Consider the following 56,344-nt stretch of genomic DNA (forward strand, 5'->3'; position numbering starts at 1 on the left):
ATCTGTTTTTTCATCCAACCCGGAAGGTCGTCACTAATAGAGTAAAACACCCACTGTCCTTGGCGACGATTGAATACAATGCCACTTGAACGCAATAAGGCTAAATGACGTGACACTTTAGGCTGGCTCTCATGCAAAGCTTCCGCCAAATCACCCACACAGATATTTGGGTAACGAGCGATCAGCAGTAAGCATCGCACTCGCGTTTCATCCGCGAGCAATTTAAAAAAGTCATGAGGTAACATTAGTACATCTCCATATATGCATATCCATATATTAATAGATAAAAAAGTGAAAACAATTGCCTAATGCCGATGTCATAAAAAATTCAAAAAGAGAGAGAAACGACAAAAGGGGCGCAAGCGCCCCTTCATCGTTAATTTTGTACTCTATTTGGTTTGAAACAGTGCCAATTGCAGACCGTCATTAACCAACAGATGGCTAGCACGCTTAACCACAGTATCCAGCGGACATAGCACGCCAACATCCGTTGCTTCACAGCCAGCTACGTTGAGATCTTGATGTGGCAGGGGTTGCTGGTTATTCAATGGTGATAGAGAGCGCCATTGGTCTAAGGTACGAGCCTCAAAGCGCACGCGGACAAACTCTTGGTCACTCCACGCTTTATGAAAGCGAGCAAAGCTAAGAGTAGCACCTGGAGGAATATCATTGGCAGGATAATTAGGCAGTTCCCACTTCATTCCTAACATCGTTTGAATTTCAGCAATATTAGTATCATGACCAAATAACATGACAAGAGGACGCTCTAAACGCTTATCTCCAGACCACTGTTTGGATAACTCAGTTCCTGACGTGATAGCCGACAGCATTTGGCGCATTAGTAACGAACCAGCATGAGATGCAAACTCTGGTGTATCCAGAGCGAGATCGTATTGCGCCGCATGCATTGCCATCAGCGCTTTAACGGCTTTCGCATCCACACCATGACCAAATGCCACATCGCTAATGGGCATGTTATCGCTATATTGCAACCGAATAGTTTCGCCTATTGTCGCTCCTAATTCGCCCGGCCCTTTTAGCTTGGGTTTACCAGTATCTTTAAATTTTACACCCCAAGGTTTATCAAGAAATTCACAACTTGGTTTATCTTGAGCGCACACTGTTTTACGTAGTAACTCTGTCGAAGCTTTGTAACGTTCGGCCGCTTGCTCTGGAGTGCCAATACGGGCCATGATCTGTTGCTTCATTATGGCTTGGTCAGGATGCGATTCATGCAAATGATACAACTCAAATAAGGGGCCATATTTAGCGTTCACACTTAATGGTGCAACACCACACCCTGGAAACATACCATCGGCCATGGCTTTGCCTGTCGCTTTAATACGCGGGGACGGGCTGGTCCACAAAAAGAACTGTTCTTGATTCGGACACTGGCTTTGAATATTGAGACCTTGCTGTTGCCATTGTGTGAACAGATAAGCCCCTTGCTGCATCATCCCTGCGTACCCATGACCGGTAAGGTTACCATCCGCCACATCAAACTTTGGCCACTCAAGCTGTGTCGCTTTATCAAGCTTTTCCGTGTTGGTCTGTGGACGAACGCCATGGCGCGTGAGGCTTACGACTTTATCCAATGTCCAAGTGCTTGCTAGCGCAGGCGAAATCGTTGCCAACAAGCTGATGAACAGACCCGCCAATTGCATTTGCGATCTTAATTTCATCTCTTTGTTCCTCTCCTTAAATCTTGTATTTAAAGCCCACTTCAAATTCCGTTTGGCGTTGTTCGGTGTGCTTGCTTACCGATTCATTCGTCAACTCAATAAACGGAGTAAACGTTTTAGAGGCTTTGTATTTCAACTCAATCGCATGCTCATAATCGGTTTCTCGATTGTTATACAGTTCGGCATTGGCGCGATAGAGAGTAAGCGTGTATCCCAAAGAAAACTGACCGATTTTACGGCTAATGCCCGCATCAAACCGGTTAACACGCTTGGTTTCTTTAAAGGCATAATCTGAAATTTCATAGCGGTAACGTGAAGACAGTTCTACATCAGGAGTTAACGCATAATCCATTGATAAAGAGGGCTTATACTTGTATTCATCTTGTTTTCTTGCCCAAGTAAAACCTGGTTCAATAGAGAGTTTTTCATTAATGTTGACACTGTAATTTACGCCTAACGCCGTTTCTTTCCAACGTTCATCATGAAAGGCAATACCCGCATCGCCGCTCTTTTCATCGTTTGGCGAAAATTTCAATTTAACCGACGCACCAATACCCGATTCAAAACCGTGGCTCAGTTTTAACTCATCTGTGTGCCCTTTTGAAACGTCTTCATATTTATGCGCATAGGAAAAACTCGTCGCATAAGCAGTCGACGTACTCGCCAGTCCCAATAATACGATGGTCAATAATTTGCTCGAATTCATTATTCAACTCCACAACAAAAATAAAATCCGTTTTCTACTCATTGAAGTGACGGAAAATTCCAAAACACCATAAACATAGGAAAACGAAATAAGGCAATATCGTATGTAGAAAAGCCGGCTCTCACAGCGGCAACTCTACTAAGTTTGCAAGTAGGTTCTTATTTAACACTCAACCACCAGCAAACGGACATGTAAAATTTTCATTTAATTTCATTAAGTTAATGTCAAACCATTACTTAACGACGAATAGAATAATAGCGAAGCATGACAACGCAGTGACAGATTTGCACATATGTGCAGACATTTTTATGACGATTTTATTTCAAACTTAAATCATGAAAGGATAATAAAACGTGGCTTTAATTGAATAATATTCAACTGAGTAAATATATAGAAAGACAATAGCTAAATAATAATGAGAGCCAGTTAAATAACTGTTCTTAAATATGAGTCATTTAAGAACAGTGAGTTAGAGAAAAAGGTAACTTGGGCATAAGTGCTCTTCAATTTTGCTCAATCAAGCAATACTGACGGGCTGAGCTATAACTTAGTAATTCGCATCCAGTTCAGGCTAAATCCTCCGGTTTGAGCATAAATACCGAAATTATAACTGCCTGCATTGAGCGTAACTTCTTGAGTGATCGTTTGCCAAGTTTGCGTGCCCCCTGTTGATCCGAGGTCAACATAGCCAACGACATTGGCGCCAGCGTTGTAATCCAAAGAGAGACGCGCTGCACTGTTGGTGCTCGCTACTCGATACTCAATTTGGTATTTACCTGACGTTGGAAGTGTAATGTTGCTGTATGCCACCCAATCCCCCGTATCAAACGAGCTAACATCAGAACCACCATCCATATCACTCGTACTTTCTGTGGTTACACCACTCATATTGGCGTAATTTTCTGCTTCCACTTGTGTTGAGAACATTGTCGAATTCGCCGTTCCCGTGTGAGTACTGGCCGTATTCGAACTGTCTTGATACACGCGGACGTAATCCACATACATTTTGGCAGGTAAAACAGAGTCATCAACGGTGAAACCTGGCCAATTGCCCCCTACGGCAAGGTTAAGTAACAGATAAAACTCTTTGTGAAACTCATCGGTATCACCCACATTATTTAAAATGCTCATTTCATGAAACAGCACTCCGTCGACATACCATTTCATCATGCTCGCATCCCACTCAACGGTGTAAACATGATATTGACTCATATCTAATGCGGTACTGGTTCCGGAATAACTGGCATGTAAATTGGCCCACCAATGTACGGTGCCATACACCACGTTTTCCGTATTAATGCGCTCCATAATGTCGATTTCACCGGAATAAGGCCAACCTACACTTCCCATGTTCGATCCTAGCATCCAAAATGCAGGCCATAACCCTGTGCCAGTGGGAAGTTTTATCCGCGCTTCAATCTTCCCGTATTTGAATGATTGACTACCCGATGTATTCATTCGAGCCGACGTATAGCTGTACCCACCTGTGGATTCCTTTTTGGCAGTAATCACCAAGTTGCCGTTTTCAACGGTAGCGTTCTCGGCCAGATAATATTCAAGTTCGTTATTCCCCCAACCTGATGAACCATTTCCGGTTTCAAACGTCCAACTTGATCCTACGCTATCAGTAAATTCATCATCCCATACCAGTTGCCAATCTGCGCTATTGGCTGAAAAAGAAGCCCCCAGCCCAGCGAGCAATATGATCGCAGCTTTATTATGTTTCATCGTTATCGACTCCTATCCTTTATTTGTCCCATGGTTTCATTCACCTTGAATCAGTAATAGCAGAGTAACCTTATAAAACTCATGGTGTTTGATTATTTATTGATCAGGACGAATAGTGAGAGGATTTAAGACAATTTATTGCCCAAACAGCCCGCCACAGAGTTAGCTTTTAACGACACCAAAGAAAAAACCAGTGAAGTCTCGCTCACTGGTTTTAGGCATGCAGAATGTATAACCGATGTTTGAATTACAGCAGCGTCACCGCACCTTTAGATAGGCCTTCACTCACGCGCACTTGAATGGACGTGGCGTTAGGTTGCAAAGTGTGTACTTTCTTGGCAATGTGGCGGGAGATGTTTTCGATGGAAGGTTCACCTTCAACCAGTTCAAGCAATGCGTTAGGCAACTGAACTTCAAAATTACCTTGGGATGCACTGTATCGAATCATTGAGCGACCAGAATCAAACATCACATCACTTTCATTAAAAAAGTGCTTACCGTTCAAGCTAGAGGCGATCAATCGATGGGTTTCAACACAAGGCTTACCATCAATGATCACTTGCAGATCCGCACTGTGGCCATGAATAATGCGCTGACAGTTTCCATCATGCAGCTTTAAGCCATGATTGTATTGAAAGCTAGGCGTTGGGTTCGGCTTAAGCTCAATCTGGAAATCAAACATTGGCATCTCAGCGCTGAATTTCTCCAGTAAGAAGCTTTTGATGTTGTCCAGATAATGCTCAGCTGTCATGGCAATTGGGCAATACATCTGGATGGGTCCCATCGAGCTAATCACTCCAGCAGACACCGGAAACTCGCCCTGGCCAATACCATCTTGCACAGAAATAAATTGTGGGTCACACACCAAACGGTGGTCGACTTCTTTATCACAAATCGCTTTGAGTCTGGGTTTGATTTTGCCGAAATCGGAGATCATACCGGAGTCGTTACGATCACCAGCTACAACAACGCAAAGCGAGACGCTGTCTCCGCGGATTTCACCACCGTGATAAACTGAAAAATCAATTGCAGTAAGATCGTCAATGTACATCGCAGTTTTCACGACACTACCTCTTCAATAAATGAGCCTATTGGCTAAAACCGGCGGATTGTCGGTAAACTGGCTCAGTTTTTCAAGCGCGTTATTGATTTACAAAAAAGTTATTTACATAGCCATTAATAAGATTTATCGATTAACTTAACAGCATAACGAAGTGTTATACCATAACAGTTTTTTCGTGCTAAAAATCTTCTCGGCCTTGCAACTCAGTAAAATCACTCATCACCCATTTTTGATAGCCCGGGCGACTTTGTAGCAAGTCAAACCATCTTGCGACTTGCGGCGGCAGTGTAATAGGTAAGCCCTGAGCAGTGAGTCGATAAAGCACAGCTCCAGCACAAATGTCTGCAAGCGAGATATGTTCGCCAATCAAAAAACGGTTTTCCGTTAATTGCTGCTCTAACTGTGCAAGGCACTCTTCACATTTAGCTAAGTGGCTATTCACTTCTGCCATGTTCCGCTTGGAAGCTGGCATACGATAGTAGCCCCAAAAGGTGCCCATAAAAGCTTGTTGAAAAATCAGATGTGACCAATCCATCCAGCGTTCATAAAGAGAACGTTCATAAGCATCCTTCGGACACCATTGCTCATCCCCGTAAGCAGCAGCCAAATAGCGCAAAATGGTGTGTGATTCCCACACGGATTTGTCGCCATCGATCAACACTGGGACTTTACGCATAGGATTGAATTCACCAAACTCAGGCGCATCAAGCCCGCCAAACCGGCCGCCCAGCTCCACATGCTCATAATTTAGTTCGAGTTCATCGAGTAACCACAACACTTTTTGCACATTAAACGATGTGGTTCGTCCATACAATTTCATCCTAAACTCCGTTTACTATCTCTCTAACTATTAGGAAATCCTGCTTTTTTCTCTGCGCTCAACCCGACCTGATACCAATGAGGCTGCTCAACACAAAACAATTGGGCATCCACTTGTTTTGATGGCTCTTCATCCAAACATCCCGCTGGCACCACCATGGTGTTACTGGCTTTGGATATGTATGGTAGCGGTGAACCGCATTCAGGGCAGAAGGCTTTGGTAAAAGCACGATGGGGGTCATCATAGCGTTTCACCAACTCTGCACCTTTTAGCCAAGTGAGATTGTCGACTTCTGTAAACAAATTCGCTGCATGAGCGGTGCCCATCATCTTGCGGCGCTGGTCACAATGACAGAAATAGAAACGAGAAAACTCGTCTTTGACAATAAACATGATTTTTTGGCAGTAACAACTACCGTGAATCAACTTTGACATAACGTACTCCCTGTACTGGATTATTCCCTGGTATCACTCCCTTTGAGTGAATTTCGATTCGGTTTCTTTGACATAAAGAAACCGCAAGCATCACGCTTAGCCTGTGTGGGCTGATCCCACGCTCCGCACTGATCTTTTAGATTCTCTTTCGCCCGGACGAAATGCCGACACTGACCACAGTAATTTCCCACAACTTATCCTTCGTCCTTGGAAAAATTCTGTTATCCGTCAATGCTAGGATGAACTCAAGCGACTGCCTCACAAAAGCTAAAGATCAGCGTGTTAGGGCAATTACGATTGACCAAGATAAGGGGTGAGAAACTGGGAAACCACCGCACCTTCTACGCCGATGTCGACTTTGATGCCAGCATCTTCCAAGATGGCGATACCTTTGCCACTATTGCGCGGATCAGGATCCAACATTGCCACCACAACATGCTTTATCCCTGTGCTTACCAAGGTTTTGGCACACGCTGAAGTTCGGCCGACAAAGGAACAGGGTTCTAAAGTGACATACGCCGTCATACCATTAAATGAACCTTGGTAGGCGTTTAATGCTTCCACTTCGGCGTGATTGCCACCAATAGCTTGTGTGTAACCCTCCGCGACAATCACATTGTCTTTTACCAACACACAACCGACCGGCGGATTTGGCCGACATTTTGGCAACGCTTGTTGCGAAATTTCCAAGGCGCGCAACATAAATGAGTTAGACATTGACTCTCCCTTCACTCCTAGAAATTAGGATTTATTGAACATCGGTGCGATAACTCATCGCAATTAATGGATGGCCACCAACCACTTCACACGTATCTACGTATTTAAAACCAAAATTTTCGTAGTAACCACGTAGGTGCTGATGAGCATGAATGTCGATATGGTGAACACGCTGTTTAATCGCGTAATCAATAGCTTTTTGAATCACCGCTTTCGCAACACCCGCACCACGAAAAGCTTTCAATACTGCCACGCGGGCTAAGATAGCTGAAGAAGCCGAGGAAAATGAGAGTCGTGCGGTAGCTACCGGCGTGGAATCGTCAGTCACCAAAAGATGCATTGATTCTTGGTCAAGTCCATCTAAATCTAACTCTTGTGGAATCAACTGTTCCTGAACAAACACGGCATAACGTATTTGCTGTGCTTGCTTAATGATCTGTGCACTGTTACCAATAACCACATCCATATTCGTTATCCTTTTATCGGCTATTTTTCCTCTGGTAGCGCTTTGCGATAGTAATAGTTTTGAATCACCACAAATAGCAACCAAGCCACACTAATGATGGTAAGCACCGAGCCTAGCGGTAACGAGACCAACATTAACCAACCAAAAACCAACATGCTGTAAAGAATGTCGCCGACATCGACACCAAAAATGATGCATGGGTTGACAGCACCTTCATCCAGAAGACAGTGCTTAACATTGGCAATCGCGCCAGCCACCATTACCGAGATCAACGGCAACACAGAGAAAAATAGCGAGCATATCACTGCAATGATCGGCAGCTTCATCTTACGTTTCTTAGCGTTCATACTAACTCTCTTTGAAACACTATCTTTCCACTTGTCGGGGTTTGGCCTGCTTCGTAATCCGTGATCTGGTAACCGCTGGCAATCAAAAGACGCAGCATATTAGGGTACGCATTCATCGACTTTACCGTGATAAATTGATAGCCCGATGTTCGCGCCCAATGTTCTTGATACCGGCGTAGCTCAGATGCAACACCTTGTTGGCGATGGGACGGGATAACACCGCCTATCCAACTGTAAAACTCCAAACTTGAAAGCTGATAACCGACTTTATACCCAACGATTTGCCCATCGATTTTAGCCAGTAAAATCAAATGCGGAATGCCTGACAAACGCTCATTAAGACGTTCGCGCGTATTACGCCCATCAAATTCGGGAATCAGTGCATCAATAAACAAAATATCATCAATTGAGCCTTGTTCAATCAACATACGCCATCAACCATCTACAACACAATAAGTTAGCTGCGTTTATAGCACATTTAACAGGGTATAGGAAAAGAGAGTCTGTTGGGGGAAGTCATAGAGAAAGAAAGAAGAGCAGAGCAAAAACCAAAGCCCGTAAAAAAGAAAACGCATAGAACCGAGATTCTATGCGTTATTAATTCAACTCAATTCAGCTTATTTGTAGAACGCTTCTACTTCGCCTTTCAGAGTGATTAGCATTGGGTTACCGTAGCGGTCTTTTGCTTTTGGTGAAGGAATTTTTACCCAACCTTCGCTGATGCAATACTCTTCCACGTCGGTGCGTTCTTTACCGTTAAGAAGAATACCAATGTGGTGTTCAAAACACTCTTCAACAAAGAATTTGCTACGTGGGTTACCAGACAAACGATCTGGCAGGGTTGGCTTTGCGCTAGCGTCGCTCATAGTTATAACCTGAAAAAAATGAATGGTGGCGCATTGTAGTCAATACACCTAGCCGCGACAAGGTAACAATGCGCAAAGTGAATAGGATAGCGGCTAATAAATGGTTTTTACCCACCAGCGAGCGTGGATATCCCTAAAGTGCACCGCTCATTACAACGTGAATGCCAACGCATGGCTCACCTTACCAAAGTCGTAAAAAAGGTCGTCTTCACCAAGCACTTTAAAACCATAGGTTCGATACAATTTAACGGCACGTTGATTGTTCTTAAAGCAGCTTAATGTCACCGCTTTACCCTCACCTGCGGCCATCCGTTCCAATTGAACCAAGACTTGCTGCGCGTAGCCATGGCCTTGGTACGGACGAAAAATTGCCAAAAAGTGGATATGCAAACTCGCTTCTTTGTAACGATGACAAACCACCCCAACGCGCTCACCATCGACTTCAGCCCAATAAAACCACTCCGGCTTTAAGTGCTGCTTAAAATTGCTCTCCTGAAATTCCTCATCCCAGCCTAGGGCTTCATCAATAATGGGATGCATAGATACTTTAAACAGCTCAAACATCTGAGCAAATTCTTCTGGTTTAATTGGGGTTAAGTCCATGCATTGCTTTCCTATGCTCTTTTTACAAAAATTGCTCTAACTGATGTTCAATAAAATCGGCATCCGCTGCATGAAATTCATCAACTGGAATCTGGGTAGGCTCGAACCAGAAGAACGTTTGCTGACGCGTGCTATCTACTTCTGTCGGCGTGGTTGAACGGTTTCCTTCAAAGACAATGTAATGAATTTTTCCACCAAATTCATTTTCAGCTTGGAAAGCCCCCTTCACTGCGAGTTGCTCTAGGCCTGTTTCTTCCCACAATTCACGTGCGGCGGCCACTTCCGGCGTTTCACCGCTATCAATCGAACCACCCGGGAACTCAAGCACCATGCCTTCGCTACGTCGAAAGCGCTCTTGAATTAAAACTCGACCTTCCCTAACAACGACGGCCATGGAAAGATTTTTCATTGGCTACCATCCTTACTATTGGTGAAATACAATCGTTATAACCAGTTAATCCAGTAGCTGGCACATGATATGAGACTGATTAACAAAGCCAAGCTGCGTGTAAAACTGCTGCGCTGACTCATTAAACGCCATCACTTCTAATCGAATTTGCTCCGCACCCTGCTCTTTTGCCCAGTTGCGGCATGCTTGCATCAAATGTTGACCAATGCCTTGAGAGCGGCAATGTTCATCAACCACTATGGTTCCAATGCGGCAAATACGGCAGCGAACCAAAAATGAGATAGTCTCATTTTGAGTGATCGTCGCAGTAATATAACCGACGACGTTTTTATCAATCTCAGCCACCAAAAACAGGTATGATTCATCTTTTAACGCATTCATTAAAAGGGCTTTATCCGCTTCACTAGGCAGTGCAAAAGCTTCCGGAGCATTCGCAAAATGTAGGTTTCCTATCTGCATATTGAGAGTAAACAAAGCCTCAATATCAGCAGCCGTTGCTTGGCGAATAATCATGGGTATTTCCTTTAATTTATCTTGCCCAACCATTAGACAATCACAAGCAGTTCTCTATCGTGTTAAGCCACATGGGAAGATGCGTTCTATACCAATTGAAATAACGTTCAGCACCTGCTTTCTGGCGTATTTTTAGTAGGTTCGTCACTTCAATCGCAATCCACATTTTGGCGATAATCAATTGCTTTAATAAAGATCTATCAGATAGCGATGAATTATAAAACAGATATTTTTCAATAATATGTAGATAATCATCTAGCGAGCCCATCCCTTTCACCAAGGGGGCTAAGTCAATAGCGGGGCTTCCAAAGCCAAACCGTTCCCAATCAAATAAAACCAGCTCACCAGAATCTCTTACTCCCCAATTGCCATCGTTTGAATCGCCGGAGATCAGCCCACTCGGACCAAAAAGATCCGCTGAACATGCTTGAATTGAACGAACCATTTCTTCGCACATGTCTGGCAAACCCAATGTAGCTAAAGCGAATTCGGTATCTACCAATTGCCAGCGGTGCTGCTTTACGGGGAAAGAGGGTTGATAGTCGGATTGATGAATCAATGACAGCTGTTTAAAAACACTCTTATGTTCAACGAGCTGTTCTAAAGAAACCTTCCTAGGAATAAATTCGAGATACAAATCATGCTGATCTAACCAAACCAATTTTGGTGTATTCACACCTTTCAATTCAGAAGCTGCAAACTGATAAAAACCCGTTTCAACAGAATTAGCACCCTGCTTACGAATACAGGTTCTACCTTGATATTCAACTAAGGTAACTTTGGATTCACCCATCTGTGAAAGATCGTTAACCTTACGCCTATTCCCCATTACAGAGTCTCAATCCACCAGCTCGATACCTAAACATTCCAACAAACTCAGCGCTTCAAAACGCGTGAATTTCGCTCCTTTGACTTGGTTCTCTAATACATCAATCGTGTAGTTAGTCGACTCACTAAAATCAACTTGCTGCAGATTGGTTCGCATAAACAAGCTGTTGGTGAAATCACAGTAGGTCATAGTGGAATCAGGAAACTTCCCTTCTCGAAAATCAACATCGTGTAGTTTGCATTCGTCCAACACCAATTCATGCAGCGTTAAACCATAGAAAGAGTTATCAGTCATAATGCAGCGCTTAAATGTCAATTCAAAGTCGACGTGAAACACCGGCCAAGTTACCTTAGTCCAGTCCACCCCCACCAATTTGCACTCAGTAAACGTCATGCCAAAGACTTTCGTATTGGGCAACGACACCAAACTCACATTGCAACGCTCAAATTCACAGTTAGTGAATTTGCAGTTTTTAAATTCGGCACCAGAAAAATCACAATCTTCGAAACGGCACTCCTCAAATTCGCTATTTTTCAGTCGCAAGTCATCACTCACTAGCTTGCTAAAACAGGCATCAAAATAGCTTTCGCCATCGGTTAAGGTATCCATCATGTTCTCCGGTGGATTTAAGGAAAATGAATTTGGCAAACACAATACCAACTCACACAAGTTATCGCATTGTTTTCTCTCACAACAATCGTTTTTGCATGATGTGCTGAGGGCCAGCCGGGCCGCCTAAGTACAGTTCGTTGGTATCTTCAAATCCACATTTTGTAGCAACCGACTTATTAAAGTGTGGTGGCAATATGATTGCTTAATTCGGACATATGACGAATTTGCACGCTAGCCAGTTCATGCTGCACAGACAAGTTAGGCGCATAGTAGATACTTTTCATTTGTGCACTCTTTGCCGCCTGTAAGCCGATAACGCTGTCTTCAACAACGCAGCAATCTTTAGGATCGGATTTCATCTGCTGCGCCGCATGTAGAAACAGTTGTGGATCTGGCTTCCATGAGCCCACATCGTAAGAACTAAAAATGTTATCGCCAAAATAGTTGGTTAAACCAGTAATCTCTAACGCTCGATCTATCTTGGCTTTTGGCGCAGATGAAGCAATGCAACATGGGATAGAAAGCGACTCTAACATCTCTTTTACGCCATCGTTGGGTTTTAAATGTTCATCGAATAATGCAGTCATTTTCGCCCGATATTCTGCTTCAAATGTTACAGGGAAAACGACTCTGCACTCTTGTTCAAGGCTTGCAATAATTGATGCGAGTTTTCCTCCACGGAATTTTGCCAACAGCTCATCAACACCGTAATGAATATCGAATTGGGCAAGTTGCTGCTGTAGCGCCAAATTACCCAAACGTTCGCTATCAACCAGCGTGCCATCACAATCAAAAATAACTAACTTCATACCATCCTTTGTGTTTTGTTCTCTTTTCCCCAACTAGGCAAAAAAGGTTTCATGCTTTTTATAAGGACCCGCATTGTTGGTGGGTAAAAATGATTGCAGCCCTTTCGCATCATGACATGCCTCAACCATTTGTCGGTTGAAGCTGGCACTGGTTTCGTCTAACAGATAATCGTCAACCGATATCCATTTTGCTTCAGCCACTTCTTCCATGTCTTGGATGCTTATCTCATCGGAAATGGCGTGAAGTCGACAAACAAAATAGAGATTGGTTTTACCAAATTGAAATGGATGACGAGTCGTAAAGCCAACTATCGCATGAAACGCTGCGGCCACACCCGTTTCCTCGGCCACTTCGCGAATAATCGCTGTTTCTATTTTCTCCCCTAATTCAACATGGCCGCCAGGCAATTTAAACCCTTTCATTCCATGCTCGCGGATGACCAATAGCTCTCCTGCTGCATTTTTCACAATCGCACCAGCGCCTATAGTATGAGTGGGAATAAAAGGAATGAATGTGGTCTCTGCTGCTTTATGAATGAGGGTTAATTCCTCTTCGAGGCAATTATGAAAAACAAAACCCAACTTTGTTGCCGCGGAGACGAAATGAGATAGATGAATCGGTAAGGTTAACCAAATAATGTTTTTCTTTTCTACTTGAGAAAAGGTGACGATGTTTTCTAGTTCAGCAGTAAACATGTCAATATTGTGCGGAAAATCGTCTTGGCTGATAATAATGCCATTAAATTTATCAAGTTCAAATTTCAAAACTGTTTCTCATCATAATAAAAATACCCGGCTCAGTTTCATGCAGAGGATGAAAACCAAATTGCTGATACAGAATCCTATTTTTGTCTTCCGTTTGTAAATACAGATAGCGAATACCTAAACCATCAGCGTGATGAAGAGCCTTTGTAATTAATGCCTTAGCAACCCCTTGTCGACGATAATTAGGGCTAACAAAAACGCCGCCCAACCAGTGCTCATAATCTGGATAACCTTTGTGTTCTCGATACTTGAGCTCAGCCACTCCGGCAAGAGTGGTATCACTCAAGGCAATATAAGAGAGTGGTAACAAAGATTTGCTGTGGGATTTTGCGATTACGTCAGCAATCACTCGCTCGATAGACGCATGGGGAGACAGACAAGCCCATTCATCAAAGTACCATTGCGCTATTTCTGGGCAATATTGTGGGTGCTCAGCCAATAAACAAATGTTCATTTCTCTCCTATTGATGAGCAATACTTCTCATCGTCTGGATGTGTTTAAATCGATAAATCAGCGCCAATCATAACAACGTATTCATTCACATCACTTTGGTCCGTATTAAGGCGCTCGGTAAACCCCAATTTTCGTAACACCCTTTGGCTGCGGTGATTCCAGTTATGGACACCTGCCCAAATTAAACCGCGGTAACCAGAAAGACTTGCTTGCCTTAACACAGCTTGACACATTTCAACTGCAATACCTTGCCCCCAATATTGAGGACTAATCCAATAGGCTAGAGCCAATTGGTGAGATTGAGGCAGGAGGGTAACTTGTCCAACGGTAGATAGGTCACAAATACGACGACATGTCCAAACAAAACAATCCCCAGTGAGCCACTGTGCCGCTCTGTCGGCACACCATTGTTTGGCGTCATCTAACGTAGAAAGACGTGATAACGGAAGTGAATTAGGAAATGAATTAGAACTGACAGAATCAAAAAGTGCAGCCCCATCTTCAACGCAAATAGGGCGGAAAAGTAGCTCATGAGAACAAAATTCTTCCTTGATATCCACTAATGACTCCTAGTCGTGGTGAGTACAGGTTACTGATTCAGCTAAATCATACTCGGCAAGTAACTGAACAAACTCTTAAATCAAACACATTACATAATGCGTGTTCACATCATCCTTGATGGAATAGAAAATATTATCAGTTGTCACAAACACATCCCTTTGGAGAATACCCTCTACTCACAACTCATCAATATGCTATGGTTGAAATTTTAATGCCAATGCTCTCCAGAAAAACGATCTCGCCCATCCCAGAATGGACACTCTGGGCACGCCTCACCTAGAGGGTAGTCAATGCCTTCTTCATGAGGACAACCAATAATGCCATCGGTCATACCGACCGTTTTTGCTCCATTGTCATTGATGAATTCAAAGACTTCTTTAAGTACCGATTCTGATTTTCTCAGATCCGATGAGGCAAACCACTTTTTCAGAGGCTCTGGTTCCGCATCTTTAAAAGGCATTATTGCGCATACTAACTTCGTTGCAACTTTATCGTTTGGACCATAAAAGGCGATGGTAGCAATAGGGTAACCTTTAGCCCCCTTACGAACCATTTTTGTGATCAATTTTTTATAACGACTTTGAGCCATTTACTATTCCCCTTACTTGAATATACCCAAATGACCTCAACATGCAGAATTCAGGGCTTAGTCAACGAGCACAGGTCAAGCTCAATGACGGCAGGAATGGGTCATTCCCTTTCAACGTCATTTGGCACAGAAATGGACTTATTGATGAGCTCCCAACGAAAATACGGACGTTGGCCATCCATTCGCTCGATATAAGCACCTAACTTTTTATAGAAGTCGTGGGCCTTGTTGTTATTTGGACTGGCTGTCCATGAAATATGGGAAGCAAGTAAACACTTGGCTTCCACTTTCAAAGCCAACATAAGTTGTCTGCCATACCCATTTGACCTCAGAGCTTCTAGCACGAATAAATCATCAAGCCAAATAGAAGGATCGCCACTAAACGAAGAATAACGATAGTGAAACAACGCAACCCCCTGCACTTGCCCATCGCGTTCCAATAACAGAGCATGAGCAACTGGAGACTCTCCAAATAACGTACGTTCAATTTTCTCTGTGGTGGTAGAGACTACGCCTGCAAAGCCTTTCATGCTACGGTCAAACTCAGCTTTTTGTTTGATAAGTGCTAACAACTCACTTGCGTCTTCTTTGGACGCTTTCCTCACGTTCACCCCATTCTCCATCACTCTGTCCCTACTGACAATGAATACGCATCATTCACAACGCTCTCATTTGTGGCTGATTCGGAGTACAACAGCAAACCTGCCCAACAACATATGTTTGCTAAGTGACTATTGCTTACCTAATGCTATTTCCGTAATGTTGCATTTGCTAACAACACAATTGAATCATCTGCAATACGCCTTACGCCGAAATAGCCACCTAATGATGAAAGTTGATGTACCTGAAGTGAATCTGAGTTAAGTCTGTTAAACCAATATGGAGCTAAAGAGCATTGAGCAGAACCTGTCGCCAGTTCTTCAGATATACCAATTTTGGGTGCAAAATATCTTAATACATACCCATTTTCACCGTTTGCTGCAGTCACGATTAAAGCATGGTACTTAGCAAGCTGTTTAAAACGCATATCATCAGGCTTAAAACTTCTTACAGATTCTATAGAGGGTAAGACTATAACTAAGTCTCGAGTTGAAAATACGTCAATAGCATCAACAGCTAAGTCTGCTATTTCTGGTGGGACAGCACATATTTCACCTTTCCAGCTAGGCAACTCCAGGGTATATACACCATTCTTTTTCGCAATTTTGACGCTCCCGTATTTGCTACTAAAAAGTACATTATCGAGTTTGTACTTAGAGATTATTGCAGCACCAGCCCCTAAGCTACCATGACCACACAGGTTAATTTCTCCATCCTGCGAAAACCAGCGAATGTGAAACTGCCCATTATTTTTTATAACAAAAGAGGTAACTGGCAGCCCTGCTTCATAAGTTATTTTCTTTAGCTCTTCATCAGAAAGCCATCTATCAAGCTCTAATACACCACAAGGGTTACCAGAAGCCGACTCTCCCCCAAACACGTCATATGTATCTATTTTTATAAACCACCACCCTCAATTGTAATTAACGCATGCAACAGCACTAACCTAGAATCAGAGCGATAAATTCGCCCAAGGGAATTACATGACGCTTACAATAACATCTAACTTCAAGAATTCATTAGCTAAATTTAAATTTCGTTATCTAACTGCTGTAAATAAAGTTGCATAAATTCCGTTCTTTTTTGTGCTTCAAGCTGGGCTGAGTGGGTATGCATGATATCTTTTAATTTCAATAACTTTACGTAAAAGTGGTCAATGGCGTAGCTCTTATCATCTGGCAGCCTTGAAGCACAAAAAGGATCATCTGCCTGATATAAGCCGACTCCCATGCTGCTATTGACCTGAATACACCGTGCAATACCAATAGCACCTAAAGCATCTAACCGGTCTGCATCTTGAACAATTTTGGCCTCAAGAGAATTGGCTTTAATATTGGCACTAAAACTGTGTGCTTCGATAGCGTGGTAGATAGCGGGTAAATAATCCTGCGGATAACCAATACTGCTCAAAAAATCATTGGCCTTTTGTGCGGCAAGCTGGGAGCTTTTCTTTTTCTCGGGGTGATGTTTAGGAAAGGAAAAACAGTCGTGTAAGTAAGCGGCTGGCACCACTATTTCCATAATGCCACCTTCGCGGTCACAGAGTGATTTAGCCGTTTTTACCACCCGCAAGACATGGTTTATATCGTGCGCCAAATCCTGCTTCATTTCTCTTTGAATAAAATCCAAAAACTGTTGCTCGTATTGCTCTAACACGATACATCCTTTTTATCTCTGCTAATCATACCGTTGGTTCTGTCTGTTGAGTGCCGATTCCAGTTACGGACGCCTGCCCATAAATTCTTTGATCAACTCTTCCGTTTTTCCCATATCAGTAAGAAAAGGCTGCTGATAATGACTCGATGTTTCTATGTATCCTCTCGCAAGATGTAGAAGTGCGATTAAAGAGGGAATAATTTGGGCCGTGTCTTCGGGTGAAATTAGCACACTAAGCGCCACACGGTAACGCTCTAGATAGTTAGCTGGTAGCCGCTCTTTAGATGTGGAAACCTTGGTTTCTAAACTTTGAATCGTCTTCTCTATTTGAAGAATCAGTTCGCTATTTGTCCTATCAGAATGATTCACTAAACGTGACCTTAAACTCTTTTGTTGACTTCATAAGCTCAGCGTGAGGATGCTCATTCATCAATGTTCTTCTGACGGTATCAAACGATTCATTCATATGATCTTGATTACGAAAGTTAACCGCCAAATGAAAATCGGGCATTTCAGGGAAGTTTCCCTTGTTGGTTAGCTTGCTACAGGTCACTGATTCAACTAAATCATGTTCGGAAAGTAACTGAACAAACTCTTGGGTTAAACACGTAACATAATGCGTGTCTACATCATCCTTGATGGAATAAAAAACGTTATAGCTTGTCATAAACTCATCCCTTTAGAGAATATCGTACTCACAACTCATCAATATGCAAAGGTTAAAATCTTAATGCCAACGCACGCATATGTGACTGATTTGGCGCACGACGGCAAACCAGCCCAACAATATGCCTTGGCTAAGTGACTATTGCTTACCTAATGCTATTTTGCCAGCCAAACCGATAAGCAGAACTCCGGACACCCCTTCTATAATTCGTGAATAACGGTTAGCTTGAGCACCTTTTAATAACCAGCTTCCCACTACCGCATAAACAATATTGCATAATGTCGCTAACCCACTGAAGAACAAGCCTAAGATTAACAATTGTATATTGACTGAGCTAGCTGTCATATCAATAAATTGAGGCAGAAATGATAGGAAAAATAACGCAACTTTTGGGTTTAATACGCTAACCACTATGCCCTGTTTAAATACACTACCTCGAGCCTTATTCTCTGTTTGTTGAGTTAATTTCGAACCACCTTTCCACATAGACTGTAGTGAACTGAAACCTAAATAAAGAAGGTAGATAGCACCAAGCCATTTAATAATGCTGAATGCAAACGCTGAACTTAAAATCACGGCCGATAGCCCCAACACTGCGGCTAAGGTATGCACGAAATAACCAACACCTAAACCTAGCGCAGCTTTCATGCCACCAATCATTTTTCCTTTCATAGCATTGGAAACAATATAGATTACATCAGGTCCTGGTATTAAGTTTATCGATAAGCTTGCTACTGCAAATAGCAAAAGTGTATGTAACTCCATTTACTTTTCCTGTCTTAAGTTAATTAATTAGTTAATATTGCAGCGCTTGCATGCGCACCCAGTAAACCGACGCCCTATTTATTGTGTCGCTGGCTTTTGTTAGGTCGTTACACCAGCTCCAATTGTCTATAACTACCACAATCTATCCCACACTCTTGGTAACCAGCCAAGCTTTCAAAAACATTGAAATGAGATACGATAATTATTCTTGAATATTCGCTATATTTTCTGAGCACATTTTCAGCTCTGATTTTTAATTCCGCCCAAGATTCATAGGAAATATTTTGCGGGTGTATATTGTTTTTTAGCGTTTCTCTATGTTCTTGCCAACGGCGATCTCTTTCCGATAATTCAATATAACCACCAGATAAGTCTGCACGCCATTCTCGCAAATCGTGTTCAACGAATAATTCTAACCCCAAACTACGATTTAGGATTTCCGCCGTTTGTAATGCTCTGGTATATGGTGACGAGATAATTATTTGCGCATTTTCATTGCGTAATTCTTCCGCAGTCGCACAAATTTGAGGAATTCCAGCGCGATTAAGTGGAGCATAATCTTTTTCAAGTTGACTCATTTGGCGCTCGTCAGATAACGAATAGTCAGGTACGCCATGTCTCACAAATATGACTTCCATTTTTCTCAAAACTCCTTTTTACCGAATCGGGCTAACGCCGCAAACAGTGGCACTTTCACCTTTGCTCTCCATACACATCCACGGTATCGATAAGAATCGTAAGACCCACCTTCGAATCAGAAATACTATAGATATCACTTTCATGTCTATCCTGAGTACGCTTTGGTCCTAAACCTTCTACTTCCATGCTCGATCCCTAAGATGCATAACGCCCCACACAATTGCGCACTTCGCTGAAAGTGAAGCGAATAGATTACTTTTAACCGCAACTGCCGCTGCTAACTGCATCAATTGCAGTGGATTGTTAGTTTACTTTTCGCTCAAATCGCACGATTTAATCACATTGACCAATTCGCACCACAGGTTATAATCTAAAACATATACAAACATGGAGCTCTGTTTATGCGCACACTAACAGCCAATGACGCCAAACGAAACTTCGGTGAACTCCTTTTGAGTGCCCAACGTGAACCCATAAAAATTAGCAAAAACAGCAAAGACGCTGTTGTTGTTATTTCCATTCAAGATTTCGAAGAACTTGAAGCGATGAAAGCTGATTACCTTAAACACTGTTTTGAATCAGCAAAAAAAGATTTAGCCAACGGAAACGTCGTTGATGGTGAAAACTTCCTAAATTCTCTTTAACTTAGCTTTACCTCGATATGCCGAATAAATCTTATAAATTGAGCCGTCTAGCTCAAGGACATTTGCTCAAAATTAAAAATTACACTGTCGAAAATTTTTCAGATACGCAATGGACTAAATATAAAGCGGCTTTACTTACTGCTTTTCAAGCTTTAGCTGATAACCCTGAATTAGGGAAAAATTGTTATGACATTTACCGCAGCGGCTTCTACTTTCATGTGGGTAAGCACACCGCTTACTATACCAAAGAAGATGGCTTTATCCTCATAGTTGCAGTACTGGGGCAATCCCAACTTCCTCAGAAACATCTACATTCATAACGAACTCGCCTCTGAATGTCATTTTGGAGACAATGATACTGATGAAGTAAACTAACGCTGAGAACAGTTGCAAAATATTTGGCGCGTCATTTTGCTCTGCAAAATTCGTGACATGTATTTTGTCAATTGATGCGACTTATAGTTACTCCATTCCACAAGTTCTGGTTTACCAAAACCAATGAAAGGTGGAACATGCTTCTACTGATTACGAATATGCATGCGTAAAGCATTCGATGCTTTTAACAATAGATTCGAATCAGTAGAGGCTACTCGATTTCCTAACGCATACTCAGGGATTGCCGCTTCATCGACTCTCTATAATATCTGCGAGAAACGAGTTTTCAGCACGTTCCAACAATCACTTTACTCTTAGGAGGCTTACCATGAAAGCTTTCTCTCCCTCCGATTTCGCCGTCTTAATTGGTATCGATTGGGCTGACCAAAAACATGACATTTGCGAAATACTTCCTAACCAAAAAACTCCTAAATTCTATGTTATTTCCTCTAACCCGAAAGCCATTCATGAATGGGCAAACCAACTCAAAACCCGATTCCCTGGGCAAAAAATAGCGGTCGCTTGTGAGTTAAAAAAAGGCCCTCTAATCTACGCATTGGAGAAGTACGATCACATCGTTTTGTTTCCCATCAACCCCGTGACGGTCTCTCAAGTTAGAAAAGCATTTGCCAATAGTGGTGCCAAAGATGACCCTAGCGACGCTTTCATTATCGCCCAGCTAATCGAGCGGAACATGGATAAATTCATGCCTCTTGAAGCGGATAAACCCGCTATCAGAGCCATTGCCCGTCTCGTCGAAGGCCGTAGAAAGTTCGTTCAAAATAGAGTAAAACTCACCAATCGAATCGTCTCCCTTCTCAAAGAATACTATCCTCAACCTATTGAATGGTTTAAAGAAAAAGACACCGAAATCTTCTGTGACTTTATCACTCAATGGCCCACTCTTGAACGCGCACAACAAGCTAGACCTTCCTCATTACTGAAGTTTTTCAACGCACATAATGCCCACTACCCCGAACGAAACCAACAACGTGTAGAACAGATAAAATCGGCGATATCACTCACTCAAGACCAAGGCATCATGGCCCCAAACACGTTTATGGTGATTATCTGCATTGAGCAGTTACGTCTACTTATCCGAGCTATTACCGTCATCGATAAAGAAATTAAACGTCGCTACAAGGAGCAGAAAGACCGCGTTATTTTTGATAGCTTTCCCGGTGCAGGACCTCAGTTAGCACCACGATTGCTTGTGGCATTTGGTACTAATAGAGACCGATACAATAACGCCGCTGAATTGCAAAAATACGCGGGTATTGCACCTGTGATTGAACGGAGCGGCAAAAAATCATGGACTCATTGGCGCTATAGTTGCCCCAAGTTCTTACGCCAAACGTTCATTGAATGGGCTGGACTCTCCGTTCGTTTTTCATTCTGGGCCAAAGCGTTCTATCAGCAACAAATTGAAAAAGGTAAACCGCATAACACCGCTATACGAGCACTCGCTTTTAAATGGATTCGGATAGCTTTTTGCTGTTGGAAAACTAACACTCCCTACGATGAAACAAAGTATCTAAACGCTTTAAAAACAAAGGGGTCACAGTTACTAAACTATGCTGTCCATTGTTGAAATTTTACTTGTTGTCCATCTCAGGGCGTGTTGTTAGGCATTTACACACCAGAGTATACTTTTGCCTTGTTAAAACATTCTGTAAATACCTGAATATCATTAGCTGAAAAGGTATTGATATCTAACCTTTTTCTAGCATTATCAAGGTAAGAGTAAAGCTCTTTTTCAAACGGTGACCCCACTTTAACGAATGCGGCAGAATGATCAGTATGATGTTGTCCAAAACATAGACGCCCTAATTCACGGTCAAAAAAGAATTCGATTCTATCTCCACCATTTGCTTTTATTGTTACGCCTACTGTTCCTCCATCACGATATATGAGTATATCAATAATTTCTTCTGGGAAGATTGGCTGTTTAGGCCAACCATAAATTTCAGGATAGCCAGGAATTTCAGCATCTAATCGCGGGGTTATATTTTTATCTTTTTTCATCAATGTTACCTAGATGCCTAACGTTTGGGATAATAGGACTAATTACAGGCAAGGAGAACAAGCCTACACGAGGGTCGAAAACCTCCAGAACCAAGAGACGCCTGTAATTTGTTCCTATTCATCCCTTTGTTAGCTGCATGCTGGGTTTGGGATTGTTTTCAATAGCCAATTTTTAATCTTATTTGTTTGTTCTTGAAACGTTAAGTTAGTAACATCTAATATATCAATGCTTTTGTTCTTTAAAAACCATTCTTCATATATTCTGAAGGCATCCAGGTTGAAAGTTGAGCGCCCTCGAGTATTGTCTAATGACATTCTCTTTTTCAATTCATCATCTGACGCTGTAAGGAATAGTATTTTGTCGACCTCACACTGTCTAAGCTCGAGCAATTCTCTCTTCAAAATCTCATGGACCTTCCATTTCTTGTTTGTGAGTTTTGGATAATTCAAAGTGTAACACTCTGTATCTTCCGGCCCACGGTCAAAAACTGTGACTCCACTTGGTAAAGAGCTGTACCTTTCAATTTCTGCACTTATAAAAATCCTTTGATTCTCAATGAATCCACTTTCCTCATTGATGTTAATTTTGAGAGAATTTCTCTTCTTTACAATAGGTGATGGATTCTCGTAAGAGAAGTTAATTTCCGGAAGGGTTGGCTCTAGTTGCCTTAAGCAGGTAGTCTTGCCTACTGCCATAGGGCCTTGAACAGATATTATGAATTTATTTTGATCAGTTGTCATAAAAATGCTGCTAGCGTCTAATTCAATGGTGCATAAACACCAGTATTTCAAAGGATAAATAACTTAAAACAAAGAATGCCAAACGCTATATGCATCCATTGAAATTTCTTGTTAGCAATCGGTCGTGTGACAGAAAACAAACTCGGCTTCACCATCGAAGTTGAAGTCCTTGATTTCAGCAACTTGTTCGAATCCGAGATGTCGTAGCAAGGACTGCATCTTGGTGTTACTCACTTCTGTCGTCGTGTAAACCTTGTGCCAGGTTGCTTGGTCGATAGCAGATTTTATCAGCTCGGTTGCTACCCCTTTTCCCCGGTAATCAGGATGAGTGTTGACGATCGAGATCAGTGGTTTATTGAAGAATTCGTTGCACGTAAGCTTGGCATAACCGACACACGAGTTGGAGCCAAGATCTGCAATCAGTAACTCACCGCGTTCCATATCCATTCTGCGATCACCTGCAAATTCATCGAAATCTCGAAGAACTGGGTAATCACTAATTTTACTTTTTCTTATGTGCAATTCCATGCGATTTCCTTGAGATTGCTAACGTGTAGTTCAATTGCCGACTGCTGGCGCTAATTTTGGGAACCAAAATTCGTGACAGTAGGAGGTCAATTGGAACGTTTTGTATGGATAATAATTACCGATTTAGGGTAATGTGAGACCCAGCTTTAGCTCGGAATACATTCCCAAATAATGGCTAGTGAACAGCCGAATGAAATTACCCAAACGAGTGATCGCAAGCTACTTTTATCCATCAAATACAGTATGTTATAAACAACTCTCGAGCCAATATGAATTATTGCCAATAACTGAACAATTTCCCCCGTTGTTCCCGTAGTTACAGCCAGCAAAATTGCTGTCGCAAAAATAATAAGAGATTCAAAAGTGTTTTGGTGTGCAGCTAAAGCTCGGGCACCAAATCCTTTTAAACTCGCTTGCTGTTCCCTAGGATAATGATTGTCGTAACCACCCGCTCTATTCATTGCAATAACTAACGGGATGCGTCCTATATACGGTAGTAATACCGCTATAATTAAACACCAAATTAATGTTATCAATCTAAATTATCTCCGTACCTGAATAACCATTTAACGAATGATATGGACTCCCTCTTCCCAAGCCACCACGTGCCATACTTAACCATGACGCGTTGATCATTTGGAGGTTGCTATGTCCACCATTCAAACTATTGGCATTGACCTTGCCAAGAATGTTTTTAGTATTCATGGCGTTGATACATATGGCAAGTGTGTTCTTAAAAAAACTGTCAAAAGAAACAAACTGTTAGAGGTGTTTGCTAACTTACCACCATGCTTAATTGGTATGGAGGCTTGCTCCGGTGCCCACTACTGGGCTAGAGAACTGATTAAACTTGGTCATGACCCGAGAATAATGGCCCCTAAGTTCGTCATTCCATACCGCCAAAATGAAAAGAATGATGCGAATGACGCTGAAGCCATTTGCGAAGCTGTTGGCAGGCCAAAAACTCGTTTTGTCAGTATCAAAAGCCCTGAACAACAAGCCGTGCTTTGTCTTCATCGTATTCGACAAGGCATTATTAAAAGCCGTACAGCTACCATTAACCAACTACGTGGATTGCTATCTGAATTTGGTATTGTAATACCTCAAGGTCGCTTCACATTACAAAATTCCATTGGCTCTATTTTAGAAGATGCCGAAAATGGTATTCCTGATTTAGCTCGCGAGTTACTCTTTGATTTGGTTCAACGCATACGAAATGCGAACGACGAGGTTTTACGTTACGACCGTAAAATTTACGCCATCGTTAAACACATGGAAACCGCACAGAAACTGATGACCATTCCTGGAGTCGGTGAACACAGCGCTACAGCGATTGTCGCAACGGTTGCCGATGGTAAACAGTTCAAATCCAGCCGCCAATTTGCCGCATGGATAGGTTTAGTGCCAAGACAATTCTCTACTGGTGGTCATTCTAAGCTCGGACATATCAGTAAACGAGGTGATAAGCATATTCGAACTTTGCTTGTCCATGGTGCACGAGCCGTGATTGCTCGATGCAAAGATAAAACCGACAGAAACAGCCTCTGGTTACAAAAATTGGTTGAACGACGTGGCTATACACGAGCCATTGTCGCTTTGGCTGCTAAGAACGCCCGAATTATTTGGGCATTACTGACTTCGGGAAAAGAATACCAAGCTGACTACATAACCAGTTAGCTCACACCGAGTCAACACAATAGCTATTGATGACAATACGGTCAGACCGAGGTGCTAAAGCCTGTTGTGCTCAGAAGTAGAAAATACTGTCTAACGAATGAGGCAAGCATCAAGCGAAAATCATCAGGGTAATGGCAAGTAAGCCAGTTAAATACCGAATGTAGATCTGCTGTCCGATCCTCTGTTGTCTAAGAGAGCTATTGTTGACAAAAAGAGGGAGTCCATGTAGCTGAGCACAGTTGCAAAAATATATGGCGCTATATTTTGGGTACCAAAAATCGTGACATGTATTTTTGTCAATTGATGCGACTTGTTATATGCCTACGCATCAGTCAAAATGATCTGTTCAACTACCGCCCCCATTGTTAACTCATTAATATCTGTTTTTCTATACAACGGATTATAAATAGAACCAGTTCGATTTATATAAGCGGCTTTTAAACCTGCACACATTGCACCATGTGTATCCCAGTCATGAGTAGCAACTAACCTTAGGTCGCTTGCATCGCATTTGAGTTTTTCTGATGCAAATTTATAAGCATCAAAACTAGGTTTAAAGGTGTTTACTTCTTCTACTGAAATGACTTCATCAAAATATTCATTTAATCCAGCATTAGTTATTTGTTTTGTGATTAAATTTCGTGATGAATTCGAAAGAGCAACAACTTTAAACCCAGCAGATCTTAACTGTGCTAATGCCGGCTTAATATCGTCATGTGGAGGTAAACTAGCGAAAGTGTTTAAAACATCATCTAACTTTTGATTAGTTACGTTTACACTCAATTTCGAAGCTAAAGATTCCAGTGTGATTCGAGATAATGTACCAAAATCCGTTTTGACCGATGTTACTAAAGAAACGGTGGAGGTATGAAGCAACATAGCAAACCATGTATCCATAAAATTTTCATCTCCAAACAAATCCTTAAACTTTGGTCTTAACATTTGGAGGTTTAAAACTGTTTCATTAATATCAAACAATACTACTGTTTGTTTCAAAGTTAACTCCTCAATATTGTGTTTTTATATTTTGTGTGCAGAGCATATAACGTCCCAATCAATTGCGCATTGCACGGTGACTAAAGCGTTTGAAAAACTTTGAAACGCAACAACGAAGATTGACTGTGTCGATTGCATTGGATTGTTAGGCATATGGTGTACCAGCTGCTACACCATCAGCTTTTTTGCTCGGATCTGTTTCCATTAGATACAATTCCCAACATTCTTTCACAAATGCTTCTCTGGCTGTTTCCAACGATTCATGTTGACTAAATACGTTAAAATGACCATGTTCTCCATAACCAAATAGCCATTTCCCATTGTCTTCGACGATATAAAATTTATCATTACCGCCGCTGACACCTTCATCTAAGATAGTTCTGGGGATACCAAATTCCTTCGCATATTCCCAAAGCTCTTGATAGGTCAACTCTAAAATGGACTTAGGGTCGCCTTTTTTATGCCAATCTGCTCCAAAGAAATCTGATAGAAAGTAGGTCATTCTCAATTTCAAAATGGCTTTAATTAATTCTAATTTACTCGGAAGTTTCATTTAATATGCCTAACGCTTGCAACAGCAGCAAACTAGAGCCTAAGCGATTAATTTGTCTGTTGGTTGCTCTTGTTATATTCGTTCTAACGTTGCTGACTAATACTTTTCAAGGCTATAGAAGTAACGAATTGCAAAACAGAACTTCAATATGTCCATTTTTATATGCCAACAATTCTTACCTAAACGACCTTTTAGTGAGCACTTTCCATTCCAGTATTTAGGGGTTCCATCAGAAGAAGCAAACTCTAGCTCAAATGTTTCAGCATGAATTATTTTATTACAGCACTCTCTAACAGAGGGATAAAAATTGCCTGATATTACTTCCACGACATCAGTTATGTGCTCGTAAGCTTCTTTATCTGATGAATATAATTCGTCATCATCGCTATCTACATATGTGTCCTGATAAATTCGAGTTTGAGTAGCGCATTGAATTAGTAGCGAACTCACATTTTCATACAACCAACCAAAATACTCATCATATGCCAAATCTAAATTCGTACATTCATAGTCATAATTTTTCTCGACAAAATACTCTTTATGTAGAGAAGTGACATATGCTTCACTGCCTGACACAATCTGTTCCAAAAACATTGCGTCATTACATATCTTATTGAAATATATAGGGTGACTCAAATTCTTCTCCAAAGAATAAAACGCCACATTAAGGTGTGAGCAACGCTACCACGAAACTTAACCATACCACCGTAAACACAAAACCCAACGATGGAATGAAAAATGCCAAGCATTGGGAATCACTCTTAAATGCTTGTATGGATAATAACTACTCAAATTAGGGTAAAGTGAGACCCATACTTTAGCTGCAACTAAAGCCCTCTATGTCGTAGTTCGATTGAATGCAGGCTCCTCTATCGAGAGACCGATAACAAACATGAACGCGACATAGAACTCCAAGCATCAAACTCGAATACTCGACTGGGTCTCGAACCCGCATTACGCAAGCAAGAGTTAGCTTATTATGAATACAAACACACTTCAAAACATTAATGTCGGTGTTGATACTGGCAAGGCAAATCTTGATATTTACATCCGTCCGCTCGATATATTTTTCACTGTATCTAATAATGAAAAAGGCATTAAAGACGCAATCAAAACCATCAAAAAACACCACCCTCAACGAATTGTGATAGAAGCGACTGGTCGTCTCGAAATGCCGTTTATTTTAGCCTGCTCTAAAGCTAATTTGCCTTTCGTTATCGCCAATCCTATCCACATTAAACGCTTTGCTGGAGCGATTGGACGTAGAGCAAAAACGGACAAGCTCGATGCACAATTGATTGCCCATTATAGCGAGGTTATCCAGCCTAAACTCTCTCAATTGAAACCTGAAATCATGCGTTTAATGAGTGACTTAGTTGCTAGAAGACACCAAATTCTAACAATGCAAACCATGGAGAAGAATCGGTTACAACAACTCCCCAAAACGCTTCATTCTACAATCAACCCAATCATTACCGCATTCAAAAAGCAGATAGAAAAAATTGAAACTCTTATCGTTTCTCTTATCGAAAATACACCTGACTATCAGAACAAAAATATCATATTACAAAGCGTCCCAGGCATTGGAAAAGTGAGTGCAGCTGCCATCATAAGTAATGTTCCTGAACTCGGTTATATCAACAATAAACAAGCAGCATCTTTGATTGGCGTCGCCCCCATGAATCGAGAAAGTGGTCGCTATAAAGGCAAACGGATTATTCAAGGCGGACGTGCTCAAGTACGCACAGTTCTGTATATGGCCATGATGTCTGCAATGCAATCTAACCCTGTTTTTAAGGCGACTTACCAACGGCTACATGATGCAGGAAAACCAAAAAAAGTGGCGATAATTGCCTGCGTTAGAAAGATGGTAGTGATCCTTAATTCAATGCTCAGAGATGGTGCTATGTGGGACGAAAATATCGCGAAAAATTAGTTATTGACGCCATACTCGTTTGTTAGGTTAATGGCTTAACGCGCAAGAATAACTCGCATTTTTATATATCGTATTTCTGAGTGCCCCTGTGTTTTAATACCTACACCAATTTGCTGAAAGCCCACACGCTTGTAACATGATATCGCTCGTTGATTAGCGTCTCGAACATTTAAATATACTGTCCCAAACCACTTCTGAGCTTTTAAGTAGGAGAACAGTAATTGTATGCTACTTGACCCAATACCTTTACTGAAGTAATTAGAGCTAAAAAGCATCATACCTAAAACCGTACATTCCGGTTTATCAGTTCGATCAAGCCAAATCACACCAGCAGCTTCTGAATCGACCTCGATAATTTTCCAAGCTAATGTATTTTCAAGCATCTGCTCGTAGGTGTTGCCGCTCGGTAAATAGCGAGACATGTACTGACCTGCTTCAATCATATTTGCACTTTTGTGCAAGTTATCGATATCTGACAAAAGCACATCTCTTAATGAAATCATCTTATTAACCTAACAGTTCTTAGACAGACAACGTTTGTATTTTCTTGTCTATCTATATTTTACGTTCTTTCCTACTACTTTTCCCTCATCATTAACAGCCAAGTATGAGAGAAGTAGGGTTTTACGCTTTCGTGATCAAAAAATACCGACATTGTCTGTTTAATCTATCCACAGGCATAATTTACAATAACTGTATATTTAAACAGTATTGGTATTTGTATGAAATCGCCTTTTTTAACTAGCCTAAAAGAGTTCATGTTGGCGCGACATTACGCTCGCAAAACCATTCAAACGTATCTGTATTGGATAGTACAGTACATCCGTTTTCATCAGAATCAGCACCCGAGTAAACTAACCAATGCCGATGTTGAGCAATTTTTGACTTTTCTTGTCTCTCAGGCAAACGCTTCGGCTTCTACGCAAAATATTGCATTAAACGCCTTAGTTTTTCTTTATAAGGAGTATCTCCAACAACCTCTTGATATTGATTTACGGTTTAGAAAATCGACCAAACACAAAAATTTGCCTGTGGTACTCACCCCACGAGAGGTGAAGTTATTATTCGATGTTATCCCGTCTCAATCTTTGCTTCCTTATCAACTGATGTATGGCTCTGGCTTACGTTTGATGGAAACCGTCCGCTTACGTGTAAAAGATATCGATTTTGATTATGGTGCACTGCGAATTTGGCAAAGCAAAGGCGGAAAAAACCGTGTGGTTACCTTAGCAAGAGAGCTACATTCGGCCTTACATCAACAAATTCAAATTGTTCGTCATATCCACCAGCTCGACCTACAAAATCCGCTTTATGAAGGAGTTAAATTGCCGACTCGCTTGAAGGAGAAATTTCCCAATGCCGATAAATCATTGGGTTGGCAGTTTCTTTTCCCTGCAAGGCATCTTGCTCAATATGGGATAGATGAAGGTTGGTATCGCCATCATATTCATGAAACATCTTTACAAAAAATGATCGCGAGATCTCAAAGCAAGCTTAACTTAAACAAGTCGATTTCTTGCCATACGTTACGTCATTCATTTGCTACCCATTTACTAGAGTCGGGGGCGGATATCCACACAGTGTTTTCCCCACGCTACCGCCCTACTTAAACCGACGTCAGAGCAACGAATCACGAAAGCATTTGTTTGATACAATTTGCATATGGTTATACCAGATTTATTCGTCATTGCCCATTCTTGATACACATAATGCCCTAACGATTACGGTTCTCATTAAGCGTTTGTTACTATGGTCAAAACCAATAAAAATGATGAGTAATGTCATGTCGTTAATTGCTACAGGCGTATTAAATAAAATGCGCGCGCAACTCAACACTCAAACCCAGTATCAATTGCCGGTGGGCGACGCTTTTGTCGAGCTAAACCCATTGATTGGTCATCATATTGAATTGCACCATACGGGCAATATTTTCTGCTGTTCGTGTGGTAAGAAAACCAAGAAAAGCTATTCCCAAGGTCATTGTTTTGTCTGTATGAAAAAGCTGGCAAGTTGCGACATGTGTATCATGAAGCCTGAAACCTGCCACTATGCTCAAGGCACCTGCCGCGAACCAGAATGGGCGCAAGACCACTGCATGGTGGATCACTACGTTTACCTATCGAATACTTCGGGCTTAAAAGTGGGTATCACTCGTCATACGCAAATTCCAACCCGTTGGATAGATCAAGGCGCCGTACAAGGTTTACCTATTTTTAAAGTAAAGACGCGTCAAATCTCTGGTCTGATTGAAGTAGAACTTGCCAAGCACATTGCAGATAAAACCAACTGGCGCACACTGCTTAAAGAAGAAGCCAGCCCAATGCCGTTACTTGATGAGTTTCATGCGTTGCGACCACTGCTAACCGACAAAATTGCAGAGATTCGTAGTGAGTTTGGTGATGATGCTGTGCAAGAACTGCAAGAAGAGTCGACCGAGATTCGTTATCCAGTGACGCAATACCCAAGCAAAATAGTGTCACACAATTTCGATAAACAACCAGTAGTCGCTGGCGTGTTACAAGGAATTAAAGGCCAATACCTAATCCTCGACACAGGCGTGATTAATATCCGTAAATTCACTTCTTACGAAGTGGAATTTCATGCCGACTAGTGCTTAACAGTATTGCCGCTTAGTCTGTTTACTAAGCGGCAATATGATAGAAACCACTAACTTAGCCAAGGACGCAACCAACCAAAAAAGCGTTCTATTTCCTGTTCAGTGTTGTAATGCATACAACCAACACGTAACACGCCCTCTTTTTGATCAATTCCCAAAGCATTGATTAAACCAATCGCGTAAAAATGCCCACTCCAAACACAGATATGTTTTGCCCCAAGCGCCTGTGCCAATTCTTGTGGTGTGTGACCATTAAAGCGCAGCGCAAAGGTTGGAGTACGTAGATGATGATTGGCTTGAGTTCTCCCAATTAAACGCGCATTAGGCAGCGATTTTAATTCGCTAAGAAAACGAGACGACAAACTCTGCTCATAATCACCAATATATTGGTAAGCCTGCTTTAACCGCGTACGTAATCCACCTTGCTCACCAAGGCTTGCTAAATAATCGATCGCCCCTGTCACGCCGGCAATTTGCGCAAAACTCTGCGTTCCGGTTTCAAATCGCCCAGGGCCAACATTGGGGGCAGGTTCAACTTTATAGGGTTCGACAATTTCAAGCCATGGCGATGCGACATACGCAATCCCCACTTGAGGACCAAAGAATTTATACGCCGAACAGACTAGAAAATCGCAATCCCACTCTTGTACATCAATCAAATGGTGCGGGGCAAAATGCACAGCATCCAAATAAACTTGAGCACCAAATCGATGCGCGGTTTCGATAATAGGTTTGATATCGGTTATCGAACCTGTGGTATTTGAGGCACAACTTACTGCTACCAAACGTGTATTGTCGTTAATCAACGACAATAAGTGCTCAACATCTAAGCTGCCATCGTTGCGATTAATATGGGCGTATTTAATGGTTGCCCCGCGGTCTTCGGCAGCTTGTTTCCAAGGGGAGACATTGGCGTAGTGGTCAAGCTCTGTGACAATCACTTCATCATCACTGTGCCAATCCCGGCTAATGGCGCGGCTCAATGAAAAGGTTAATGTCGTCATATTTGCGCCAAACACTATGTTGGATGCCGAGGGAGCATTGAGTAGCGCTTGGCAATAACTGCGCGCCTCTAACACAATTTTGGTGATCGCTTTACTGCTGGCAAATGCGCCGCCCAAATTGCTATTGCCCTTTATCCACACATCGCTCATGCGATGGATGACTCTATCTGGCACTTGAGTTCCGCCCGGGCCGTCAAGAAAGCAGATAGGCCGCCCATCAGAGACCTGATGTAAAGCGGCAAATTGTTCTCGAAGTTGAACCACATCAAAAGGCATTAGTGCCTCCTCGCTGTCAGCACAAATAGATCCATATGACCTTCTTCATTATGGTCTATCGTGCGAATCGGACAAGCGTTGTGCCATAACTCTCGATCGGCCAACATCGCAACTTCCCCATTTTCCAATACCTTACGGAAAAAAGGCGCTTCGTGATTATCTCGATACAACATAATCTCACCGCCAACAATGTTATGCCTATCAATCCCGATGATCGCAATATGGTCAAAACCGTCTTGATGCACGCCCTCTGGGGAGACTAAGGTTTCGTCAAATACCGAGGCAATTCGCATCTGGTGAATCTCTATCTCTTGACCATCGGGCAGTTCATTGTGCGAGACAAACAGATCGCACATTTCACGTAAACCTTCGCTGTGTAGCGTGCTGTTAAGCAGCGGTTCAAAATGGCGTTTGATATTGCCTTGGTAATGGTTGATTTTGCTGCTTTGTACAAAATCGTGTTTGCTGGTTTCCACCACATCCCCGTGATAAAACTGAATCACGGAATAGCGTCTGAGGCGAAACTCACCATCAGCATGTTCGGTATGAGGCAGATAAGCAAAGGATGGAGCCAGTTGATGTACCGCTCCATGGGTCAGTTGACTGAGGTTCATTGTATGGTCGTGGTGATGCATCATCATTGACTCCTTAGCAGGTAAACAAACCCACCAGAATTAACAATTTATTCACATATCTAATATTTATACCATTCTCCAAAAATGACAATTTTAGCCATATCAAAACGTACAAATTACCAACAAAACATAATTAACATCTATAAAAATACAAATATGAAGTTATATATTCCAAACAAACCTAACAATGAGAAGCCAATGTGAACTAATTAACTATAATTATTAATAATATAGATAAAATACATGGCGTTATAATTACTCAACTATCATAAAGAGGTGTTTTTGCACACATATTGTTCAATTATGGACTGACTAATCTGTTTTTTTACTGATTCCCCCTTGTATACCTCTTTTAATGCCCTGATATATTCCCTACAATCACAAAGAAAGTAATATGCATCGCATCGATGGGAGCACTCATGAGTGAAGTGAAACACGCAAAACTATTAATTCTTGGTTCGGGCCCTGCTGGCTACACTGCAGCAGTGTACGCAGCGCGCGCGAACTTGAATCCTGTACTCGTGACAGGCATGCAACAAGGCGGTCAGCTTACTACAACAACCGAAGTTGAAAACTGGCCTGGCGATCCTGAAGGCCTGACAGGTCCTGGTTTAATGGACCGCATGAAAGAACACGCAGAAAAGTTCAACACTGAAATCGTATTCGACCACATTAATGAAGTAGATTTCTCTAATCGACCATTTCGTTTGAAAGGCGACAGCACAGAGTACACTTGTGATGCATTGATCATCGCAACCGGCGCATCAGCAAAATACATCGGCCTAGAATCAGAAGAAGCGTTTAAAGGTCGTGGCGTTTCTGCTTGTGCAACGTGTGACGGTTTTTTCTACCGCAACCAAAAAGTCGCGGTAGTCGGTGGTGGTAACACAGCGGTTGAAGAAGCACTATACCTAGCGAACATCGCTTCAGAGGTTCACCTAATTCACCGCCGTGAAACCTTCCGTGCAGAAAAGATTTTGATCGACCGTCTGAATGACAAAGTCGCTGCTGGCAAAATTGTTCTACATACCAACCGTACTCTAGACGAAGTGCTAGGCGACGACATGGGCGTAACTGGCGTACGTTTGCAAGACACTCAATCAGATGCAAAAGAAGATCTCGCTGTGATGGGCGCGTTCATTGCAATCGGTCACCAGCCAAACAGCAGTCTGTTTGAAGGTCAGCTTGAAATGAATAATGGTTACCTTGTTGTTCAATCGGGCTTAAACGGTAATGCAACACAAACTAGCATCCCTGGCGTGTATGCAGCGGGCGACGTTATGGACCATAACTACCGTCAAGCGATTACATCAGCAGGTACTGGTTGCATGGCTGCACTTGATGCAGAACGTTACCTAGACGCACTAAACGATAAGTAAAACTGATAGTTATAAACTTTAGAAAAGTTATTTTTCATTTTTACTCTTGATACGCAAAGCCCGACGGTATATCCGTCGGGCTTTCTTTTGTATACTACGTGCTCGCTCAAAATACGATTCTAAAATAAGCCTTCATAATGGATAAGAAAAAACAACGCAGCTTGAACCAATGGCTCAAACAGCAAAGTAAACTGGCAAAGCGCTGGCTTATGATTGCCGTGGGGCTTGGCGTATTATCAAGCTTTTTCCTCGTAGCACAGGCAGCATTACTTGCTTCCATTCTGCATCAGCTCATTATTGAGCATGTCGACAAATCACAACTCGTTCCCCATTTTCTTGGCCTACTGGCGTTAATCGCTGTGCGAGCCGGATGTTCTTGGGGCCGAGAAATCGCAGGTTTCCACTGCGGCGAACAAATTCGCGTTTATATCCGTCAGCTCATCATGGATAAACTGCGTGAACTAGGGCCTGCTTACATAAAAGGAAAACCCGCTGGCACATGGGCCGCCTTGCTTTTAGAGCAGGTTGAGAACATGCACGATTTCTTCGCGCGTTACCTACCACAAATGGCGCTTTCAGTGATGATTCCGGTAGTGATATTGGTCGTCGTCTTCCCTGTTAACTGGGCTGCTGGACTGATCTTCCTCATCACCGCGCCACTGGTTCCGCTCTTTATGGCATTGGTTGGTATTAAGGCGGCAGACGCTGGGCGTAAGAACTTCAAAGCGCTACAACGTTTGTCTGGTCACTTTTATGACCGTTTACAAGCCATGACCACCATTCGTTTATTTGATCGCGCGAAAGCCGAGACAGAGCTAATGCGCGGCGCATCTGAGGTGTTCCGCTCACGCACCATGGATGTATTACGCATAGCATTCCTATCATCTGCGGTATTGGAGTTTTTCACTTCCATTTCTATCGCGTTAACCGCGGTGTACTTTGGTTTTAGCTTTATCGACAAACTCGATTTTGGCTATTACGGCGTGGGCGTTACTCTCTTCTCTGGGATGTTTATTCTGATTTTGGCGCCAGAGTTTTATCAACCACTGCGCGACCTTGGTACTTTCTACCATGCGAAACAGCTGGCTGTTGGCGCTGCAGAAAGCATCGTTGAATTCCTTGAAGTCGATGTGAGCAAAGTGAAATCTGGCGCAACTGCGATGAACAACGCTGATAACATCGAAATCAAAGCGCACGACTTAAAAGTACTGAGCCCTGAAGGCTCAACTTTGGTTGGCCCGATATCCTTTACCCTCAGTGCCAATAAGGTGACCGCACTTGTCGGCCCAAGTGGTGCAGGTAAAACCAGCCTTATCAATGCCATCCTTGGGTTTATGCCTTATGAAGGTAGCCTAACCATCAATGGTATTGAGATGAGTGAACTCAACCATGACGAGTGGCGCAGTTACATTAGCTGGGTTGGACAAAACCCGCTGCTATTGAATGGCTCAATTCGTGACAACGTCACTATGGGTAAAGAGGTTTCTGACTCAATTCTTAAAGAGACGCTCGATCGCTCATTCGCTAGTGAATTTGTTGACCAACACGGTCTGGATTATCACATCAGCGATCGCTCTGGCGGTTTGTCGGTGGGTCAAGCACAACGCTTAGCGTTAGCGCGAGCTATGATTCAAAACGGCTCGTTCTGGTTATTAGATGAACCGACTGCCAGCCTTGATGCACGTAGCGAGCAGCTCGTAATGCAAGGTTTGGATAATCAAATTCATGGTAAAACTGCGCTATTGGTTACCCACCAACTGGCACCACTGAAATCAGTGGATCATATCCTAGTGATGCAAAGCGGCGCCATCGTGCAAGACGGCGATTTTGCCACGCTCAGTTCTGAAGAAGGTTTGTTTGCTTCGATGCTAAAAGCCAATCAAGTCCGTCAAGAAGAGGATAAGGGGAATCTCGATGCGTGATCTACTGCCTTACTTAAAACTGTATAAAAAGCATTGGTTCGGCTTAAGCCTTGGGATGATTTTGGCTTTTCTAACCCTGTGCTGCTCTATCGGTCTATTAACCATCTCTGGCTGGTTCCTCTCTGCAGCCGCAGTAGCAGGGTTAACGATCGCCAAAGAGACATTCAACTTCATGCTACCGAGTGGCTTTGTCCGTGGCTTTGCTATTGGCCGAACTGCGGGTCGCTGGGGTGAACGTGTTGTCAGCCATAATGCAACCTTTAAGCTTCTGACTGACCTGCGTATTTTCTTCTTTGAGAAACTGACTCCGCTTATTCCTGGTCGCATTTCTAACCTACGTAATGCTGACCTTCTCAACCGCGTCGTGGCGGATATCGACGCAATGGATCACATCTATCTGCGTTTGATTAGCCCGATCACCATTGCCATTTGCGGTATCGCAGGGATCACCTTCTTGGTCACTCGCTTTGATATGCATTTGGGTTTGATTCTCGGCGCTATCTTGTTGTGTATCGTGTTGGTATGGCCGGTATTGTTCTACAAGTTGGGTAAACGTAATGGGGCAGAGTTAACGCAAAACAAAGCGGATTTTCGTATTACCACGCTCGATTGGATTGAAGGCTTTAGTGAGCTGACCATCTTTGGCGCTGAATCGCGTTATCGCCAAGCAATGGATTCTGCGCAGGCTCGCCTAATCAATAACCAGCGTATCAATGCTCATATATCTGGTCTTGCTATGGCGCTATTGATGCTGGCGAACGGTTGGACCTTGGTGTTGATGCTGTGGCTTTCCGCCGACGGTGTGGGTGGCAATGCGCCAGATCCACTGATTGCGTTGGTGGTCTTTGCCACCATGGCCAGTGTTGAACTGCTGATGCCAATCGCTGGCGCATTCCAATACTTGAGCCAAACGCTCTCTTCAGCACGTCGCTTAAATGATGTTATTTTGGCTGAGCCTGAAGTGCGTTTCCCAACAGGGGCAACGCAACACAGCGGTCAATTTGGCATTGAGTTCGACAATGTCTCTTACGCGTACAATAGCGAGCAGCGTAAAGCGGTTGAAGAGGTATCACTTTCTATTCCCGCGGGCCACAAAGTGGCGATCGTTGGTCAAACCGGCTCTGGTAAATCAACGCTGATTCAGCTTTTGAATCGCTACTGGGATACACAAGCTGGTGAAATTCGTATTGCTGGCACGCCATTGAAATCATGGAATGAAAGCGACTTACGCGCTGCTATCAGTGTTGTAAGCCAACGTGTTGATATCTTAAACGGTACACTTCGCGACAACTTGCTGCTAGCAAAAGACGATGCAACCGATGCTGAGCTTGCAACCATGCTTACTCAAGTGGGTTTGGAAAAATTGCTTGAAGCACCAGGGCTAGATGCTTGGCTTGGTGACGGCGGTCGTCAGCTTTCTGGTGGTGAAAAACGCCGAATTGGTATTGCGCGCGCCCTGCTTCATCAAGGTCCTATCTTGCTGCTTGATGAACCTACCGAAGGTTTGGATAAGCAGACAGAGCAACAGATTTTGGCGCTATTCCGCCAGCACTTTGCCGGAAAAACCGTAGTGTTCATTACTCACCGTTTGGTTGAGTTAGAAACCATGGATTCTATTTGCCTCATTGAGCAAGGCCAATTAGTGGAACACGGTAGCCATACCGAACTGCTAGCAAAACAAGGGCGTTATTACCAACTAAACCAAACGCTGTAAGTTTTTATCGTTCTAGTCATTGATTAAGGCGCATCATTTGATGCGCCTTTTTTATTGAGCTGCAAAACACAGCGCGCTCGATCTGTGAGTTCTGAGATAATTAAGAATGCGACCATTCCGTCACCTAAATTAACGCAATTTCGGCACTCACTATTTGATCCATCCAGTCCCACAAACATAACGGTAATCGCTGCAAACACAGCGTGCGCGATCTGGTCCTCCCCCCTTGGTTTTAAGGGGGGAGTTAGAGGGGGGATTATGCGCAGAAGCTAAAGGGACTCACCATAACATACTGAATTAAATATAAATTATTTGAAATAATTTGGGATAATATTTATTTTACCTAGTTTACGTAAAATTTTCAGTCAAGAATTAAAAACTGAAATAAAAGCTAGAAAAATAACGTGAATACAGTAACTTCAGTGCGCGCTAGCTCCCTCCCCAGCCCTCCCTCTAAAGAAGGAGGGGGCCAGATTGAGATCGTGGCTACAAATACGCTTGAGCCGTTAGTCTGAGGTGATTGAAAATCACAAAAGCCAAATCTCGAAAAATACTGAAAATACAGTAACTTCTGCGCACGCCTGCTCGCCCTTCGCTAAAAAAACCGGGGCCAAATCGAGATCATGGCTGCAAATACGCTTGAGCCGTGGGTTCTGAGATGATTGAAAATCACAAAAGCCAAATCTCGAAAAATAACGCGAACACAGTAACTTCTGCGCACGCCTGCTCGCCCCTCGCTAAAGAAACCGGGACCAGACCGAGATCGTGGCTGCAAATATGCTTGAGCTGAGGGTTCTGAGATGATTGAAAATACGACCGTTCCGTCACCAAAATTTACGCAATTTCAGCAATCACTATTTGATCCATCCAGTCTTACAAACATAACGTTAATCGCTGCAAACACAGCGCACTCGATCCGGTCCTCCCCCCTTGTTTTTAAGGGGGGAGTTAGAGGGGGGATTATGCGCAGAAATTGAAGGCACTCACCATAACATACTGAATTAAATATAAATTACTTTATAGACCTTGGAATAATAGGAATTTTATCTAGTTCGCGAAAAATTATTAGTCAAGACTTTAAAACTGAAACAAAATCCAAACAAAATACTGTGAATACAGTAACTTCATCGCGCGCTAGCTCCCTCCCCAGCCCTCCCTCTAAAGAAGGAGGGGGCCAGACCGAGATCGAGGCTACAAATACGCTTGAACCGTGGGTTCTGAGATGATTGAAAATTACAAAAGCCGAATCTCGAAAAATACCGCAAACACAGTAACATCTTCGTACACCTGCTCGCTAAATAACGCGGGGCCGGATCGAGATCGCGGCTACAAATATGCTCGAGCCGTGGGTTCTGAAGTGATTGAAAATGAGGCATTTAGCACATAAAGAAAATCCCGAGTCATTGCTGACTCGGGATTTTTATTCTTTAACGAAAGAAATACTCAGTTAGCGAGTACGGCCTGCAGCGCGTCCGCCTGTTTTAGGCTTCCCTTTGGCTGCGCCATTGCTGTTCTTCGTTGTGCCGGCTGTTGCGCGACTGCCACCAGATTTGCCGCCGGTTGGTTTACCACCACGCGGTTTTGGTGCATTGATGCGTTCTTCATGACGACGAACGGCACGACGAATTTTCTGGCTACGTGAACGTTCACGTTGACGAGAAGTATTCTCTTTATTGTCATCAAGCATGGTGGTTTTTTCTGGTTTCAGTTCAACCAACTCACGCAAGTAGTTCACGTCTTTAAGGCTTAGTTCCATCCAACCGCCACGAGGCAGTTTTTTATCAAGGAAGATATCGCCGTAACGAACACGTTTTAGACGGCTTACTGTGGTTTCCTGAGATTCCCACAAACGACGAACCTCACGGTTACGACCTTCGTTGATCACTACATAGAATGTGTGGTTCATACCTTCGCCACCAGCGTAAACGATGTCTTCAAAGCGAGCTAAACCATCGTCTAACTCAACACCTTTTACTAGGTTACGCACTTTCTGCTCAGTCACATCACCAAACACACGAACCAAATATTCACGTTCAACCTGACGGCTTGGGTGCATCAAGCGGTTTGCCAATTCACCATCGGTGGTAAACAGCAACAAACCAGACGTGTTTGCATCCAAACGTCCTACAGAAATCCAGCGCGCCCCGCGGATTTTTGGTAGACGGTCAAATACCGTACGACGACCTTCAGGGTCGTGGCGAGTACAAAGCTCACCTTCTGGCTTGTAGTAAGCCAAAACTCGGCAAATTACCTCTTCTTGTGCTTTTACAGACACAGCATGTCCATCAATACGCACAACGGCGTTATCATCTTCTAGGCGTTCACCTAGTACAGCTACCTTGCCATTAACACTCACACGGCCAGCTCGAATCAGAGCTTCAAGCTCACGACGAGAACCATGACCAGCACGTGCTAAAACCTTTTGTAACTTTTCGCTCATCTATCTACCTATGTGTCGTCTTCTCAGACGTCGAATAACATTAAACGATCCCCAAGATCGCGGCCGCGTAGTATCGCAAATATCCGCAAAAAAAGCACCCGTTTTATTGCGTTCCATTGCGTTGTCGAGAACCGAGAAACTTCCTTTGGAAACCGAACCTTATTCAAATGGCGTAGGATCGCCAGACCCCAAACGCTCTATACGAATGTCATCGTCGCTGAAATCCACTACGGTGGTTGGCTGTTCGCCTAAATATCCGCCATTGAGAATGACATCAACCGCGTGTTCGAGACGATCACGAATCTCTTCCGGGTCCGACTCTGTCACGGAATTGCCTGGCAAAATTAATGAGGTCGACATCAACGGCTCGCCCATCGCTTCCAATAAGTCTAGAGCGATTTTGTTATTTGGCACGCGAATACCGATGGTTTTACGCTTAGAATTCATTAAACGACGTGGCACTTCCTTGGTCCCTTTGAAAATAAAGGTGTAAGGCCCCGGAGTGTTGTTCTTCAACAGACGAAATGCAGTGTTATCGACACGCGCATAAATCGAAAGTTCAGACAAATCACGACACATCAAACTGAAATTATGGTCATCACTTAAACGACGAATCTGACAAATTCTTTCTAACGCATGCTTATTTTCCAACTGACAACCAATGGCATAACCTGAGTCGGTTGGATAAACAATGACACCACCATTACGCACAATCGCCACCGCTTGATTAATCAAGCGGGTTTGTGGGTTTTCTGGGTGAACATAAAAATACTGGCTCATGCTAATTCCTCATCATCCAGCGTATTTACTGGCGCTTTAGGGACAATTCCCCACTCGTTCCAGACCGGAACCACACCGGCAGGTAGCCAGAGATTGCGTCCTAATTCCATCCACGGAGACGGATAATGGAAGTCGCTACCTTGCGATGCTAATAGATTGTATTGTATCGCATAATCGGCCAAGTTGCGCTTTTCTTGCGGTGCTTGTTGCGGTTGTGACACTTCCATCCCATCTCCACCCGCTTGGGCATAGGCATCAATCAAACGTTTTAACCATTTGGTTGTCAGGTCATAACGGCCCGGGTGTGCCAATACGGCTTGGCCACCGGCAGCATGAATCACGTCAATGGCTTCTGCCATGGAACACCAGCTTGGTGGCACATAGCCTGGGTTATTGCGCGTCATGTATTTCTTGAATACTTTTTGCATGTTGGGCGCAAAGCCTTGCTCCACCAGCCATTTAGCGAAATGAGCCCGGGTTAACGCAACGCCATTCGCCAGCGCTTTCACTTCTTCTAATACGCCTGGGCGAGTGACTTTCTCTAATCGATGTGCAATCAATTCTGCCCGCGCATCACGACGCTGTTTCTGTTCTGCAATTAGTGCAGTTAACGCAGGATGAGTCGGATCGATATTCAGTCCAACAATGTGAATATCCTTGTTTTGCCATAAGGTGGAAAACTCAATCCCATTAATCAACTGCAACGGCTTGTCATTTTTTTCTATGTAATCGCGTGCTGGTGCCAAAGCATCAACCGTATCGTGATCGGTAATCGCCAATACACCAACGCCCATTTCGATAGCTCGGTCAATGAGCGCGTCATAAGTAAAGCGACCGTCGGAAGCGGTGGTATGGCTATGTAAGTCAATAATATTCATATTCTTCAATTTGCTTAAAATTTCTGCTTGACTTTTTATCCCTGCACTAGTTAACTAGTACACAAATACAAGACACACGTTAAAGGCTTATCATGTTACAAGAATTTAACCTAAATCATAAACCCTTTATCCAGTCAGTTCATAGCAAACTGTCTTGGTGGCGCACTTGGTCTAAGTCAAGTGGGCTGACGTGTGCATAAGATTTATTAACCCAATGCAACCGACAAAGCCCGCTCACCAGCGGGCTTTGTTTTATCCAGAATGAGACCACAAGTATCACGATTTTCTCCTCTCACTCTGGCGCTAAAAAATTAAAAGAATGAAAAGGAGGTCTTGTGGAAAAGGCCAATACAAACCAAAAACGTGCTGTTCTGGAACTCATTACTCTGCCAGTGACTTATCGCCCGAATCCAACAGCGCTATTTCACACCCTGTGTGAGAACAAAACCGATAGCCTATTGCTTGAATCGGCTGAAATCGATTCAAAACAAGATCTTAAAAGTCTACTGCTGATTGATGCTGCGGTACGCATCACTTGCTACGGTCAGGATGTAACTCTGCATGCGCTAACCGATAACGGTGCTGCTCTGCTCTCCATTCTCAGTGAGCAAGTGGCAAGCGATGTAAAAGCGCAACAAACCGAAACTCACACGCTAATACTGACTTTCCCGCACGCAGATGAAAACTTAGATGAAGACAGCCGTTTACGCCAAACCTCAACGTTTGATGCACTGCGTATGGTGCAACACAGTTTCGATTTAGCTGGGTTAGACAAACATGCCATTTTCCTTGGCGGTCTGTTTGCTTATGACCTCGTTGCCAACTTTGAGCCTCTGGGTAACGTGAAAGATACCACATCTTGTCCTGACTACGTGTTTTACGTCGCTGAGACACTGATGATCATCGATCACCAAACTGAAACAGCTCAACTACAAGGCACTCTATTTAGTCAAAACACAGATAATCGCGCGGAATTACAAGAGCGTATGAACGCTATCGTTGCTCAAGCGCAGCACAGCGTGTCACATCAAGTTGCAAAACACTTAGCCGAAGTACCGCTAACCACCAATATTGAAGATGACGAATTCTGCTCGATTGTGTCTGACTTAAAAGACTACATCGTAAAAGGCGACATTTTCCAAGTGGTGCCTTCACGTCGCTTCTTCCTACCTTGCCCTTCCCCATTGGCAGCGTATGAACAGCTCAAAATCAATAACCCAAGCCCTTACATGTTCTACATGCAAGACGAAAACTTCACTCTGTTTGGCGCATCACCAGAGAGTGCTTTGAAATACGCCACCGAAAGCAATGAAGTGCAAATTTACCCAATCGCTGGAACCCGTCGCCGCGGTAAGCATGCCGATGGTTCTATCGACCCAGATTTAGATAGCCGTATTGAGCTTGAACTGCGTAACGATAAAAAAGAGACCGCGGAACACATGATGTTGGTCGACCTAGCGCGTAACGATGTGGCTCGCATCTCGCAAGCAGGTACACGCCATGTGGCTGACCTGCTTAAAGTTGACCGCTACAGCCACGTAATGCACTTGGTCTCTCGCGTTGTGGGCCAGCTACGTACGGATTTGGATGCGCTGCACGCGTATCAAGCGAGCATGAATATGGGCACACTCACTGGCGCACCGAAGATTCGCGCCATGCAGTTGATTCGTGAGGTGGAACGCGAACGTCGCGGTAGCTACGGCGGTGCTGTCGGTTACTTAACCGGTGAAGGCGATTTGGATACCTGTATTGTGATTCGCTCTGCCTACGTGCGTAACGGTATTGCGCAAGTTCAAGCGGGCGCGGGTGTGGTATACGACTCAGACCCACAATCGGAAGCGGATGAAACCCGCACTAAAGCGCAAGCTGTCATCACTGCGATTCAACAAGCTCACCAAGCGTAAGGAAGATTCTCATGGCTAACATCGTTTTCATCGATAACTTCGACTCCTTTACCTACAACTTGGTGGATCAATTTCGCGCTCTTGGCCACCAAGTTGCGGTTTATCGCAACACCATCACTGTCGAAGCAGTAGAAAAAATTACAGCGCAATTAGAGCAACCTTTGATTGTGCTTTCTCCGGGCCCTGGTACTCCTGCTGCCGCAGGTTCAATGCCAGCCATTATTCAACGTTTTAAAGGTGAAGTGCCTATTCTAGGGATCTGCCTTGGTCATCAAGCGATTGTTGAAGCCTACGGCGGCACCGTGGCTGGCGCTGGTGAAATTGTCCACGGCAAAGTGTCGATGATGGCTCACGATGCGCACCCGATTTACGAAGGCTTACCTTCTCCTCTGGCGATTGCGCGCTACCACTCACTGGTTGCCACAAAAGTGCCAGAGTCGCTCACCATCACCGCCCAAGTAGACGGCCTAGTGATGTCGGTTTGCCATGAACAAGACAAAGTGTGTGGATTCCAATTTCACCCAGAGTCAATCATGACCACTCAAGGCGCAGCACTCTTAACTAAAGCGATTGATTGGGCCCTTGCTTAAACGTCAAACGACGATTAAACGCCAATCCTAACCAACTGAATCGCTAAAAACCGAATAGAACGAAGCATAAAAAAGAATTCATGGAGAGAGTTATCATGCAACACATCATCGACAAGCTATACGCACAAGTATCATTGACCCAAAATGAAAGCCATGAGCTATTTGATCACATTATCCGTGGCGAAGTAGACCCAATTTTGATGGGTGCAGCACTGACTGCACTCAAAATCAAAGGTGAAACACCACAAGAGATTGCCGGCGCAGCCAATGCTCTCCTTGCCAATGCCAAAGCATTTCCTCGTCCAGAGTACGATTTTGCCGACATCGTCGGTACTGGTGGTGATGGCTCAAATACCATGAATATCTCCACTACCTCTGCTTTTGTGGCCGCCGCGTGTGGTGTGAAAGTTGCCAAACACGGTAACCGTGGTGTGTCGAGTAAATCGGGCTCGTCTGATCTGTTAGATGCCTTTGGCATCAACTTAGCGATGGAGCCGCAAGTAACTCGCGAAGCGTTAGATGATTTAGGTGTCGCGTTTTTGTTTGCTCCGCAATATCACGGCGGCGTTCGCCATGCGATGCCAGTGCGCCAAACGCTTAAAACTCGTACGATCTTTAATATCCTTGGCCCACTGATGAACCCTGCGCGTCCAAATATTCAATTAATGGGTGTGTATAGCAAAGAACTCGTTCGCCCTATCGCTGAAACCATGTTACAAATGGGATTGAAACGTGCCGCGGTTGTGTTTGGTTCGGGCTTAGATGAGGTGGCGATTCATGGCGCAACCACAGTGGCAGAAATCCACAACGGCACGATTAAAGAGTATGAACTGACGCCAGAAGATTTTGGCTTAGCGACCTACTCACTGGACGAAATTAAAGGTGGCGATCCGCAGCAAAACCGTGAGATTGCAACCAATGTACTGACTGGGAAGTCAACTCCTGCGCAAGCGGCTGCTGTCGCAGCCAACGTCGCTTTACTGCTACGTCTGTTCGGTCAAGAAGACCTACGTCAAAATGCGCAGCAAGCCCTTGATGTCATGGCATCTGGCAAAGCTTTCCAGTTGGTTCAACAGTTAGCACAACGAGGTTAAGTTATGTCTGAACAACTGTCTGAACACATCTCCGTCAAAAATGCCCAAATGGCAGAAGTACTGGCTAAGATCGTCAACGATAAATATCTCTGGGTTGAACAACGTAAAGCTGAGCAACCATTAGAAAGCTTTCAGCCATTATTGACTCGTTCAGATCGCAGCTTTTACGACGCGCTAGGTACGCCAGAAACCGCGTTTATCTTGGAATGTAAAAAGGCATCACCCTCAAAAGGCTTGATTCGTGACGTTTTTGATTTGGATTACATTGCTTCGGTTTATAACCGCTATGCGAGCGCGATTTCCGTTCTGACTGACGAGAAATATTTCCAAGGTAATTTAGAATTTCTACCGCAAGTGCGCCGCCAAGTAACTCAGCCAGTTCTATGCAAAGATTTTATTGTTGATGCATACCAGATTTATCTTGCGCGTCATTACCAAGCCGATGCGATTTTGTTGATGCTGTCGGTGTTAAATGATGAGCAATACCGCGAATTTTCAGCAATTGCCCATGAGCTAGGGCTCGGGGTTCTGACCGAAGCCAGTAATGAAGAAGAACTAAACCGAGCGCTCAACTTAAACGCCAAAGTGGTTGGTATCAATAACCGTAATCTACGTGATTTGACCACCGACTTAAATCGCACCAAAGCACTCGCCCCGCTTATCCCTGAAGGCACCATCATCATCTCGGAATCGGGTGTCTACACCCATCAACAAGTGCTGGATCTTGCGCAGTACGCCAACGGCTTTTTGATTGGCAGCTCCTTAATGAGTGAAGAGAACCTTGAGTTTGCGGTACGTAAAGTGCTGCTTGGTGAAAACAAAGTGTGTGGTCTCACTCGCCCAGAAGATGCGGTCGCTGCTTATCAAGCTGGGGCCATTTATGGTGGGCTAATTTTCGTTCCTCAATCAAAGCGCTATATCGAGCTCTCTCAAGCCCAAAGCGTGATTGAAGCTGCATCACTTAATTTTGTTGGCGTGTTCCAAAATGCCACGTTGCAAACCGTGATTTCAACAGCACGCGAATTAGGTCTTTATGCGGTGCAACTGCATGGCGAAGAAGACCAAACCTATGTGTCTGAACTACGCCAACACCTACCTATGAATGTACAAATTTGGAAAGCCTATGGGGTGAGCGACTCAACGCCCGCATTGCTGGCTCAAGACGTTGACCGCCATCTACTCGATAGCAAAATAGGTCAGCAATCTGGCGGCACTGGCAAAGCGTTTGATTGGAGTGTGATTGCTGCGCCAGAGCGCATTATTTTAGCCGGCGGACTCAATCCAGATAACGTGGCGCAAGCCCATCAACTCGGTTGTATCGGCTTAGATTTTAACTCTGGTGTAGAACTAGAACCCGGAATTAAAGATCGCAACAAAATCACCCAAGTATTTGAAGCCCTTCGCCGTTTTTAAACGGTCGGCGGGCAACTAAAACAGATGACCGAGGTTGGCAATCATTGCCAACTGGCAAAGAACAAATGAAGACATGGATGCCATGTCTAAGACTTACAAGGAATATGAGAATGGCGAAGTTAGATGCCTACTTTGGCGAATTTGGTGGTCAGTTTGTACCACAGATCCTCGTTCCCGCGCTGGATCAGTTAGAACAAGCGTTTATTGATGCGCAAGAAGACCCAGAATTTCGTTCCGAATTTATGGAACTGCTACAAGAGTTTGCTGGCCGTCCAACCGCGCTCACGCTCACCAAAAACATCACTAAAGGGACCAAAACCAAACTGTACCTGAAACGTGAGGACTTGCTGCACGGTGGCGCGCACAAAACGAACCAAGTGTTAGGTCAAGCGCTGCTGGCAAAACGCATGGGTAAAACCGAGATCATCGCAGAAACAGGTGCAGGCCAACACGGCGTAGCAACCGCGATTGCGTGTGCACTGCTTAATCTAAAATGTCGCGTTTACATGGGCGCGAAAGACGTTGAACGTCAAAGTCCGAACGTATTTCGTATGCGCTTAATGGGTGCAGAAGTGATTCCTGTGCATTCAGGTTCTGCAACACTTAAAGATGCGTGTAACGAGGCTCTACGTGACTGGTCTGGTAGTTATGAAACCACCCACTACCTACTTGGCACCGCCGCTGGCCCTCACCCATTCCCAACTATCGTGCGTGAATTCCAACGTATTATTGGTGAAGAGACTAAGAACCAAATTTTGGCGCGTGAAGGTCGCCTACCAGATGCCGTTATTGCCTGTGTTGGCGGTGGCTCAAACGCCATTGGCATGTTTGCCGATTTCATCGAAGAGACCAATGTTCGTCTGATTGGCGTAGAACCGGGCGGTAAAGGGATTGACACCCACCAGCACGGCGCACCACTTAAACATGGCACTACGGGGATCTACTTCGGTATGAAAGCACCGATGATGCAAGACCAATATGGTCAAATTGAAGAGTCCTATTCTGTTTCTGCGGGGTTAGACTTCCCATCGGTTGGTCCGCAACATGCGTATTTGAACGCTACTGGCCGTGCTGATTACGTCAATATCACCGATGATGAAGCGCTAGACGCCTTCCAACAATTGGCGCAACACGAAGGCATTATTCCTGCGTTGGAATCGTCTCACGCGCTGGCCCATGCACTGAAAATGGCGTTTGCTGAACCCGAAAAAGAGCAGCTATTGGTAGTAAACCTATCAGGCCGCGGTGACAAAGATATCTTTACTGTAAACAAAATTTTGGATGAGAAAGGAGCGCTGTAATGGACCGTTATCAATCGCTGTTCGCCCGTTTGGCAGAGAAAAAACAGGGCGCGTTTGTTCCTTTCGTTACCATCGGCGACCCAAATCCAGAGCTGTCGCTGAAGATCATGCAAACGTTAATTGATGCTGGCGCTGATGCATTAGAGCTTGGAATGCCATTTTCAGATCCCCTCGCCGATGGACCAACCATTCAGCAAGCTAATATTCGTGCGTTAGATGGCGGAACGAACCCTGATATTTGCTTTGATTTAATTAAGCAAATTCGCGCGGCTAATCCAGAAACGCCGATTGGCCTACTGATGTACGCGAACTTGGTTTTCAAGCGCGGCATTGATGATTTTTATCGCCGCTGCCAAGAAGCAGGGGTCGATTCCGTGTTGGTTGCCGATGCACCAACTGGTGAGAGTAAAGTCTTTGTCGAAGCCGCTAATCGCCACGGTATTAAACCGATTTTCATCGCGCCTCCCGGCGCCAGCGCGGAAACGCTCGAACAAGTTTCCACTCTTGGCGGCGGTTACACTTACCTGCTCTCGCGTGCTGGAGTAACCGGTACAGAAACCAAAGCGCAAATGCCTGTACATGAGATGTTGGATCGTTTGCAGCAATACAATGCACCACCAGCGCTACTTGGTTTCGGTATATCTGCTCCAGAGCAAGTGAAGCAAGCTCTAGAGGCAGGTGCGGCTGGAGCCATCTCCGGTTCTGCTGTCGTAAAAATCATCGAAAACAATGCAGAGCAGCCCGAACAGCTGCTAAACAAATTAAGTCATTTTGTTAACAACATGAAGTCTGCAACAACTCTTGCTTAACAACCTGTTTGTATTTTAAAGACACAAACGGCCAGTCAAATGTTCGACTGGCCGTTTCTTTTTTAACAAAATAATATACGTTTTAAAATTCAAGACACACCACAAAATTCCTATTTTTTATCATCAACAAACAAAGCAAACGTTTTCTTTTGTGTAAAAAACCAGCATACGTCAATGAAAATTCATATTAATGCCAAGTTATTGACTAATGTATATTGCCTATTAAGTAAGATCCGTGTAAAAAACAAGGGCAAAACAAATCCCCACAAATGGACTGAGTATTAGTGGGGAACACTAGGAAATTAACAATTATTAGCACAGAGGTTATGGAAGTGTTAAAGGAAAAGAGTTTGCTAAGCAACATTGGCGTGCAAGTTGTTATTGCCATGATCATCGGTACCGTTGTCGGTGGTGTTATGGGTCACGATGCTTCTATGTTCGCTCCTCTAGGTAGCATCTTTATTAATTTAATTAAGATGTTGGTTATTCCATTAGTCGCTGTCGCTTTGATTTCAGGTGCAGCAGGCTTAGGTGATAGCCAGTCAGCAGGTAAAGTAGGTTTTGTTACGCTATTTTATTTTGCCATCACGTCTGCGCTCGCAGTCGCTTTAGCCCTTGTAATGGGTCACATATTCCAACCAGGTATCGGTGTGGATGTGTCTGGCGTAGAAGGTATGTTCTCAACCGAATATGCTTCAAAAGGTGAATTACCAACTTTCTGGGCGACCGTTATCGGTATGATCCCAACCAACGTTTTTCAATCACTTAACGACGCTAACATTCTACAAATCTTAGTATTCTGCCTGTTTTTCGGTATTGCCGTATCTAAACAAGCAAAAGAAAAGCGCGATCCCATTATCAATGGTGTAAACACGATTGTTGACGCTATGGTTTGGATGATCAATAAAGTGATGATCATTGCACCACTCGGTGTATTTGGTTTGATGGCAGAAGCGGTCGGTACATTTGGTTTCGGCGCATTGATGGTGGTATTCAAACTCTTCGTTGTTTACATTGCGGCTATCTTAATTTTTGGTTTCGTTGCCTACCCATTAATGATTCAAATCTTCACAAAAACCTCAGCTCGTAAATTCATTAAAGCAATGAAAAAACCACAAGCTGTGGCACTGTCTACTGCGTCGTCAATGGCGACACTACCAGTCAACATGGATACTTGTGAAAATGAGCTAGGTGTACGTAATTCAACGGCATCATTCGTATTGCCATTGGGTGCGACTATTAACATGTCTGGTAACGCCATCTACTACGGCTTAGTTGCTATATTCTTTGCGCAGCTATTCAATGTAGACTTAGGTATTGGCGCTTATGCAGCTATTATCGTGACATCTACACTAGGCGCGGTTGGTCAAGCCGGTGTTCCTGGTCCTTCATTCTTGGTTGTGGCCGTTCTACTTGCAGCGGGTATCCCAATTGAAGGTCTACCACTTCTCTTTGCTCTAGACCGTATCTTCGACATGATTCGTACCGCTTTGAACATCACTGGTGATGCAGCGTGTGCACTTATCGTCGACGCGATGATCAAGGAAGAAGCGCAGGATGAGTCTGAAGATAAAGCGCTAAATAGCCAAGAAGCGTAATCTAAACAGCTCCGATTTCGACTAATGAAAGCCACTCTGCAGAGTGGCTTTTTTTGTCTTCTCGTTGCACCATTAATGCGACTTTTGTGAACTATTTTGTTTCCAAATGTCTATAACAGTTTTGCATCTGGCCGTATTTGGTTAGACTGTCTTTAGTGTTTAGACTGGATGTATACCTAAATGAAACAATTGCTCGACTTTATTCCACTAATTATTTTCTTTGCTCTGTTTAAGTTTTACGATATCTACATTGCAACAGGTGCATTGATAGTGGCCACCGCTGCCCAAATCGGTATTACTTACCTAGTCTATAAAAAACTTGAGAAAATACAGCTTATTACTTTTGCTTTAGTCGCCGTTTTTGGGGGCATGACCATTGTTCTCCACGACGCTGACTTCATCAAATGGAAAGTAACCATTCTTTATGTTGTGTTTGCGTTAGGTCTCACTATCAGCCATTTAATGGGACGCTCAGCAATTAAAAGCATGCTCGGTAAAGAGCTTGTGTTACCTGATGCGGTATGGGCAAAAATTAACTGGGCATGGGTCTTATTCTTTGCTGTCTGTGCAGTTATCAATATCTATGTGGCCTATCGTCTTCCACTCGATGTTTGGGTAAATTTCAAAGTATTCGGCCTACTCATAGCCACCTTTGTTTACACCTTACTCACGGGTATTTACATTTATAAACATATGCCTAAAGAACAGAAAGATTCTCAACAATAAGCGTCATTTACTCCGCATTTAACGGATGATTCGCGACATTTATTTTTGTTATAATCCAAGCTCTTGTCAGCGACCGGCGGGTCGCTGTTTTCTTTTTTGCGGAATATAAAATGACTCAAGCAGTGAATTCACCAAAAGGCCAATTACTACTTCGCACTCTAGCTATGCCAGCGGACACCAATGCAAATGGTGATATCTTTGGCGGTTGGATCATGTCTCAACTCGATTTAGCTGGCGGTATTCTCGCTAAAGAGATTTCGGCCGGTCGTATTGTTACCGTTTCGGTATCCAGTATTACATTCAAAAAGCCCGTTCGCGTTGGCGATGTGGTTTGCTGTTACGGTGAATGTGTAAAAATTGGACGCACATCCATGACCATCAACCTCGAGCTGTGGGTCAAACCTGTCAAAGAAGATGGAGTGCATGACCGCTTTCAAGTATGTGAAGCGACGTTCCATTATGTGGCAATCGACGCCAATGGCCGCCCTCGTGCAATAAACGTCGGCAGCTGATCACACTTATGGGTATTGGATGGTTGGAATAGAGTTAACTTTCAGTACATTAACATGCGCGATGGAACCAAACTCTCTGACATAGCTCTTAAAAAAGCGTAAAGTAGAGTAAAACACCATCGATGTGACTTAGCCAATGGACTCAGCTAGAAGGAAAGCGATATGTGGTATGTGATCTTCTCACAAGACGTAGAAAACTCTTTGGAAAAACGCATGAGCGTTCGACCACAGCACTTAGCGAGATTGCAAGACCTACAAGATCAAGGTCGTTTGCTTACAGCAGGACCTATGCCAGCAATTGATGCTGATAACCCAGGCGAAGCCGGTTTCACTGGGTCAACCGTGATTGCCGAGTTCGCTTCTCTCGAAGCGGCGAAAACTTGGGCTGATGCCGATCCTTATGTCGCTGCGGGCGTTTACGCTAACGTTATTGTAAAACCATTTAAAAAAGTATTTTAGTATGAAAATAAGCACTTGGGGTGTGATTGCACTCAGTGGCGTTCTTATGGCGGGCTGTACCTCCAACAGTGAGCGCGAAAAAACACTTGAAATGATCGCAACCAATAGAGCAGCCTTACTTGCCTCTGAGTTGCCTTTAGAATACGGTCCATTACATATCATGCGGGCGAATGCTAAAGGTTCGACCATCGAAATGATGATGGTTTATAACAACTCAGCACCGAATGCAAAACCCACTCGAGAAGTGCTCGCCAACAGTGAAAAAGCGTTTTGCAATAACAAAACCATCATGGAAAACCTCACCACTGGCGTTAGCTATCGCATCAAAATCCGCGATAACCGTGGCACCTTGTTAGTCGATCAGGCTATAACAAAAGAGAGCTGTACCGAAACACAAGAGAAGTGAAACTAACGATTCACTATTCATAGAAAGGCCATCCTAAACAATGGCCTTTTGTACCAAACATAATCATTATCTGGTTATTTTTATCATGCTTACTCGGCGGTAAATTCTTGACGTAACGCCTTTGCAGCTAAAACCATATTGGTTAGTGATGCTTCCACTTCTGCCCAGTTTCGAGTTTTTAACCCACAATCAGGGTTAACCCATAAACGCTCTACTGGGATTTTTGTCGCTGCTGTTCGAATTAGATTCTCGATCCAGTGCTGCGCTGGAATATTAGGCGAGTGAATATCGTAAACACCTGGGCCAATTTCATTTGGATAGTTAAACTCCTCAAATGCTTTGAGTAACTCCATGTTCGAGCGAGAAGTTTCGATAGTAATGACGTCAGCGTCCATCGCAGCCACCGATTCAATGATCTCATTGAATTCGCTATAACACATGTGAGTGTGTATCTGTGTTTCTGGTTTTGCGCTACTCGCAGCAATACGAAACGCCTCAACTGCCCAATTAAGATAGTCTTGATGATCTTGCAGTTTGAGTGGTAAACCTTCTCGAATAGCTGGTTCATCAATTTGGATGATATTGATACCCGCATCTTGTAAATCACTGACTTCATCACGCAAAGCTAATGCCAATTGCTGAGTAATTGTTTTTCGCGTGATATCTTCGCGAGGGAATGTCCAACATAAAATCGTTACCGGCCCAGTAAGCATGCCTTTCATCTGTTTTTTCGTCAAAGATTGAGCATAAGTTGACCACTCAACGGTAATTGGCTGTTTACGTTCAATATCCGCCACCACAATCGCTGGTTTCACACAACGTGAGCCGTAACTTTGTACCCAACCAAACTGCGTAGTTTGAAAACCCGACAGGTTTTCAGCAAAGTACTCCACCATATCGTTACGCTCTGGTTCGCCATGCACTAATACATCTAAGCCTAATGCTTCTTGGCGCTGTACTGCGTCGAGAATTTGCCTTTGAATCGCTTCCACATAATCCGTTTTAGCTAATTTCCCATGACGGAATGCACTACGTAAAGCGCGAATTTCCGCAGTTTGCGGGAACGACCCAATGGTCGTAGTTGGCAATAATGGCAGATTTAGTACTTCACTTTGATGATGCGAGCGCTCCTGATACGGTGTTGAACGCTGGCTCAGCTCTGGTGTTATTTTCTGCACACGAGCTTGAACATGGGGTTTATTAACGTGTTGTGCCGACTCACGAGCAATAATAGGTTGGCTGTAAGTATCGCAAGCTAAAATAGCCGCGTGATCTCCATCTAGGGCCTTTCCTAACAGCACCACTTCTGCCACTTTCTGTTTAGCAAAAGCAAACCAACTCTTTACTTCTGGCGTTAGCTTTGTCTCAGCTTCAAGGTTTACCGGGCTATGCAGCAAGGAACATGAACTCGCTATCCATAAACGCTCTCCCAGTTGCTGCTTTACAGGTTTTAATCGATCAATCCATTCACTTAAGTTGGCTCGCCACACATTGCGACCATTAATGACTCCAGCCGACAACACCCAGTGATCTGGTAGCACATTGAGCACTTCATCTAGTTGGTCTGATGCCGCAGTCAGATCAACATGTAAGCCATCGATAGGCAGCGTAACAATCTTATTGATAACATGTGATACTGAATCAAAATAGGTGGTGAGTAACAGTTTCACTTCACCTTGTATTGATTGATACGCTGTTGTAAACGACTCTAACCACGGGCTCTCAAGCTCGAGTGCCAGAATTGGTTCATCGATTTGCACCCAAGTAACACCTTGTGCTGCTAGTTTTGCGAGCACTTCTTGGTAAGCGACCAATACACGAGGCAATAGTGAAAGGCGATCAAACCCTTCTTCGATTTCTTTCCCCAAATAGAGGTAGCTTAATGGCCCAAGCAGCACAGGTTTGACTTGATGCCCCAGCTTTAGAGCCTGGTCGATTTCGTCAAAAAGCTGCGGCCAACTGACTTGGAACTGATCACCAGCACTAAACTCTGGAACGATATAGTGGTAGTTGGTGTTAAACCACTTAGTCATATCCGATGCAGCATGACCGTGACAATCACACTGATTTTGCGATTGACCCCGCGCAACGTTAAAAAGCGTGTCTAAGCCCAACTCACTTTGGCCCACTTCTCCTTTGCCTGTCCAACGGTGACGTTCGGGAACATGACCTAATAGCAATGATGTGGTTAGTACATGGTCATACCAAGCAAAATCGCCTGCTGTCACAAACTCTAACCCAGCCTCTTTCTGTAAGGCCCAGTTTTGTGTGCGAAGGTCGCTACCCAGTCCTTGCAATTGAGCTTGATCGATCTCGCCTCGCCAATATTTCTCTAAAGCAAACTTAAGCTCACGTTGTTCGCCGATACGCGGATATCCCAAAATATGTGTCGTCGTAGTCATCATGTTCTTCCTATTAAATTATGTTGAGCAGACATCGAACACTTAAACAATAAGATGTCTAGATGGCTAAAATATCTAACTAACACGTCGTTTACACAAGCGTCGAATATTCAACTTGTTTATTAGAAAATTTCATGTAGTTTAAATGGGGATGACTAATTTACACAGTTAATGGACATTTAGATGTCTAGCCGTTTACACAGCCATGTTTAAAATGATAAGTTATCGCGCAGAACAATAAATAGCTAATGGCGTTTTAATCGCCTTGGGTCATACCGTTAATTAAGGATTTTTAATGATTGAGCTCAAACACTTACGCACCTTGGTTTCACTACGTGATACAGGTTCGTTAACTTCGACTGCCACCGCACAGCATCTCACTCAGTCTGCCCTTTCTCATCAGATTAAAGATTTGGAATCTCGTATTGGCGGACAGTTATTCCTGCGTAAGACTCGTCCAGTAAAGTTCACTTCCGAAGGGGAGATTCTTTTGGCGTTAGCCGATGAAATTTTGCCTCGCCTTGCCAGGGCTGAGAATGAGTTAGCGAGTTTAAAAGAAGATGTAAATGGCCGCTTACATATGGCGATAGAGTGCCATTCATGTTTCCAATGGTTGATGCCAGCACTGCGCGAGTATCAAGTGGCATGGCCGACAGTGGCGCTCGATTTTTCGTCCGGTTTTGGTTTTGAACCCCTACCCGCTTTACTCG

65 protein-coding genes, 1 pseudogene and 1 other annotated feature (2 of these 67 cut by a window edge) are annotated in these 56,344 nt (G+C 43.6%); of the genes and pseudogenes, 22 read left to right on the forward strand and 44 right to left on the reverse strand.

Annotated features, from left to right (window positions below; genetic code table 11):
- The 30 genes and pseudogenes from JCM16456_RS09400 to JCM16456_RS09540 form a co-directional block, all read right to left on the reverse strand.
- Window positions 1-245, reverse strand: partial view of a metalloregulator ArsR/SmtB family transcription factor gene (locus JCM16456_RS09400; protein WP_068713965.1) — the 5' portion only. Its footprint begins 100 nt before the window's first position; the window shows 245 of its 345 coding nt (coding positions 1-245); its start codon is at window positions 243-245; its stop codon lies off the left edge, out of view.
- Window positions 246-389: 144 nt separating this feature from the next.
- Window positions 390-1,682, reverse strand: a complete 1,293-nt coding sequence (locus tag JCM16456_RS09405; RefSeq protein WP_082712273.1) for a histidine-type phosphatase — start codon at window positions 1,680-1,682, stop codon at window positions 390-392.
- Between the two features lie 16 nt (window positions 1,683-1,698).
- Complete coding sequence (locus JCM16456_RS09410; protein WP_068713967.1) at window positions 1,699-2,388, reverse strand: oligogalacturonate-specific porin KdgM family protein; 690 nt, start codon at window positions 2,386-2,388, stop codon at window positions 1,699-1,701.
- A 540-nt stretch (window positions 2,389-2,928) separates the two neighbouring features.
- Window positions 2,929-4,116, reverse strand: a complete 1,188-nt coding sequence (locus JCM16456_RS09415; protein WP_068713968.1) for a carbohydrate-binding protein — start codon at window positions 4,114-4,116, stop codon at window positions 2,929-2,931.
- A gap of 247 nt (window positions 4,117-4,363) precedes the next feature.
- On the reverse strand, window positions 4,364-5,179 hold the full coding sequence (locus JCM16456_RS09420) for a 6-carboxytetrahydropterin synthase (protein ID WP_068713969.1): 816 nt from the start codon (window positions 5,177-5,179) through the stop codon (window positions 4,364-4,366).
- Between the two features lie 178 nt (window positions 5,180-5,357).
- Window positions 5,358-5,999, reverse strand: a complete 642-nt coding sequence (locus JCM16456_RS09425; RefSeq protein ID WP_068713970.1) for a glutathione S-transferase family protein — start codon at window positions 5,997-5,999, stop codon at window positions 5,358-5,360.
- A 23-nt stretch (window positions 6,000-6,022) separates the two neighbouring features.
- The gene (locus tag JCM16456_RS09430; protein WP_068713971.1) at window positions 6,023-6,433 is read right to left on the reverse strand and encodes a GFA family protein; all 411 of its coding nucleotides are present in this window, start codon (window positions 6,431-6,433) and stop codon (window positions 6,023-6,025) included.
- 291 nt (window positions 6,434-6,724) lie between these two features.
- Window positions 6,725-7,150 carry a bifunctional diaminohydroxyphosphoribosylaminopyrimidine deaminase/5-amino-6-(5-phosphoribosylamino)uracil reductase RibD gene (locus JCM16456_RS09435; protein ID WP_068713972.1) on the reverse strand — a complete coding sequence of 142 codons (426 nt, stop codon included), beginning with the start codon at window positions 7,148-7,150 and terminating at the stop codon, window positions 6,725-6,727.
- A gap of 31 nt (window positions 7,151-7,181) precedes the next feature.
- Window positions 7,182-7,616 (reverse strand): GNAT family N-acetyltransferase, encoded by a 435-nt coding sequence (locus tag JCM16456_RS09440; protein WP_068713973.1) that lies wholly within the window; start codon window positions 7,614-7,616, stop codon window positions 7,182-7,184.
- 20 nt (window positions 7,617-7,636) lie between these two features.
- Window positions 7,637-7,963, reverse strand: coding sequence for a hypothetical protein (locus JCM16456_RS09445; RefSeq protein WP_068713974.1), 327 nt, complete (start codon window positions 7,961-7,963; stop codon window positions 7,637-7,639).
- A complete protein-coding gene (locus JCM16456_RS09450) occupies window positions 7,960-8,391 on the reverse strand; it encodes a GNAT family N-acetyltransferase (protein WP_068713975.1) in 432 nt (143 codons plus the stop codon). The genes JCM16456_RS09445 and JCM16456_RS09450 overlap by 4 nt, the downstream gene beginning before the upstream one ends.
- A 189-nt stretch (window positions 8,392-8,580) precedes the next feature.
- Entirely contained in the window at window positions 8,581-8,829 is a 249-nt protein-coding gene (locus JCM16456_RS09455) for a DUF3297 family protein (protein ID WP_068713976.1), read from the reverse strand.
- Between the two features lie 150 nt (window positions 8,830-8,979).
- Window positions 8,980-9,432, reverse strand: a complete 453-nt coding sequence (locus tag JCM16456_RS09460) for a GNAT family N-acetyltransferase (protein ID WP_068713977.1) — start codon at window positions 9,430-9,432, stop codon at window positions 8,980-8,982.
- 22 nt (window positions 9,433-9,454) lie between these two features.
- Entirely contained in the window at window positions 9,455-9,841 is a 387-nt protein-coding gene (locus JCM16456_RS09465) for an NUDIX hydrolase (protein WP_068713978.1), read from the reverse strand.
- Window positions 9,842-9,886: 45 nt separating this feature from the next.
- Window positions 9,887-10,354 carry a GNAT family N-acetyltransferase gene (locus tag JCM16456_RS09470; protein WP_068713979.1) on the reverse strand — a complete coding sequence of 156 codons (468 nt, stop codon included), beginning with the start codon at window positions 10,352-10,354 and terminating at the stop codon, window positions 9,887-9,889.
- A gap of 40 nt (window positions 10,355-10,394) precedes the next feature.
- The gene (locus JCM16456_RS09475) at window positions 10,395-11,147 is read right to left on the reverse strand and encodes a phosphotransferase family protein (protein ID WP_408068370.1); all 753 of its coding nucleotides are present in this window, start codon (window positions 11,145-11,147) and stop codon (window positions 10,395-10,397) included.
- 45 nt (window positions 11,148-11,192) lie between these two features.
- Window positions 11,193-11,792 (reverse strand): pentapeptide repeat-containing protein, encoded by a 600-nt coding sequence (locus JCM16456_RS09480; protein ID WP_068713981.1) that lies wholly within the window; start codon window positions 11,790-11,792, stop codon window positions 11,193-11,195.
- 79 nt (window positions 11,793-11,871) lie between these two features.
- Window positions 11,872-11,955, reverse strand: a pseudogene (locus JCM16456_RS24200) (GNAT family N-acetyltransferase); the annotation flags it as partial.
- Window positions 11,956-11,971: 16 nt separating this feature from the next.
- Entirely contained in the window at window positions 11,972-12,604 is a 633-nt protein-coding gene (locus JCM16456_RS09485; RefSeq protein WP_068713982.1) for an HAD family hydrolase, read from the reverse strand.
- 33 nt (window positions 12,605-12,637) lie between these two features.
- Complete coding sequence (locus JCM16456_RS09490; RefSeq protein WP_068713983.1) at window positions 12,638-13,369, reverse strand: NUDIX hydrolase; 732 nt, start codon at window positions 13,367-13,369, stop codon at window positions 12,638-12,640.
- Complete coding sequence (locus JCM16456_RS09495; protein ID WP_068713984.1) at window positions 13,359-13,823, reverse strand: GNAT family N-acetyltransferase; 465 nt, start codon at window positions 13,821-13,823, stop codon at window positions 13,359-13,361. The genes JCM16456_RS09490 and JCM16456_RS09495 overlap by 11 nt, the downstream gene beginning before the upstream one ends.
- 44 nt (window positions 13,824-13,867) lie before the next feature.
- Window positions 13,868-14,383, reverse strand: coding sequence for a GNAT family N-acetyltransferase (locus tag JCM16456_RS09500; protein WP_068713985.1), 516 nt, complete (start codon window positions 14,381-14,383; stop codon window positions 13,868-13,870).
- 209 nt (window positions 14,384-14,592) lie between these two features.
- Complete coding sequence (locus tag JCM16456_RS09505; protein ID WP_068713986.1) at window positions 14,593-14,973, reverse strand: hypothetical protein; 381 nt, start codon at window positions 14,971-14,973, stop codon at window positions 14,593-14,595.
- 101 nt (window positions 14,974-15,074) lie between these two features.
- Window positions 15,075-15,596: a GNAT family N-acetyltransferase gene (locus JCM16456_RS09510; protein WP_179946801.1), complete on the reverse strand. Its 522-nt coding sequence runs from the start codon at window positions 15,594-15,596 to the stop codon at window positions 15,075-15,077.
- Between the two features lie 125 nt (window positions 15,597-15,721).
- Window positions 15,722-16,468, reverse strand: a complete 747-nt coding sequence (locus tag JCM16456_RS09515; protein ID WP_331710530.1) for a PhzF family phenazine biosynthesis protein — start codon at window positions 16,466-16,468, stop codon at window positions 15,722-15,724.
- A 134-nt stretch (window positions 16,469-16,602) separates the two neighbouring features.
- Window positions 16,603-17,229 (reverse strand): HD domain-containing protein, encoded by a 627-nt coding sequence (locus JCM16456_RS09520; protein ID WP_068713988.1) that lies wholly within the window; start codon window positions 17,227-17,229, stop codon window positions 16,603-16,605.
- A gap of 63 nt (window positions 17,230-17,292) precedes the next feature.
- The gene (locus JCM16456_RS09525) at window positions 17,293-17,598 is read right to left on the reverse strand and encodes a hypothetical protein (protein ID WP_068713989.1); all 306 of its coding nucleotides are present in this window, start codon (window positions 17,596-17,598) and stop codon (window positions 17,293-17,295) included.
- Complete coding sequence (locus tag JCM16456_RS09530; RefSeq protein ID WP_068713990.1) at window positions 17,585-17,896, reverse strand: hypothetical protein; 312 nt, start codon at window positions 17,894-17,896, stop codon at window positions 17,585-17,587. The genes JCM16456_RS09525 and JCM16456_RS09530 overlap by 14 nt, the downstream gene beginning before the upstream one ends.
- A 138-nt stretch (window positions 17,897-18,034) precedes the next feature.
- Entirely contained in the window at window positions 18,035-18,661 is a 627-nt protein-coding gene (locus JCM16456_RS09535) for a LysE family translocator (RefSeq protein ID WP_068713991.1), read from the reverse strand.
- A gap of 107 nt (window positions 18,662-18,768) precedes the next feature.
- Window positions 18,769-19,299: a histidine phosphatase family protein gene (locus JCM16456_RS09540; RefSeq protein ID WP_068713992.1), complete on the reverse strand. Its 531-nt coding sequence runs from the start codon at window positions 19,297-19,299 to the stop codon at window positions 18,769-18,771.
- A gap of 402 nt (window positions 19,300-19,701) precedes the next feature.
- Between JCM16456_RS09540 and JCM16456_RS09545 the strand changes: the two genes are divergently transcribed.
- The 3 genes from JCM16456_RS09545 to JCM16456_RS09555 all read left to right on the forward strand — a co-directional run bounded on the left by JCM16456_RS09545 (window position 19,702) and on the right by JCM16456_RS09555 (window position 21,910).
- Entirely contained in the window at window positions 19,702-19,944 is a 243-nt protein-coding gene (locus tag JCM16456_RS09545) for a type II toxin-antitoxin system Phd/YefM family antitoxin (RefSeq protein ID WP_068713993.1), read from the forward strand.
- A 17-nt stretch (window positions 19,945-19,961) separates the two neighbouring features.
- Window positions 19,962-20,264 carry a type II toxin-antitoxin system RelE/ParE family toxin gene (locus tag JCM16456_RS09550; protein ID WP_068713994.1) on the forward strand — a complete coding sequence of 101 codons (303 nt, stop codon included), beginning with the start codon at window positions 19,962-19,964 and terminating at the stop codon, window positions 20,262-20,264.
- Between the two features lie 383 nt (window positions 20,265-20,647).
- Window positions 20,648-21,910, forward strand: a complete 1,263-nt coding sequence (locus JCM16456_RS09555; RefSeq protein ID WP_068713995.1) for an IS110 family RNA-guided transposase — start codon at window positions 20,648-20,650, stop codon at window positions 21,908-21,910.
- A 41-nt stretch (window positions 21,911-21,951) separates the two neighbouring features.
- On the opposite strand, the gene JCM16456_RS09560 is transcribed toward JCM16456_RS09555, so the two are convergent.
- The 4 genes from JCM16456_RS09560 to JCM16456_RS09575 form a co-directional block, all read right to left on the reverse strand.
- Complete coding sequence (locus JCM16456_RS09560; RefSeq protein WP_068713996.1) at window positions 21,952-22,344, reverse strand: hypothetical protein; 393 nt, start codon at window positions 22,342-22,344, stop codon at window positions 21,952-21,954.
- 129 nt (window positions 22,345-22,473) lie between these two features.
- Window positions 22,474-23,085, reverse strand: coding sequence for a nucleoside/nucleotide kinase family protein (locus JCM16456_RS09565; protein ID WP_068713997.1), 612 nt, complete (start codon window positions 23,083-23,085; stop codon window positions 22,474-22,476).
- A gap of 111 nt (window positions 23,086-23,196) precedes the next feature.
- The gene (locus JCM16456_RS09570; RefSeq protein ID WP_068713998.1) at window positions 23,197-23,613 is read right to left on the reverse strand and encodes a GNAT family N-acetyltransferase; all 417 of its coding nucleotides are present in this window, start codon (window positions 23,611-23,613) and stop codon (window positions 23,197-23,199) included.
- Window positions 23,614-23,759: 146 nt separating this feature from the next.
- The gene (locus tag JCM16456_RS09575; RefSeq protein WP_068713999.1) at window positions 23,760-24,149 is read right to left on the reverse strand and encodes an MAPEG family protein; all 390 of its coding nucleotides are present in this window, start codon (window positions 24,147-24,149) and stop codon (window positions 23,760-23,762) included.
- Between the two features lie 112 nt (window positions 24,150-24,261).
- Here JCM16456_RS09575 and JCM16456_RS09580 point away from each other — a divergent pair, with 112 nt between their 5' ends.
- On the forward strand, window positions 24,262-25,290 hold the full coding sequence (locus JCM16456_RS09580) for an IS110 family RNA-guided transposase (RefSeq protein ID WP_068714000.1): 1,029 nt from the start codon (window positions 24,262-24,264) through the stop codon (window positions 25,288-25,290).
- 321 nt (window positions 25,291-25,611) lie between these two features.
- On the opposite strand, the gene JCM16456_RS09585 is transcribed toward JCM16456_RS09580, so the two are convergent.
- The 3 genes from JCM16456_RS09585 to JCM16456_RS09595 form a co-directional block, all read right to left on the reverse strand.
- Window positions 25,612-26,286 carry a haloacid dehalogenase type II gene (locus JCM16456_RS09585; RefSeq protein ID WP_082712274.1) on the reverse strand — a complete coding sequence of 225 codons (675 nt, stop codon included), beginning with the start codon at window positions 26,284-26,286 and terminating at the stop codon, window positions 25,612-25,614.
- 145 nt (window positions 26,287-26,431) lie between these two features.
- A complete protein-coding gene (locus JCM16456_RS09590) occupies window positions 26,432-26,839 on the reverse strand; it encodes a hypothetical protein (protein WP_068714001.1) in 408 nt (135 codons plus the stop codon).
- 96 nt (window positions 26,840-26,935) lie between these two features.
- Window positions 26,936-27,415 carry a hypothetical protein gene (locus JCM16456_RS09595; protein ID WP_156430498.1) on the reverse strand — a complete coding sequence of 160 codons (480 nt, stop codon included), beginning with the start codon at window positions 27,413-27,415 and terminating at the stop codon, window positions 26,936-26,938.
- A 403-nt stretch (window positions 27,416-27,818) separates the two neighbouring features.
- Here JCM16456_RS09595 and JCM16456_RS09600 point away from each other — a divergent pair, with 403 nt between their 5' ends.
- Window positions 27,819-28,775, forward strand: a complete 957-nt coding sequence (locus tag JCM16456_RS09600) for an IS110 family RNA-guided transposase (RefSeq protein ID WP_068714003.1) — start codon at window positions 27,819-27,821, stop codon at window positions 28,773-28,775.
- 35 nt (window positions 28,776-28,810) lie between these two features.
- Here the strand turns inward: JCM16456_RS09600 and JCM16456_RS09605 are convergent, their stop codons facing one another.
- Window positions 28,811-29,278, reverse strand: coding sequence for a GNAT family N-acetyltransferase (locus tag JCM16456_RS09605; protein ID WP_068714004.1), 468 nt, complete (start codon window positions 29,276-29,278; stop codon window positions 28,811-28,813).
- 219 nt (window positions 29,279-29,497) lie between these two features.
- Here JCM16456_RS09605 and JCM16456_RS09610 point away from each other — a divergent pair, with 219 nt between their 5' ends.
- Together JCM16456_RS09610 and JCM16456_RS09615 are read left to right on the forward strand one after the other, a co-directional pair.
- On the forward strand, window positions 29,498-30,385 hold the full coding sequence (locus JCM16456_RS09610) for an integron integrase (RefSeq protein WP_068714005.1): 888 nt from the start codon (window positions 29,498-29,500) through the stop codon (window positions 30,383-30,385).
- A gap of 173 nt (window positions 30,386-30,558) precedes the next feature.
- Window positions 30,559-31,386, forward strand: a complete 828-nt coding sequence (locus JCM16456_RS09615) for a DUF2797 domain-containing protein (protein WP_068714006.1) — start codon at window positions 30,559-30,561, stop codon at window positions 31,384-31,386.
- 56 nt (window positions 31,387-31,442) lie between these two features.
- Here the strand turns inward: JCM16456_RS09615 and JCM16456_RS09620 are convergent, their stop codons facing one another.
- Window positions 31,443-32,672, reverse strand: a complete 1,230-nt coding sequence (locus JCM16456_RS09620) for a cysteine desulfurase-like protein (RefSeq protein WP_068714007.1) — start codon at window positions 32,670-32,672, stop codon at window positions 31,443-31,445.
- The gene (locus JCM16456_RS09625) at window positions 32,672-33,310 is read right to left on the reverse strand and encodes a 2OG-Fe dioxygenase family protein (RefSeq protein ID WP_068714008.1); all 639 of its coding nucleotides are present in this window, start codon (window positions 33,308-33,310) and stop codon (window positions 32,672-32,674) included. The genes JCM16456_RS09620 and JCM16456_RS09625 overlap by 1 nt, the downstream gene beginning before the upstream one ends.
- Before the next feature lie 416 nt (window positions 33,311-33,726).
- Between JCM16456_RS09625 and trxB the strand changes: the two genes are divergently transcribed.
- From trxB to cydC, 3 genes are all read left to right on the forward strand, one after another.
- Window positions 33,727-34,686 (forward strand): thioredoxin-disulfide reductase, encoded by a 960-nt coding sequence (gene trxB / locus JCM16456_RS09630; RefSeq protein WP_068714009.1) that lies wholly within the window; start codon window positions 33,727-33,729, stop codon window positions 34,684-34,686.
- Between the two features lie 137 nt (window positions 34,687-34,823).
- A complete protein-coding gene (cydD, locus tag JCM16456_RS09635; protein WP_068714010.1) occupies window positions 34,824-36,608 on the forward strand; it encodes a heme ABC transporter permease/ATP-binding protein CydD in 1,785 nt (594 codons plus the stop codon).
- A complete protein-coding gene (gene cydC, locus JCM16456_RS09640; protein ID WP_068714011.1) occupies window positions 36,601-38,322 on the forward strand; it encodes a heme ABC transporter ATP-binding protein/permease CydC in 1,722 nt (573 codons plus the stop codon). The genes cydD and cydC overlap by 8 nt, the downstream gene beginning before the upstream one ends.
- Window positions 38,323-39,769: 1,447 nt before the next feature.
- On the opposite strand, the gene rluB is transcribed toward cydC, so the two are convergent.
- The 3 genes from rluB to rnm form a co-directional block, all read right to left on the reverse strand.
- Window positions 39,770-40,762 (reverse strand): 23S rRNA pseudouridine(2605) synthase RluB, encoded by a 993-nt coding sequence (gene rluB / locus JCM16456_RS09645; RefSeq protein WP_068714012.1) that lies wholly within the window; start codon window positions 40,760-40,762, stop codon window positions 39,770-39,772.
- 159 nt (window positions 40,763-40,921) lie between these two features.
- On the reverse strand, window positions 40,922-41,542 hold the full coding sequence (locus JCM16456_RS09650; RefSeq protein WP_068714013.1) for an L-threonylcarbamoyladenylate synthase: 621 nt from the start codon (window positions 41,540-41,542) through the stop codon (window positions 40,922-40,924).
- Window positions 41,539-42,420: an RNase RNM gene (gene rnm / locus JCM16456_RS09655; protein ID WP_068714014.1), complete on the reverse strand. Its 882-nt coding sequence runs from the start codon at window positions 42,418-42,420 to the stop codon at window positions 41,539-41,541. Before rnm ends, JCM16456_RS09650 begins: the two co-directional genes overlap by 4 nt.
- 149 nt (window positions 42,421-42,569) lie before the next feature.
- Window positions 42,570-42,674, forward strand: a sequence feature (Trp leader region).
- Window positions 42,675-42,755: 81 nt separating this feature from the next.
- On the opposite strand from rnm, the gene JCM16456_RS09660 reads away from it, so the two are divergent.
- The 11 genes from JCM16456_RS09660 (at window position 42,756) to JCM16456_RS09710 (ending at window position 53,232) form a co-directional block, all read left to right on the forward strand.
- Complete coding sequence (locus JCM16456_RS09660; RefSeq protein WP_068714015.1) at window positions 42,756-44,324, forward strand: anthranilate synthase component 1; 1,569 nt, start codon at window positions 42,756-42,758, stop codon at window positions 44,322-44,324.
- A gap of 11 nt (window positions 44,325-44,335) precedes the next feature.
- Entirely contained in the window at window positions 44,336-44,914 is a 579-nt protein-coding gene (locus tag JCM16456_RS09665) for an aminodeoxychorismate/anthranilate synthase component II (protein ID WP_068714016.1), read from the forward strand.
- A 95-nt stretch (window positions 44,915-45,009) separates the two neighbouring features.
- Window positions 45,010-46,008, forward strand: coding sequence for an anthranilate phosphoribosyltransferase (gene trpD, locus JCM16456_RS09670; RefSeq protein WP_068714017.1), 999 nt, complete (start codon window positions 45,010-45,012; stop codon window positions 46,006-46,008).
- A 3-nt stretch (window positions 46,009-46,011) separates the two neighbouring features.
- Window positions 46,012-47,421 (forward strand): bifunctional indole-3-glycerol-phosphate synthase TrpC/phosphoribosylanthranilate isomerase TrpF, encoded by a 1,410-nt coding sequence (trpCF, locus tag JCM16456_RS09675; protein WP_068714018.1) that lies wholly within the window; start codon window positions 46,012-46,014, stop codon window positions 47,419-47,421.
- 110 nt (window positions 47,422-47,531) lie between these two features.
- Window positions 47,532-48,722, forward strand: a complete 1,191-nt coding sequence (gene trpB / locus JCM16456_RS09680; protein ID WP_068714019.1) for a tryptophan synthase subunit beta — start codon at window positions 47,532-47,534, stop codon at window positions 48,720-48,722.
- Window positions 48,722-49,531 carry a tryptophan synthase subunit alpha gene (gene trpA, locus JCM16456_RS09685; protein ID WP_068714020.1) on the forward strand — a complete coding sequence of 270 codons (810 nt, stop codon included), beginning with the start codon at window positions 48,722-48,724 and terminating at the stop codon, window positions 49,529-49,531. The genes trpB and trpA overlap by 1 nt, the downstream gene beginning before the upstream one ends.
- Before the next feature lie 326 nt (window positions 49,532-49,857).
- Window positions 49,858-51,129, forward strand: coding sequence for a dicarboxylate/amino acid:cation symporter (locus JCM16456_RS09690; RefSeq protein WP_068714021.1), 1,272 nt, complete (start codon window positions 49,858-49,860; stop codon window positions 51,127-51,129).
- A 180-nt stretch (window positions 51,130-51,309) separates the two neighbouring features.
- Complete coding sequence (locus JCM16456_RS09695) at window positions 51,310-51,855, forward strand: septation protein A (RefSeq protein ID WP_068714022.1); 546 nt, start codon at window positions 51,310-51,312, stop codon at window positions 51,853-51,855.
- Between the two features lie 110 nt (window positions 51,856-51,965).
- Window positions 51,966-52,367, forward strand: coding sequence for an acyl-CoA thioester hydrolase YciA (yciA, locus tag JCM16456_RS09700; RefSeq protein WP_068714023.1), 402 nt, complete (start codon window positions 51,966-51,968; stop codon window positions 52,365-52,367).
- Between the two features lie 162 nt (window positions 52,368-52,529).
- Window positions 52,530-52,826: a YciI family protein gene (locus JCM16456_RS09705; RefSeq protein ID WP_068714024.1), complete on the forward strand. Its 297-nt coding sequence runs from the start codon at window positions 52,530-52,532 to the stop codon at window positions 52,824-52,826.
- A gap of 1 nt (window position 52,827) precedes the next feature.
- Window positions 52,828-53,232: a GspS/AspS pilotin family protein gene (locus JCM16456_RS09710; RefSeq protein ID WP_068714025.1), complete on the forward strand. Its 405-nt coding sequence runs from the start codon at window positions 52,828-52,830 to the stop codon at window positions 53,230-53,232.
- An 89-nt stretch (window positions 53,233-53,321) separates the two neighbouring features.
- Here the strand turns inward: JCM16456_RS09710 and metE are convergent, their stop codons facing one another.
- On the reverse strand, window positions 53,322-55,634 hold the full coding sequence (metE, locus tag JCM16456_RS09715; protein ID WP_068714026.1) for a 5-methyltetrahydropteroyltriglutamate--homocysteine S-methyltransferase: 2,313 nt from the start codon (window positions 55,632-55,634) through the stop codon (window positions 53,322-53,324).
- A 295-nt stretch (window positions 55,635-55,929) separates the two neighbouring features.
- Between metE and JCM16456_RS09720 the strand changes: the two genes are divergently transcribed.
- A protein-coding gene (locus JCM16456_RS09720; RefSeq protein ID WP_068714027.1) for a LysR substrate-binding domain-containing protein crosses the window boundary here: on the forward strand, window positions 55,930-56,344 show its 5' portion. The gene runs 497 nt beyond the window's last position; the window shows 415 of its 912 coding nt (coding positions 1-415); the start codon lies at window positions 55,930-55,932; its stop codon lies beyond the right edge, outside the window.

Source organism: Vibrio tritonius (assembly GCF_001547935.1).
Classification (GTDB): Bacteria; Pseudomonadota; Gammaproteobacteria; order Enterobacterales; family Vibrionaceae; genus Vibrio; species Vibrio tritonius.

Bases quoted from the DNA above. Each gene is read 5' to 3' on its own strand.
- JCM16456_RS09405 (WP_082712273.1), bottom strand. From the start codon at position 1,682: ATGAAATTAAGATCGCAAATGCAATTGGCGGGTCTGTTCATCAGCTTG.
- trpA (WP_068714020.1), top strand. From the start codon at position 48,722: ATGGACCGTTATCAATCGCTGTTCGCCCGTTTGGCAGAGAAAAAACAG.
- metE (WP_068714026.1), bottom strand. From the start codon at position 55,634: ATGACTACGACGACACATATTTTGGGATATCCGCGTATCGGCGAACAA.
- JCM16456_RS09445 (WP_068713974.1), bottom strand. From the start codon at position 7,963: ATGAACGCTAAGAAACGTAAGATGAAGCTGCCGATCATTGCAGTGATA.
- JCM16456_RS09485 (WP_068713982.1), bottom strand. From the start codon at position 12,604: ATGAAGTTAGTTATTTTTGATTGTGATGGCACGCTGGTTGATAGCGAA.
- trpD (WP_068714017.1), top strand. From the start codon at position 45,010: ATGCAACACATCATCGACAAGCTATACGCACAAGTATCATTGACCCAA.
- JCM16456_RS09495 (WP_068713984.1), bottom strand. From the start codon at position 13,823: ATGAACATTTGTTTATTGGCTGAGCACCCACAATATTGCCCAGAAATA.
- JCM16456_RS09510 (WP_179946801.1), bottom strand. From the start codon at position 15,596: ATGGAGAATGGGGTGAACGTGAGGAAAGCGTCCAAAGAAGACGCAAGT.
- JCM16456_RS09425 (WP_068713970.1), bottom strand. From the start codon at position 5,999: ATGAAATTGTATGGACGAACCACATCGTTTAATGTGCAAAAAGTGTTG.
- JCM16456_RS09530 (WP_068713990.1), bottom strand. From the start codon at position 17,896: ATGACAAGCTATAACGTTTTTTATTCCATCAAGGATGATGTAGACACG.
- JCM16456_RS09580 (WP_068714000.1), top strand. From the start codon at position 24,262: ATGTCCACCATTCAAACTATTGGCATTGACCTTGCCAAGAATGTTTTT.
- rnm (WP_068714014.1), bottom strand. From the start codon at position 42,420: ATGAATATTATTGACTTACATAGCCATACCACCGCTTCCGACGGTCGC.
- JCM16456_RS09620 (WP_068714007.1), bottom strand. From the start codon at position 32,672: ATGCCTTTTGATGTGGTTCAACTTCGAGAACAATTTGCCGCTTTACAT.
- rluB (WP_068714012.1), bottom strand. From the start codon at position 40,762: ATGAGCGAAAAGTTACAAAAGGTTTTAGCACGTGCTGGTCATGGTTCT.
- JCM16456_RS09460 (WP_068713977.1), bottom strand. From the start codon at position 9,432: ATGGACTTAACCCCAATTAAACCAGAAGAATTTGCTCAGATGTTTGAG.
- JCM16456_RS09450 (WP_068713975.1), bottom strand. From the start codon at position 8,391: ATGTTGATTGAACAAGGCTCAATTGATGATATTTTGTTTATTGATGCA.
- JCM16456_RS09505 (WP_068713986.1), bottom strand. From the start codon at position 14,973: ATGGCTCAAAGTCGTTATAAAAAATTGATCACAAAAATGGTTCGTAAG.
- JCM16456_RS09455 (WP_068713976.1), bottom strand. From the start codon at position 8,829: ATGAGCGACGCTAGCGCAAAGCCAACCCTGCCAGATCGTTTGTCTGGT.
- cydC (WP_068714011.1), top strand. From the start codon at position 36,601: ATGCGTGATCTACTGCCTTACTTAAAACTGTATAAAAAGCATTGGTTC.
- JCM16456_RS09435 (WP_068713972.1), bottom strand. From the start codon at position 7,150: ATGTCTAACTCATTTATGTTGCGCGCCTTGGAAATTTCGCAACAAGCG.
- JCM16456_RS09565 (WP_068713997.1), bottom strand. From the start codon at position 23,085: ATGACAACTGATCAAAATAAATTCATAATATCTGTTCAAGGCCCTATG.
- JCM16456_RS09430 (WP_068713971.1), bottom strand. From the start codon at position 6,433: ATGTCAAAGTTGATTCACGGTAGTTGTTACTGCCAAAAAATCATGTTT.
- JCM16456_RS09665 (WP_068714016.1), top strand. From the start codon at position 44,336: ATGGCTAACATCGTTTTCATCGATAACTTCGACTCCTTTACCTACAAC.
- yciA (WP_068714023.1), top strand. From the start codon at position 51,966: ATGACTCAAGCAGTGAATTCACCAAAAGGCCAATTACTACTTCGCACT.
- cydD (WP_068714010.1), top strand. From the start codon at position 34,824: ATGGATAAGAAAAAACAACGCAGCTTGAACCAATGGCTCAAACAGCAA.
- JCM16456_RS09555 (WP_068713995.1), top strand. From the start codon at position 20,648: ATGAAAGCTTTCTCTCCCTCCGATTTCGCCGTCTTAATTGGTATCGAT.
- JCM16456_RS09605 (WP_068714004.1), bottom strand. From the start codon at position 29,278: ATGATTTCATTAAGAGATGTGCTTTTGTCAGATATCGATAACTTGCAC.
- JCM16456_RS09625 (WP_068714008.1), bottom strand. From the start codon at position 33,310: ATGATGCATCACCACGACCATACAATGAACCTCAGTCAACTGACCCAT.
- JCM16456_RS09470 (WP_068713979.1), bottom strand. From the start codon at position 10,354: ATGATTATTCGCCAAGCAACGGCTGCTGATATTGAGGCTTTGTTTACT.
- JCM16456_RS09540 (WP_068713992.1), bottom strand. From the start codon at position 19,299: ATGGAAGTCATATTTGTGAGACATGGCGTACCTGACTATTCGTTATCT.
- JCM16456_RS09695 (WP_068714022.1), top strand. From the start codon at position 51,310: ATGAAACAATTGCTCGACTTTATTCCACTAATTATTTTCTTTGCTCTG.
- trpB (WP_068714019.1), top strand. From the start codon at position 47,532: ATGGCGAAGTTAGATGCCTACTTTGGCGAATTTGGTGGTCAGTTTGTA.
- JCM16456_RS09690 (WP_068714021.1), top strand. From the start codon at position 49,858: ATGGAAGTGTTAAAGGAAAAGAGTTTGCTAAGCAACATTGGCGTGCAA.
- JCM16456_RS09600 (WP_068714003.1), top strand. From the start codon at position 27,819: ATGAATACAAACACACTTCAAAACATTAATGTCGGTGTTGATACTGGC.
- JCM16456_RS09410 (WP_068713967.1), bottom strand. From the start codon at position 2,388: ATGAATTCGAGCAAATTATTGACCATCGTATTATTGGGACTGGCGAGT.
- JCM16456_RS09610 (WP_068714005.1), top strand. From the start codon at position 29,498: ATGAAATCGCCTTTTTTAACTAGCCTAAAAGAGTTCATGTTGGCGCGA.
- trxB (WP_068714009.1), top strand. From the start codon at position 33,727: ATGAGTGAAGTGAAACACGCAAAACTATTAATTCTTGGTTCGGGCCCT.
- trpCF (WP_068714018.1), top strand. From the start codon at position 46,012: ATGTCTGAACAACTGTCTGAACACATCTCCGTCAAAAATGCCCAAATG.
- JCM16456_RS09570 (WP_068713998.1), bottom strand. From the start codon at position 23,613: ATGGAATTGCACATAAGAAAAAGTAAAATTAGTGATTACCCAGTTCTT.
- JCM16456_RS09650 (WP_068714013.1), bottom strand. From the start codon at position 41,542: ATGAGCCAGTATTTTTATGTTCACCCAGAAAACCCACAAACCCGCTTG.
- JCM16456_RS09705 (WP_068714024.1), top strand. From the start codon at position 52,530: ATGTGGTATGTGATCTTCTCACAAGACGTAGAAAACTCTTTGGAAAAA.
- JCM16456_RS09615 (WP_068714006.1), top strand. From the start codon at position 30,559: ATGTCGTTAATTGCTACAGGCGTATTAAATAAAATGCGCGCGCAACTC.
- JCM16456_RS09465 (WP_068713978.1), bottom strand. From the start codon at position 9,841: ATGAAAAATCTTTCCATGGCCGTCGTTGTTAGGGAAGGTCGAGTTTTA.
- JCM16456_RS09545 (WP_068713993.1), top strand. From the start codon at position 19,702: ATGCGCACACTAACAGCCAATGACGCCAAACGAAACTTCGGTGAACTC.
- JCM16456_RS09590 (WP_068714001.1), bottom strand. From the start codon at position 26,839: ATGAAACTTCCGAGTAAATTAGAATTAATTAAAGCCATTTTGAAATTG.
- JCM16456_RS09415 (WP_068713968.1), bottom strand. From the start codon at position 4,116: ATGAAACATAATAAAGCTGCGATCATATTGCTCGCTGGGCTGGGGGCT.
- JCM16456_RS09440 (WP_068713973.1), bottom strand. From the start codon at position 7,616: ATGGATGTGGTTATTGGTAACAGTGCACAGATCATTAAGCAAGCACAG.
- JCM16456_RS09560 (WP_068713996.1), bottom strand. From the start codon at position 22,344: ATGAAAAAAGATAAAAATATAACCCCGCGATTAGATGCTGAAATTCCT.
- JCM16456_RS09550 (WP_068713994.1), top strand. From the start codon at position 19,962: ATGCCGAATAAATCTTATAAATTGAGCCGTCTAGCTCAAGGACATTTG.
- JCM16456_RS09535 (WP_068713991.1), bottom strand. From the start codon at position 18,661: ATGGAGTTACATACACTTTTGCTATTTGCAGTAGCAAGCTTATCGATA.
- JCM16456_RS09480 (WP_068713981.1), bottom strand. From the start codon at position 11,792: ATGGATACCTTAACCGATGGCGAAAGCTATTTTGATGCCTGTTTTAGC.
- JCM16456_RS09475 (WP_408068370.1), bottom strand. From the start codon at position 11,147: ATGGGTGAATCCAAAGTTACCTTAGTTGAATATCAAGGTAGAACCTGT.
- JCM16456_RS09710 (WP_068714025.1), top strand. From the start codon at position 52,828: ATGAAAATAAGCACTTGGGGTGTGATTGCACTCAGTGGCGTTCTTATG.